The organism is Bifidobacterium sp. B4079, assembly GCF_026537385.1.
Classification (GTDB): Bacteria; Actinomycetota; Actinomycetes; order Actinomycetales; family Bifidobacteriaceae; genus Bombiscardovia; species Bombiscardovia asteroides_I.
Window position 1 is genome coordinate 1 of sequence record NZ_JAFNMH010000005.1, and the last position, 57,671, is coordinate 57,671.

Consider the following 57,671-nt stretch of genomic DNA (forward strand, 5'->3'; position numbering starts at 1 on the left):
CAAGCCCCAAGGCGCGCCAGCAGGGTTCACCTGGACACAGGTCAGCCTAGGCGGCTTTCATTCCGCTGCCATCGGATCCGACGGCAGCCTCTACACCTGGGGAAGCAACAGCAGCGGCCAGCTGGGCGACGGCAGCACCACCACCACCAGCCGGAGCACGCCAGTCAAGGTCGGCAAGCCCGCAGGCGCTCCCGACGGATTCACCTGGAAGCAGGCCAGCCTGGGCGACCAGCATTCCGCGGCCATCGGATCCGACGGCAACCTGTACACCTGGGGGTACAACTTCAACGGCCAGCTGGGCGACGGCACCACCAGCAGCCAGAGCACGCCAACCCTGATCCAGAAGCCCGCAGGCGCTTCCGACGGGTTCGCCTGGACGCAGGCCAGCCTGGGCTTCAACCATTCCGCAGCATTCGGCTCCGACGGCAACCTCTACACCTGGGGAAGCAACTACTACGGCCAGCTGGGCGACGGCACCCAGGTCGACAAGCGCACGCCGACCCTGGTCGGCAAGCCCCAAGGCGCGCCAGACGGGTTCACCTGGACACAGGCCAGCCTAGGCAGGTGGTATTCCGCGGCGATCGGATCCGACGGCAGCCTCTGCATTTGGGGAAGCAACGGCGACGGCCAGCTGGGCGACGGCACCACCACCAGCCAGAACAGGCCAGTCCTGGTCGGCAGGCCCGCAGGCGCTCCCGACGGGTTCACCTGGACGCAGGCCAGCCTGGGCTTCAACCATTCCGCAGCATTAGGCTCCGACGGCAACCTCTACACCTGGGGAAGCAACTACTACGGCCAGCTGGGGCGCGAACCCTCCAACGCCTGGCCGGCCAGCCGGCCAGGACCGGTCGGCTTCCCCGGAAAACCACAAGCCACCAGCATCTGCTTCGACCAAACCCGGTGGCGAGGCGTCTGCTCCGCCGCCGGCAAAAACCTGACGCCCAACCCCGACGGCACCTGGAACGCCACCACGCCCGCCTACACGCCAGGCCCCGTCCCCGCAGCCATCGACTGGACCCAGGACGGCAGACAGCAGCAAACCGACACAAGCAACACCTACCGGTACCTGTCCATCGCCAGCCTGCCCCTGACCGGAGGAAACGGCATGCTCCTCCTGCTCGCCACAGGACTGCTCGCCGCAGGAGCCGCCGCAGCCGCCAAAAACCGACGACAACAAACCCAAACACACACTTCACACGAGTAAGCAGCCCGGGCCACACCCCCAACAGGACCCAGGCCAACAGGCGGCCCCGCCACCCCCAACACGACGGAGCCGCCACCACACCCACCAACCCTACAAACCACAACCAGACCCCAGTCGGACCAACCACACACCGCCAGCAAACAACCACACAACAAACACAATCAATGCCACCAAGATGCATACCTAGGCTTCAAGATAAGATTTCCGACAAACCACAGTTTGAGTCAAATAGCACCCATCGCTCCTGAATGATTCGATATGCAAGACCTTGGCGACTGCAGGGGCGCCAAAACCGTCGACAGCGCAGATGCAGCAGCACTGAGCAGCGTAGAGGCTCTCCTCTGCCTGAGGGGAGGGCACTTTCGTCACAAAGCAGTCAAGGCAATCGGCCTGGGCGGCCTTCCTAGGCTGGTATCGAGCGTACCAACAGCCGTATAGCGTCAAAGCGGATTACCCCCCCCCCGATCGGCAGCACTACACAGGGAACCGGGAGGGTGAAAGGGTCACGCCCGCAGTCGTCTGACTGCCCACATGGCCAGTTTGCGCAGCTCAGAGGCGACCAGGACCAGAGAGGCCAGCACGATGCATTCCAGCCAGGCCTGGGGCCGGAGGGGGACAGTCCCGAAGGCCTCGCCCAGGAAAGGCAGATAGACCACAGCCATCTGCAAAAGGATGGAGACGCCGATGGCGCCCCAGAGCCAGAGATTGCCGAACAGGCCCAGGAAAGCCGATCTCCGGGATGAGCGTGAGGCCAGCGCGTTGAACAGCTGGGCGAAGACCAGGATCGTGAAGCCCATGGTCCGCGCCTCACGCATCTGCGCCTCATGGCCGATCGCCTGGACCGACCTGTCAGTGAAGAGACCGCCACTCAAATGCATGTCCATGCCAATCAGGGTCACCAAGGCCATGACCAGGCCGATATAGACGATGTCGACCCACATGTTCCGGTCAATCACCCGGTCGTCGATGGACCGGGGCGGACGGCCCATCAGATCGTCGCTCTGCGGGTCCACTCCCATGGCCAGGGCGGGAGCCGCATCGGTCAGAAGGTTGATCCAGAGCAGCTGAGTGGCCAGGAGCGGCACGGTCACGCCCGCCACACCGGGCTGCGATATGCCCAGAAGACCCGCAAAAACCACGCCCCCGAAGACCGTGAAAACCTCGCCCATGTTGGAGCTGAGCAGGTAGCGCAGGAACTTGCGGATGTTGTCGAATATGCCCCGGCCCTCTCGTACAGCCTGGACGATGGTGGCGAAATTGTCGTCCGCCAGAATCATCTTGGCCGACTCCTTGGTGACCTCGGTCCCGGTGATGCCCATGGCCACGCCGATGTCCGCAGCCTTTACAGCAGGGGCGTCGTTGACGCCGTCGCCGGTCATGGCCACGACCTTGTCCTGGTCCTGAAGCGATTCGACGATCTTCAGCTTGTGCTCGGGGGCCACGCGAGCGTAGACGGAGACCTTGGAGGTGATCTCCCGAAGCTGGTCCGCATCCATGGCATCCAGCTGCTCGCCGGTGCAGGCGGGGCCGCCGGGTTCGGTGATGCCCAGGTCACCCGCGATCCTGGCCGCAGTGAGTGGATGGTCGCCAGTGATCATGATCGTTCTGATGCCGGCACTGTGAGCCTGAGCCACAGCCTGGCGGACCTCAGTCCGAGGCGGATCGATGATGCCGACCATGCCCGCCCAGATCAAATCGCTTTCCAAATGGGCGCTCTCCTGGAATACCTTGTCCGCAGACAGGAGAACTGCGGAAGCATGCTGAGTCTCCTTAGACAAACGGTCCGTCTGGCCTGTCCCAATCGTGCTTGACGGCCTCTCCCCCTCGTCATCTTCGGTCAGGGACGACAGTTCCTGACCGGATACAGGCCGGAAAGCCTGTCCTAGAGTCCTGTAGGCATCGCCGGACAGATGGCTGACCTGGGCGAGTATCCTCTCCCGGTCAGCGCTAGTCATAGGCCTGACCTGGCCGTCTTCGAGAATCCGGTCGCACCGGCCGAGCAGCACATCGGGAGCACCCTTGCAGAAGAGGCGCGATTGCCCTTCGCTGCCGTCACGCGGAGCGGCCAGGACCGACATGAGCTTGCGCTCGGACGTGAAAGGAATCTCAACCAAACGACGGTAGCCGTCAGCCTTGGCATCAGCGCCGACTTTGCGAGCGGCGACAATCAGAGAGACCTCCGTGGGATCGCCGACGCTCTGCCAGTGACCCTGCCCGGATCCAGACTGGGCCTGGGAATCAGGTTCGGCCTCGACCGGCTGCCAATGCAGGTCTCCGTCGTTGGCGATGGCCCCGACCATCAGGGTCTCTTCCACTGCCTCAGCCAGAGATGAACCAATGGTATCTGTCAGTTGTTGATCATCTGACCCACTGGCCTCGACCGGCTGCATGGTTCCCTCCGGAGCGTACCCGGTGCCAGTGAGCCTGACCTGCCCCGAGGGGACGACCACCCGTTCAACGGTCATTTCATTGCGTGTAAGAGTCCCTGTCTTGTCGGAGCAGATGACTGATGCCGATCCCAGGGTCTCCACCGAGCTGAGCTTCTTGACGATGGCATGATGCTTGGCCATGCGCTGCACGCCCAGGGCGAGAACCACAGTCAGGATGGCCGTCAGCCCCTCCGGCACAGCAGCTACGGCCAGGGATACGGCCATGAGCAGGGAATCAATCAGATCCTGGGTTGTCTGAAAGCCTTCCATCAGGGCCAAAGCAGCCAAAACCAGGGCGGCAATCAAGCAGACGGCCAGTCCGAGGAACTTGGAGACGCGGGCCATCTCCTTCTGTAGGGGCGTGGGTTCCTCCTGGGTATCAGCCAGCATGTCGGCGATCTTCCCGACCTGGGTGTCCATACCAGTAGAGGTGACGATCATGCGCCCGTTCCCCTGGGTCACTGCGGTGCCGTTGAAGACCATGTTGGTTCTGTCACCCAGAGCCTTGGGCTGGTCAAGCCGACCGGGCCGCTTGCCCACCGGCAGCGACTCGCCGGTCAGCGATGCCTCGGCCACGCGCAGACCCGCGGCCTGGAACAGTCTTCCGTCGGCGCCGACCGAATCGCCTTCAGCCAGGACTACTACATCACCAGGCACGATCCTGCTGGTCTCCAGGCTGACCACCCGGCCGCCTCGCAGCACCGAGGCGTGCGGGGCCGTCATGCTCGCCAGAGCATCCACAGCCCGCTCGGCCTTAGCCTCCTGAGCGTACCCCAGGGCGGCATTAAGGATGAGGATGATCATGATGACGATGGCATCAAAGGGCAGGGGCTCCCCGCCTCCTGATGCCGGATGTGAGCGTTCCACCACCCAGGCCACCAACGAAATGGCCGTGGCTGCCAGAAGCAGATAGACCAAGGGGTCCTTGAACTGTTGAAGGAACTTCCTCCATCCAGGAACGGGAGGCGCTCCAGCCAGCTCATTAGGACCGAACCTGTCCAGCCGACGCGCCGCCTCGGCCTCATCCAGGCCCCGGTCGGGGTCCACATTCAGGGCAAGGGCAACCTGATCGACACCTACTATAGAAGAGTCCTTGAGGACGGGGCCATTCACGCTACGCCTCTGCTCATGGCCCTGCCCTGCAGTCGGGATCACGCCGGTATCTGTCGATTGCTCATGCTTGGGGTCGCTGGTCAACCCAGTCATGCCACTCTCCTGCTTATGCCACGGAGTAGTCAACGCTTCGAAGGCCCGTTAAAAGAAATCAGAAACGGCCAGACCAAAACGTTGCGTGGATGCTTGCCAAGTTGAATTTATAGTGTACATAAACACGGCCGAAGCCGTCAAGGCCTTCGTCCCAAGGCAAAGCAATCGCATTACGCGACGATGATATCTGTACAAAAACAAGTCTATCGGACGTGGGCTTGCAGGCTAAATTAACTACGGTAAATCTACTTATTGCGCAACATGGGCACGAACTGTCGGCTATGCTTCAGAGCATTTTCATAAGTATAATTCAATATATAGTCAGACGGAATAAACAGTAAGCGAATAAGGCCGCCTACTCCTTGCCGAACCACAGACTTCTTTTTACCAAACCCGAACAGCTTAAATTGTCTTGCATATATAAGCTGAACTTTCACACATGCAACAATGCACAATTGTGTAAGGTGACCCTAGAAACATTGTTTGTTTAGCCTCGTTGCTGACTTGATGATATGCTACCCAACGCAATACCTGCACCACGCGTGGAAACCTAAATACAAACACTCCAAGCCCTTACTGAAATAAGGGGTCTATAAGCACTTTTTGCATAGCACCCCGTCAGAAGCATGGTGCAGACCAGTTTAACTAGAGTCTGTATTTCGTATAGTAAGATTATAATGTCCACTTTTTTGCAAAGCTATAATATTAGGCTTCCCCATGTGTAATTAGATATAGCGAGAGCAAAACTTAAAAGACTCGGTATTATGACAAACTGTCGCGCAGTTTATTCATTATCTCATTTATTAGCAAATATCTCTTTCCAATAAGATTCACAAGTTTTAATTTGTTAGTATTGTTTTCTAATCACTTACGAACTTAGAACTTATCGAGCTTATATACTCAGAATGTCTAACATCAGTTAAGATATATTTATATATATATATTTCTATATTACAAATGCTTCCTGCTGGGAGAAGCAAACATTTAGGAAGAGCCAGTATCATTAATATAATCTACACAACACTGTTTCTCGCGAAAAATCGCTTTACTTTTCATTATTGTGCTAGCATGAAAAAAATAAGGGAAGGCGCCAGAACTTATGTTAATCAGCTTCAGCGTAGCAAATTATGGCTCAATTAAGGAAAAGCAAATCCTTTCTTTAAGGCGATATCAAAGCGGCATGGAAAGTCGTATTGTAATTGATGACGAACTAGCCGGTAATGATATTTCCCCAGTTGCAGTGATATACGGCGCGAATGCATCAGGAAAATCTACTTTCCTCCATGCTCTTTCTTTCGTCAAAAAACTAGTTTCGACATCCGCTCTAAGGCCTGTTGGGCAGCCTATTCGCGTCCCGTTCTTCGCTTTATCAGAGCAAACAAGGTCAGAGCCTTTTCGGACTGAAATCGTATTTACAACAGCTAAATCAGAATATAGTTATAGATTCGAAATTAACCGCAAAGGCAACGTGTCCAACGAGGAGCTATTACGAATAAATCCTGCTGGAAAACGAAGATCAATTCAGACAATCTTTTCCAGACAAACAGAGAAAGGACAGCGCGACATAATCAAAACTTCGTCGTATATGCATGGAGCAAAAAAACATATAGTCGATAGTACAAGGCCAAATTCACTCTTCCTTTCTAAAGCAGCTCAAGAGAATAATAAAGATATTTTAGATGCGTATGAATGGTTTGTACCACCAGAAGATAGCCAGGTCAAGGCCATCGATACGCCTAGTCTGAGCGTTGCTCTATTTGAGAACGATAAGGAATTCCAAAAATGGGTATTACAACTAATAAAAAAATCTGATTTAGGCATCGGCAATATCGAAATAATACCACCAACAACAAATCCACCAAAAGAATTAGTAAAATTATATAAGATGATGAATGAGAGCGACAACAAGCAACAAGATGATGCAACAATAAATAAACTGCTTAGGATGAACAGGCATCCGGCCTTATATCATTACGGCGAACAATCTAAATCCGTCCGCCTGGATTGGCATTATGAGTCTGCTGGAACTTTAAGTTTGTGGGACCTCGCAGGAGGCTTATACACCTGCCTAAAAAAGGGATTGCCTTTCTGGATAGACGAATTGTCTGACTTGCATCCTGCCTTAATGCGCCAGCTCGTATATATCTTTCAGTCTAAACGATCCAATCCGAACAACGCTCAAATTTTATTTACGACTCACGATATAAGTCTACTTGGAAATTTCGGCGGACTAGGATACGCATTAGACAGGGATCAAATATGGTTTACTGAGAAAGATGCCAACGGAGCTACCAGCCTATACCCGCTGACTGACTTTGATCCGAGACGAGATGCAAATACAGAAAAAATGTATATTGGTGGGCGCTTTGGAGCTGTACCCCTGATCGACGATTTGCCTACCTTTGCGTAATAAGCGATAATTCAACTATGCAGGCCAGGAAGAGGAGATTCGACTCTACAAGAAGAAGCAGAAAACGGAAACCGGCGTCGCGTATCTTTGTAGCGTGTGAAGGACAAACGGAGCGTGCTTATTTTCGATATTTAAATACTGAATTACGAACATCTGGCATCCAGATAAAACCTTATTCTGATAAATCAGATCCAAGTGAAGTCGTAGAAGAAGCAATAAAGGCAAATAGAGGGGACCTACATAAAGGCGTGGATGAAGGCTACTACGACGAGGTTTGGGCAGTATTCGATTGGGACGGTAGAACGGAACAGGTTAGAAAAGCCAAACACCTTGCAAAGAAAAATCGCGTCCACGTTGCGCTGTCAAATCCAGCATTTGAACTATGGCTGGTGTGGCATTTCCTTGATTACATGAACCCTTCATGCGACCAAAAGGAGACGTTAAAAGAATTACAAAAAGTGTGGCCAAATTATAAAAAAGGCATGGACATAGATTTCACAACACTACCTCCACATAGTTGCAACGATGCTCGCTCTAGATCCCAGAACGCCAGAAAAGCGCATAAGCAGCATAGATGTTATTTCCCGAACAATAGACCATCTACTGATATCGACTTGTTAATTGAATACCTGATATCTGCATGGAAAGACTGGCATGGGAATTCTTCCATCTGCCCTATCCTATAACTGTCGCAAGCACTAGGACCATTATAGATTTTAAATTATTATGCATACTATTATTAAAGGTTTTTCGTTAGAATAATATGTATAAGAGTACTTACACTAGATTATTCGGAAAGTGCTATGGCGAGCGCACCCACTTCAAGCAAGAGGGCTAAAAAACGGCAAGCTATTAGTAATAGATTGCTTAAATAATTACTAAATAATTGATGTTTTCATAATTATTGGCCCACGACTAACACTATTTCCTAATCTTTACCACTGCGCAATTCTTAACTGGACACCGAGTTTGCTGTGACCGGTATCAGCTCCGCTGAATTCACTGCACTGGCAAAGATACGGTGACTGCTGCGCCATCGCCACTGGCTGCATTGGCCAGGATTAAGCGGCCTCCTGCACTTTCCACAGTCGACCGCGCTGCAGCCAGGCCGATGCCATGGTGACCGCTGGAGCCGTGCCGACTGCTGTCAGCCTGATAGAGCCATTCTGTGGCATGGGCCAGAGCCCGGCTGCTGAAACCTGGACCCCGGTCACGCACGGTCACCACTAAGGCTCGCCTGCCCTCCTGACCACCCTCCAGCCTCCAGGTCAACGTCACTAGGCCATGGTCCGGCGAGTAGTCAGCCGCGTTCGCAACGATGTTCATGATCGCTCGGACAAGGTCAGCGGCATCACCGGAAATGTGACCGGCGGCGGAATCCAGACGGCCATCGCTCTCAAGCCGCAACCCCCGGGCCTTCACATAGCCTTGGGCTTGATTGTCGACCATATCCCTCAGAACAGCTGTGGCGACCCCAGATCGTCCGGAGGCCGCACCCATGGAGCCCTGGCTGATGGCCTGGGCATAGTCAGCCATTTCATGGATGGCACCCTCGATGTAACCCAGGTAGGTCTGCTGCTCCTGGCTGAGCTCGGTCTCGCTTAACAGTTCTGCATTGCCTCGCATGACGGTCAAAGGCGTTTTCAAATCGTGAGCCAGGGCTGCCACCTGCCGCCGCTGGGCCTCCTGTGCCGTCCAGGTCGCCTCCAGGGACTTCCTGAGCGTGACGCGCATCCGGTCGAAGGAGTCCAGCACCCGGTTGATCTCCAGGATGTTGGTGCGGGGCAGCCCGACCTCCAGATCCTGGCGCCCTATATCGGCAGCCACCTGGTTGAAAACCTTGAGCTTGGACGATATGACATGAGCTGCCCTCAGCCCGACCGCCAGCAGAGTAATCGGCAGGGCCGCCGCAAATGCCGCCAGCAGGAAGTCCTGAGGGTTGGGGTACCGGTCACGTGCCTGCTTCGAAACCCACTGCGGCATGATCTGATAAGCCAGAACGCACCGGCTTCCATCAGCCGTGGCATAGATGGCATACGTCGCTTCCTTGCCCACGCGGGTGCCCAGCGGCTGGCCGGTCTTCCTTCCCTGCTCCTCCACCAGCGTGGATGCTCCGCGCTCAGGATGATCGGCCGCCAGCAGGTCCGCATCAGCGGCCATGCCAGGGCCCATGTCGCCCCCCAAGGGACGTCCTCGATGGTCATAGGTCCGATACCAGTAGGCTGCGGGAATCATGGCGTCGTCCACAGTGGCCAAACTGCTGATGGTGCGCCCCATCTCCTCCAGGTGCCGTTCGCCGTAGTTGGCCCAAAGGAAGTCGCCCCTAGCGCCCAGACCCGTCCAGACCGCGTCGATGCCGACGAAGAGCAGGACCAGTGCTAGGAGCACATAAAGAAAGTATCTGATAATCAGCAGAACAATGGGGATCCCTTTGCGGCCGGACGCACCCTTCCCCTCGCTGCTCCGCCTCTGTGGCGATCCGGGCCCGCCGCCGGTCAGGCCGCCCACTGGTACCCCACCGACCAGATGGTTCTGATGGGATCCGCTCCCAGGGCTTTGAACTTGCGCCGGACATTGCTCAGGTGCACCCTGACCGCTGCAGTGGCATCGCCGTTTGGACTATTGGCGGCCGGGTCGTCCGCCGTGGCCAGGCAGGCCTCCCATATCTGCGGAGGCGTATATGCCCGCCCAGGATGTTGGGCCAAGAGGGCGCATATGCGGTATTCCGCATCCGTCAGATTGGCTTTGTGCCCATTCACTCTGATTTGACGCGTCTGAAGATCCATGTCCAAGGAGCCGAAACGCAGAAGTGGACGTCTAGACCGGCTGCCCTGGGACAGCCGCGCCCTGACCTTGGCGCGGAGTTCGGCTACGCCGAAGGGCTTGCGTATGTAATCGTCGGCACCTAGGCCATAGGCCAGCACAGCGCTGTCCTCGTCGGTCTTGGCCGTCAGGAAGATGATCGGGCAGGACGCCCGGTCCCTGATGGAGGCCAGGAGGGCGAAGCCGTCCATGTGAGGCATCATGACATCGCACAGGATCAGGTCGACCGAGGACAGATCCATCTTCGTAACCTTTCGGGAATCGTTGACCACGGTCACCGCGTGGCCGTCCTTGGACAGGGCCGCCATCAGCAGCGCAGTGATCCTGGGATCGTCGTCCACCACCAGGATGGTGGCCGGATGCCGATCGCCCCCATGGGAAAGGTCGGCCTGCGTGTCAACCATGATCGGCTCCTTCTCTGCGCTTGGCCTCCCCCGGCTCAGCCGGCATACATGCCTGTCAGGCGTTTCTCAGCCCAGTCTAATCGCTGGACTTGTGCCGGTCTTCGAACCAGCCGATCCACAGCATGAGCGCCACGGCCAAGGCCAAGGTAAAGTCCAGGCAGGGAACCAGATTATCCAAGGCAGTTACGCCGATGGAGACCCGTAGGCCGTCCCCTCCCGGCATGGTCAGGGCCAAGGCCTGCTCAATGCCCAGGGAGCCGAAGCGGGCGGGCCAGGTGAAGGGGATCCACCGGCTGACCCCAGTGGGGCCGGCCCCGGCCAGGGTGTGACTGTACAGGCCGTTGAGCAGGCCTCCCAGGGAGCCGATGGCGGTCCCCGTGCCGACGACCCCGACGGCAATGGTCAGGTTCCTGCCGAAACGCATGGCCAGGGCTATGGCCAAGAGGTAGAGGCAGAGGGAACCCCCGGCAATGCCCAGGATGGCGAGCGCGAGGGCGGAGACCGGCGTCCCCGCCCGGCCTGCCAGAGCCATGGGCAGGCGAAAGGCCAGGGCCGCCAGGACCAGAGCCAGCAGGCCCAAGATCCAGAGCACCATGATCTTGGCTGTCAGGCCCAGGCGGCGGCTGGGAATCCCCAGGAGGTTGGCCATGTCGCCAGCCTCGCGCTCGGTTTCGATGTTCAAGGCGACGATGATGGCGACCATCAGGGGCATGAAGGCACCCAGAATCTGGAAGAAGGCATCGGTCCCGAACCCGGGGTCGTAAGGGGCTGCAGCGAAGTAGGCGCCGCAGGCGATCCCGGCCGCCAGCCCGCAGACGGCGTGGATGGGGATGAGCGCTGATCCGCGCAGCCGTCCGGCCTCCGAGACTATGGCCCGGCAGATGGTTGTCCTGGGTTGCCTGGTCGGAACGGTCTGTCTGGCGGCGCGTCTGTAGTGCACGGTCATGTCAGTCGGCCTCCTTATGCGAGAACCAGATTCCCGTCAGAAGGGACAGGAGCAGGAACCAGACCAGACAGACCGCCAGCGCCGTCAGGCTCTGACCGCCGAAGACGGACAGTGCGGTCTTGATCGGACTACTGCTCTCGATTTTCAGGGGCACGCCATCGGGCATGACCCTCATGAAAGGCACTGGCAGGCTGATCATGGCGGAGGGCGGCAGGAAGGGCCATAGCCGTTGGTTTCCCCAGAAGGTTGTCGAGACCAGCAGGTCCGCCATATAAGGCAGGCCGAATCCGATCAGGATGCCGAATCTGGCGGTCAGCGCCAATCCCGCCGGTATCATCCAGGAGCAGGCCAGGACCAGCATCAGGGCGCTGATGACAAAATCAGCCGGAGAGGGCCCCTCGACTCCAGAGATGGCGACCATGAACGCCGGCAGGCCCAGAGCCAGCAGGGTGGCGACGCCGACCAGGAACAGGCAGTAGACGATCTTGGCCCACCAAACCAGAATGGGCGCGGCGGGCAGGGCCAGGGTCGTCCTCCACTGCTGTCTTGCGTCGATGCTGGCCACGGCGGCGCTCATCAGGGCAGCCATGGCTGGGAGAAGCAGGACATACCAGTAGTTGACCGAAGAGGGCGACCAGACATGCAGTCCGAACACGAGGACAGCCATGATGATAATGAGCACCAGAGGAAAGGCCAGGGCCATACGCCTCGGCGCGGCCGACCGACCTTTCATGATCTCTGCTGCCAGGATCCTGCCGAAGGGGATGCCTCCGGCCCTGACCCGCGTCCCGATCTGGTCGCCTGATGCAGCCATATTATCTTGGGTCAATTCTTCGAGGTTCCTGCTGCTCATCGCGACCTCCTGAGCACATCCATGAACAGCCCCTCCAGGTCCTCCCCGGCATGCAGCTCATTCTCGTAGGCCAGGCGGCCGTCGGCGATGATGCCGATGTGATCCGCCAGGACCGACACCTCGGAGAGGATATGGCTGGAGACGATCACGCTCATCCCCTGCTGGGGGAAACTGCGGATCATCCCTCTCAGCTCCTCGATGCCCAGCGGATCCAGCCCGTTGGTGGGCTCGTCCAGGATCAGCAGCCGAGGTTTGGTCAGGATGGCGTTGGCTATCCCCAGGCGCTGCTTCATGCCCAGGGAGAACTGCCCAGCCTTCTTGGAGCCCGTATCGACAAGTCCGGCAATGGAGAGCGCCTGGTCGATCCGCTCATCAGGCAGGCCAAACAGGGTGGTGCGCACCTTGAGGTTCTGGCGGGCCGTCAGGTTGGGGTAGACGGGCGGCTGCTCAATCAGAGCGCCGATGTCGTAAAGGTCCCGGCGCGACCAAGGGTGTCCATCCAGGATCATGGACCCGCCGCTAGGGCGCAGCATGCCTGTGACCATCTTCAGAGTGGTGGATTTGCCAGCCCCATTGGGGCCCAGAAGCCCGTAGACTCCGCCCTCGGGTACATGCAGGGACACTTGGTCGACGGCCCGCTGCCCATGGCCGAAGACCTTGGTCAGCCCCTCGGTCCGTAATATGTAATGCATGATCGGCTCCTCTCCGTTTCCGTATGGCAGGAGCCAGACTAAAGACCGAAAATAAAGAAAGATAAAGGCGGCGGAACAGATTGTCGCGCCACCACTAAGTCAATGCGGTCATTCTATCCCGGCCAGCTTTGCCAGACTGATTGATTCGCATATTTGATATCGCACACACAGGAGCATTTGGAACGCAAGGAATGCCTAATGCCAGGGAGAGCCAACGAGTGCAGAACCGCACAAGTCCATGTGGAAAGCGGTCAATGAGTTAAGTTATATACGCGGGACAGTTCCCACTTCCATCTTGACATGAGTGCTGACTTCAGCCACATTGACAAGTCCGCTCATGGCCTGGATTCACAATAGGCAAATCACAATGTTCGTATCCATCTGCCTGCCCAACCTGGATATGGCCATGGCTGACCCGCTCCTTCCCTTGCCTCGTTCACGTCGGATTCGGGTACTTTTAGGCCGTAGATTGTGCCACCGCCGACTGGGTTGCGGAAGATACGCCCAGCAGAATTCTGCCCGCACCCTTATGGGCAGGAACCGGGCTCAGGGGCAAATCCTGGGTCCGGTTCTTTTAATCAGCAGTTCGGAAGGTCAGTCCTCGTCCTCAGCCACGCGGGAGTGGCTGTAGATCATCTTCATGGAGCAGATGAAGAGCACCATGCCAGCGAGGATGATCACGCCGCCGATCATGAAGACGTTGGCGTAGGTGGAGGCCAGACCGGCCTTGGTGCCGGCCAGGCTGCCCGAACCCATGGAACCGTTGGCCATCAGCTGGCCGAAGAGCGAAACGCCGATGGAGCCGGTGATGGCCTGCAGAAGATCATTGAATCCCAATACGCGTCCGGACTCCTCGGGCTCCACAGTCAAAGTCGCGGTGTCGACGATGGGCTGGTAGAAGAAAGAGGTGCCGAAGTAGTAGATGCAGGGCGCCACGGCCAGGGCCCAGATCTTGCCAGCAGGGATCAGGAAGGCGATGGCGATCAGGCCGCCGCCCATGCAGGCCAGAGCCAGGATCACGGAAGCCTTGCGCCCGATCTTCTGGATGACCGGCCCGGCAGCGAATCCCATGATGCCAGCCAGGATGATGGACCAGACCAGCAGGTTGGAGACCTTGGAGGAATCGATGCCGTACACGTTCAGACCAATGGCGTTCACGCCCGCGTTCAGGGTGTAGCTGAAGAAGTAGCCGACGAAGATGACGGTCATGGTCAAGGCGAAGGCCGGGTTGGTCAGCATCTTGGGAGTGATGAAGGGGTTCCTGGCCTTGTTGATGTACGCCACGAATGCAGCAAGGGTCACGACGCAGGCGATGCCCCAGCCCCAGTTCATATCGGTGAAGAACATGGTCACCGAAGCGGCGAACAGTCCGATCAGGGTGAAGCCGACTCCGTCGATGCGCGCGCCGGCGGCATGCTGGTCGGGCAGGTTCTTGGCCAGGACGGGGATGAAGAAGACGGCCACGATACCCACGCCGAAAAGCCAGCGCCAGTCAAGCAGGGTCATGTATCCGGCCAGAAAAACGCCAAGGGCGGCGGCGAAGCGGAAGACCGCGACGAAGACGCCGTACCAAAGCACACGCTTCTTCTTCTCCACATACTTGGAGACCAGGACCAGGAAGATGGAGCCGGAAACCTGCCAGCCGGCCGACTGCACCACGCGGGCCGCGATGACGATCCAGATGCTGAAGGTGCCGAAGCACCCCAGAATCGAACCCAGCACGAAGACGACCGTGCCCAGGATCATCATCTTCTTCAGGGAGACGAAATCACCCAGCGAGCCGTAGATGACGCAGACGATGCCCAGGACGATGCCCGGCAGGGAGGTGATCAGGGGCGCCAGATTCGCCTGGTTGAGCTGCTTGCCGATGTTCACGTAGATCATCCCGAAGGCCTGCTGCTGGAGCACGCCCAAGGTGAAGATGACCAGCACCACCGGAATGGCGATGCGTGCCATCTTGTTCATTTTCGCGAACTCCGGCGTACCCTCCTCTGGAACGGGAATGCCGTTCCTCTGCTCCTCGGAGACAGTTGACTCACTCATTTTTCCTTTAATTTCCTTTCGGTTCTTCTCAATGCGGAAGCTACTGGCGCTGGACCCGGCCGACCCTGTCGACAAAGGCGGAGCGGAATCCTTCCACATCCACGCCCACGCACACGCTGGTGTTGGGCTTGCCGCCCAGGATGCCGTCGTAATCGACCACCGTGGCGCCCAAGGTGAGAGGACTGGAGATCTCGACATCCACAAAAGCCTCGCGCATGGCGAACAGGTCGGGCTGGAGCAGGACCATGGCAGCCGAGGGATCGTACATCTTGACCCCCTCCTCGATATGGCCGCCGTCATAGGAGCGGAAGAGGGAGGCGACCATGCCGCCCACTTCACCGGCTGCATCCAGATCATCCAGGTCTCCGGCGACCAGATGGGCCTTGCGGCCGATATCCAATCCGACCATGACGATGGGCAGGCCGCTGCGGAAGACCATCTTGGCAGCCTCAGGATCAACGGAGATGTTGAACTCACCATAGACCCCGATATTGCCGCGCTCCGTTGAGCCTCCCATCATGACGATCCGGTCGATGTTGCCCTTGACCTCCGGGAAGGCAGCCAGCAGCAGGGCGATATTGGTCAGAGGACCCAATGTCAGAATAGTGACCGGCTCATCGCTCTCCAGAAGCACCCGCCGCTCCTCCAAGACCGCATTATTGGCGGTCAGCAGGCTGGCATCCGGCTCAGGAAACACGAAAGACCCCATCCCCGACTTGCCATGCGCCTCGGTGGCGAAGCGGTTGTCACGCATGAGCGGGGCCGCCGCGCCACGGGCAACAGGAATCCTCCTGCCCAGAAAAGTCAACAGCTTCAAAGCATTGCTGGTCGTATGCCCGATGCCCACATTGCCCGACACCGATGCAATAAGCCTGATGTCAAAAGCGGGCTCGTCCACCAGCATCGTAATCGCCGCAGCATCATCAATGCCAGGATCCGTATCAATAATCAAAGGCTTAGCCATCAGTTCACTCCTTTTGCTCGTGCCGTATCCAAACTCAAATTCCTGCCCTCGCTTTGACCCGCCGGACTGCATCGACAAAGGCGGAGACCGTGAAGACCGTGCCGTCCAAGCCGACCTGCCGAGCCACCCGGGTGATGGGCGGAGGCGTCACATAGGCCTGCTTGAGCACATCTTCCCGGTCGAAAACCTCCTCGCGGCTGCCGTCCAGCAGGACCCGGCCATGCTGCATAAGCACAACCCTGGGGAAATTGCGGGTGACGAACTTCATGTCATGGGAAATCGTGATGCAGAGCTTGCCTTGGTCCCTCAGGCGGGCGATGATGGCAGCCAGCCGTTCATTGCCAGCCTTGTCCTGCCCGCATGTGGGCTCGTCGAAGACCACAGCACCCGTATCCATCATGAGGACGGAGCCGATGGCACAGAACTTCTTCTCGGTGGGACTCAAATCGAAAGGATGATCGTCCAGCCGGTCCGCCAGGCCCACCAACCCAGCCACCTGCTCCATACGTCGCCCTATCAGATCCTGACCAAACCCAAGCTGCCGGGGACCGAACGCGAATTCCTTCCGCACACTGTCCAGAAAAAGCTGATCATCGGGATTCTGGAAGACGTATCCCACCTTCCGGGCCCACTGGGCCGTGTCCGCCGCAGCCAGATCGATACCGTCAATCAAGATCCGACCACTGGTCGGTCTAAGGATGCCGTTCAGATGCTTGGCCAGGGTGGTCTTGCCGGCGCCGTTCTGACCGATCAGCGCCACGGGTCGGTCGCCTTCGAAGGTCAGGTCCACTCCGTCCAAGGCACGGTGGCCGTGCGGGTAGACGTACTCCAGATGCTGCAGGTCTATTCTCAACGCAGCGCCTCCCGAATCGCGCGAACTGTCTGGTCCTCGCGTATGGGCAGACCTGACAGATCAAATCCTGCCTCCTCCAGACCCCTGCCGAGCTTGACATAATCCGGAATGTCAATCCCCCACTTCTTGGCCTCGGGATCGGTAAAGACCTCTTCGGGTGTGCCCAGGGCTCGGACCCGGCCTGCCCCCAGGACCATGACCTGGTCGGCGCATCTGGCGACCCGCTCCATATCGTGATCAACCATGACTACAGTGATCCCTTCCTGGTTGAGCCGCTTGACAATGTCGAAGATTTCCTCGCTGCCTAACGGGTCCAGCTGGGCCGTGCATTCGTCCAGAACCAGGATGTCCGGCTCCATGATCAAGGTCGAACCAAGGGCCACCCGCTGCACCTGTCCGCCGGAAAGCTCCAGAGGTTCCTTGTCGAGCAGATCCTCGATATGCATAAGAGCCGCTACCCGAGCCACCTTGGCATGCATAGTTTCACGTGAAACCCCATGATTGCCCAGTCCGAAGGCCAGCTCCTCGGCCACGGTCCCGGCTGTATAAGAGAGCTGATTGAAGGGGTTCTGAAAAACCAAGCCCACATGTCTGGACAGGTCGGCAATGGTTGAAGTGGCTACGTCCCTGTCTTCAATCCGGACGCTTCCCTTGGATTTGCCTACGAAATAGTGCGGAATCAGACCGACCAGGGCGTTGCATAGGGTCGACTTTCCTGATCCGTTGGCTCCGACGATGCAGAAGAAGCTGCTCTGCTTCACGCTGAAGCTCACCCGCTTCAACGTGGTTCGATCGGCGTCTCGGTATCTGAAGGAGAAGTCATTCACTCGTATGACCTCAGTCATGCCCGACCTCCCCATTGAATGGCCACGGCGATCAGGCCGGTGCGTGCGAGGCAGCCGAGCACCAGAGCCAGCACCAGGAAAACAGTGAACAGGATGGTCGCCACGGTGTCGCTGCGCCGCCAAACCACCTGAAGATAGCTGGTCTGCCGCACCCCTCGGATGCCGAATCCCCGGGTCTCCAGGGTCATCCCGCGCTCTTGCGAATCCGTCAGGGAGGAAAGAACCACCGGTCCAAGCAGGGGCAGGAAGGCCCGCGCCCGGGAAATCAAGCCGCCGCCAGTCTCCAGACCACGTGCATGCTGAGACTGCTCGATGACAGCAATCCTACGCTGCATCTGCGGAACCACATTCAGGCTAGCCAGGATCAAATAACCGATTTTCGATGGCACGCCGATCTGTGTCAGAGCCGCAACCAGGCGACCCATGTATGTAGTTTTATTGGTCAGGTAGAAGGACCCCAGGAAAACCAGAAGGGTTACTACGATTTTGGCCGCATATAGGCTGCCTTCAAGGCCCAGTTCTGCGAATCCCAGGTCAAGAATGACCCTGGTGTTCCTCGGGCTGTAGCACCCCTGGATGAACAGCAGCATGAGCGTAACGGGGATGCCGAACCCGAGCATAACGCCGGAGAAGGGCCGAAGCACCCGAGCCAGAACAGCTGCGATAAAGAGCATGACGATGATCCCCAGGCCAAGGGTAAAGTCCGGCCAGACCAAGGTCGCCAGGCCCAAGGAGCACACGCCGGCGATCTTAGCCATGGGATGCATACGAGCAAGCGGGGAATCAGGAATCCCATTCGATGAGGGGCCAGGCATCAGCGTTCAGACCTTTGGTTACGATCACTGTCCAAGTCCGCTGGGTCACCTGTCAATGAGTCCCGATCGGATTCCGCAGCCTCGTCGACCTTCCCCAGCTGCGCTGAACTCTCCTGGCTGGACGCTCCAGCCGCTTCGTGCCCATCCTCGTCTTCATCCTCATCCAGGTCGTCCAAATCGTCCAGATCGGCCTGGTCATCGCTGCCGTCCAAAGCGTACTGGCTCAGGAAGCGCTTGGGGATTCGACGCACGATCACATAAGCGATCAGAACAGTGATTCCCTTGTCGATCAGATTCTCCAGCATGGAGGAGGAGAGCACAGAGATGACGATGTTCTTCACAGCCACCACCAGAGCAGCCGTGAGGATCGAAGTGCCGTTAACTCCGGTGGCGCCCCCGTAGACAAGTACGGTGATCAGAGAAGCGGTCACCGTGTTGACCAGAGCGCAGGCCAGCCAGACCAGGACGACACCCCAAATCCGTTTGAACAGTCCGGCCTTGACCATGTATCCGATCACCAGGCCGCACAGAACGCTGGAGAGCGCATAGGGCAGATAGACCGGGTTAGCCACCAGAGCGAGGAAGACATTGGTCAGCAGCCCGCACAGGGCAGCCACCCAAGGACCGGACAGGCAGGCGATGACCGTGGTGCCGATCATGTCCAGGAAAAGCGGCAGTTTGAGGGTAGAGCTCAGGGTCCCGCCGATGAGGTTGATGCCCACAGCTATGGGTATCAGCACCAAGGATTTTGTCGAGAACTGAGCAGTGATTCCTCTCCACACCGAACGCATGCTCATAATCCGTACCGCCTTTGGTCCTTGAATGTCGATTTCTGCAGATGGCCGTCGCTCACAACCAGATCCGCATCACCGCTTTGAGAAACCACTTTAGTAAACAACTTTCATTAACAGAGACTATCAATAGCTGCATAGGGTGTCAAATGCGAAACCTCTAACGACGATCTCTCAGGTAAGCTTGATTCGCTAGATCCAGCAGGTCGACAAAGCCGTTCGCCGGAGCGTCAAAGAATAAGGAGAATGGGAACCCCATGAACATCAAGGACATTGCCCAGCTTGCCGGCGTATCCACATCGACGGTCTCCAAGATCGTGAATCACAGGGACGCGAGCATCACTGCCGCCACGCGCGACAGGGTCCTTGAACTGGTCAGGAAGTACCACTACACGCCTTACGGATCCTCCAAGCCCAACACCACAACCTGGAGAATCGGGGTCCTGCTGAGTTCATCCATCTCCATGGACTCCACCTTGGACGGGATCATCCAGCAGGCACAAAAGTCGGGGTACGGCACCTTGGTTTTCAACAGCTATGGCGATCATGACCAGGAGGAACGCAACATCCTGGCCGCTCTGGAGCATCAAGTAGATGGCATGGTCTGGGAGCCGATCGACCGCACAAGCCTGGCCTTGAAAAGCAAAATCGAGGCACGAGGGACTCCTGAGCTCACCATCGGGCCCCTAGGAGACGACAGGACTGCTCTCATGCCGTACGAGGAGGCCGCTTACAGTCTGACTGAAGAGCTGATCAAGCGCCACCACACCAGCATCGCCTGCCTGCTCTCGCCGGGCAGACGGACCCATAGCTTCCTGCACGGTTATCGTCGCTGCTTGTTCGACCACAACATCCAATACCACACTGACATGGTCATGAAAACCTTCGGCGAAGACCTGACCAGGGTGCTAGAGAACCGGCATGTCACTGGTGTCGTGGCATCCCACTATCACCATGCCCTGGAATTCCTTCAGTTCGTCGAATCCATGCATTATCGCCTGCCGCAGGACCTCTCCCTGGTCTCCCTGATGAACGACACCAACGTGCACCTACGCTACCCGGGCAGCCCGGAAATATCGTCCTACGTCATGCGCAATGCCGATTTCGGCGCCTACCTGTGCCGACGGATCATCCGCGCCATCGAACATGAGTCTGATTCGAGCGAGACTTTCGAGCATGTCTTCGCCCTGGACGGCGAGAAAACCGTCGGCCGACCCCCGGATCAGCAATGCAAGAAGATCGTGGTGGTCGGCAGCATCAACGTAGACACCTACCTGACTGCTCCTAGCCTGCCCAAGGCAGGTATGACCACCACGACCAGAAATTTCGCCTCCACACCAGGGGGCAAAGCCACTAACCAGGCGGTAGGCGTGGCCAGACTGCGGCATCAAGTCTCTCTGATCGGCAATGTCGGCAGTGATCCCGCCGCAGACTACATTTACAAAACTATGAGGCAAGCCCATGTGGATGCCGCTGGTGTGCGCAGAGTCAGTGGGGCAGACACAGGCAAAGCCTACATCTTCGTCGACAGCAAGGGCGAGTCGATGATCTCCCTAGTAGCGGGCGCCAACGAATCCCTGACCCCGGACGACATCACCGAGCGCGACCAGATCTTCAGAAACACCGGCTACTGCCTGATCCAGACAGAAATCCCCATGGACACTGTCGCCGAGGCTTGCAGAATAGCCAAGCGCCACCAGGCCGCCACCATCGTCAAACCATCATCCTGCGACCACCTGCCTGAAGACCTGCTGGATTCGATCGACATCCTGATCCCGAATCTGAACGAGTTGAACACCCTGATACCCGGACCAGGGTCGGTAGTGGATAAAGCGAGACAGTTCATTGACGGCGGAGTCGGCAAGGTCATCATCACCTTGGGTGAGCGCGGCTGCACCCTAGTCACCGCCAGCGGGCACAAAGACTTCCCAGCCCATGAAACCCGAACGATCGACGACACCGGCGCCAGCGATGCCTTCATCAGCGCCCTGGCCTCCTATCTGTGCAACGGATGTTCCCTGGACAAAGCCGCTCACATCGCCAACCTGGCCGCCAGCTTCAGCGTCGCCCACGAAGGAGTCATTCCCTCCCTGATCAACCGCCGCCAGCTCGAAGGCCTGATCGACTGAATAATCTGGGCCCGAGCACGGTCGGAAGGCTGTGATCGTCTGCCGTGCCTATCATCAAGGCCTATAGCTTCTGAAGATATGCGCGCCGACCCGACACAGCAATCAGGGGCTGTACTTTAAGAACTTTGCAGACAGTCGCCCATGAATGCAGCTATGGCCAGATCCTCTCAGAACCCGGCTTTTCATCTGCGAGCGATCTGTTTCTCTGATAATACTGACGGCAGCTAACTAAGTGAAGCGACTTAACTTATTCAATCTCTGAGTACCATATAGATAGCTAATGAGGGGTGGACATCTTTGCCCTGATGTCTTGCTTGTTATACCCGCCAGCGGCTGCGCAGACCAAAAGGAGGGTGAAAGTGGATAAAGTAGTGACGATTTCTGACGTAGCCCAAGCGGCTGGAGTCTCCAAAGCCACTGTTTCATACGTACTCTCCAACGACAAAAGAATAAGCAAACAGACGGCAGAGAAGGTGCAGCGCACAATAGATGATCTGGGGTATACCGTCAATCACGCGGCCAGAGCCCTGTCAACCAAGAGAAGCAACGTACTGGGAATTGTGTCGCCCACCCACCATGGCGTCTACCTATCATCCTTTTTCGGGCTGCACATTTATCTATTGTCTGAGTATGCGACGCGATCCGGTTACGACAGCATGTTCATCGGTTCTGATGACGGTTGCGACGCCATGAGGAAAGCCGCCGCCTCCCATAAAGTGGATGGTTTCATACTTATGGATGTATGTGACAATGATCCGCGCATGACTACTGCCAATGAGATTGGAATCCCCACAGTCGTTTTCGGATCGCCGATTTCATCTTTCGGTTTAGACACTGTGGATTCAGACTTCCGATCGGAGGCTGCAAGATGCATGCAGCGCATAGCTGCCGATAACCATAAGGAGGTGATCTTGTACTCCTGGTCTAACAGCATTTTTGAGAAGCGTATGGGCTTCGCCTTACGGTTCAGAGACCAAATCGCACAAAGCGCCAAGGATCTAGGAATTATTCTGCATATCTATTCACCTGACAACGATGAATCGGATACAGCAGGAGAACTGTTGCACGCGTTACATCTGTATCCTCATGCCACTGCGATGATCATCCACAATGAAAGTGCGTCAATTATAGCCCCGCAGGCCTTTTCCTCAAGAGGCATTCAAATTCCAGACGACCTGTATGTGATTTCCGTCTTTCCCAAACAAATGCAGTGGTCAGTGCTAGCCTCATTCGCCTTCATCCAAACCGATATAGACCAGTTGGCGCAGAAAATCGTGAGTACATTGGTAGCTCGCATTCAGGACCCGGATGCCCCCATCACAAGATCATTATTAGATTTTACCTTACAGCAACCAGTCAGCAAACAGCACTGATGCAGTCATCTGGCTATCTCCAGGAGAGTTTGTTTCTGCAATCCCGAATACAAAACTCCAAGCGGCGTCCCACCTGTCCAATAATTAATTGATTTGACCTACTGCGAGGATATTATATAATATTGGTGAACCGGTTCAATAAGTGATGATTCGACTCCGGGGCTCGAATCATACCAGCTTGGATGAAGATGCCACACCGTAGCGGCATCGCAGAAAGGAAATCATGCACAACCTGTTCATCAAACGCTTCGCAACCATCTGTTCAGCTGTCGTCATTGTGGCAAGTCTCGCCGCTTGCGGCGGCTCAAATCAGAGTGCGGACACCATTGGTTTTTGGGATCCCTATCCACAGAAAAACGCATCCAGCACATGGGAGGCATTCGTCAAGCGCTGCGCTCCCAAGGGTTACAAAATAAAGCGCACCGGATACCCCCAGTCTGATCTGCTGAATAATCTCACCACCGCCGTAAAGGCCGGGAATGCCCCGCAAATCGCCTTGATAGATAACCCAAAAATGCCTACCGCAGTTGATGCTGGCCTCGTTACCGACATCAAAGCTGCTGGCATCAACACCAAGGGATATGACAGCAACATCGAGGCGCCTGGAATCATCGACAACGTCCAATACGGCATCTCTTACGGTTCCAATGCACTGGGGCTTTACTATAACCCGAAGTTACTGCAAAAAGCAGATGTCGATCCTGCGTCCATAAAAGATTGGACGAGCCTGAACAAGGCTATAGAACAAGTGGTAGCGTCAGGAAGCAAAGGCATTACTTTCGCAGGTATCTCCGGCGAGGAAGGTACGTTCCAGTTCCTGCCTTGGTTTTGGGGAGCAGAGGGAGATCTGAAGCATCCAAAATCACAAGCTGAAACCGATGCTTTGAACCTGGTCTCTGATTGGGTCCGAAAAGGTTGGGCGCCAAAATCAGTATCCACCGACAATCAATCTGCAGCCTGGGATGCTTTCCTAACTGATCAGTACGGATTCTCTGAAAATGGCTCATGGCAGGCCGAATCCGCCAAGGAAAAGGGGTATGGAATGATACCGATTCCTGGTAAATCCGGCGGAGTCGCCCCCGTGCCGACCGGAGGCGAGTTCATAACTATGCCTACCCAGAAAAAGGCCGACAAGGATCTCCGCAAAGCAGCGGCTAAAGTCATTGACTGCCTGGTTGACGGGGAGAATCTAAAAAAGACCAATAATGAGATGGTCTATTTAGCAGCGAAACGCTCCGTAAGAAACCAGCAGGTCAAAGAGAACCAGATCTGGGCCCCGTGGGTAAGGCCGATTGAGCAGGCCAAGGGCAGAACTTCTGACATTGGCCTCAAATATGAGGATGTTTCAGCGCAGCTCTCCGAAGATCTACAGGAAGCGCTGAACCAGCGCTGAACCAGCTGAGAAGTCGACAGAGATGCTCGACTTCTCAGCACCCCCTTGCCTCAAGGCAATTTTCAATAATCTCATTTCTTGCGTTGATCAGGTGAACGATGTCATTCAATATTCATCCATTACAGGACTCCGACGGAAGCATCCGGAACTCAAAAAAACGCGGCATCCATTCGACGACACTGGCGGCCTGGAGCTTCGCTATGCCTCTCATCGTGTATCTGGCCATCTTCTACGTAGCACCACTTATCCAAAATATCTTCATGAGTCAGCACCGTTTCACTCGCCGGACTTTCGTCACCGGTGACGCACCGTGGTCCGGCATTCAGGTATACCAGGAGGTTCTAGGAAATCCGAAGTTCTGGACGATACTCGTACAGACCTTATTATTTGTGGTGCTCTCAATTATTTTCCAATACAGCCTGGGGCTGGCACTGGCAGTATTCTTCAACCAGAATTTTCGACTATCGACTGTGCTCCGTGGCGCTTTCCTGGTCCCTTGGCTCCTGCCTCCAATGATTTCAGGCACTATCTGGCAATGGATGATGGATGCCGATACCGGTGTCATCAACAAAGTCATAAGCTTTTTCGGCGGTTCCCCTATATGGTGGCTGCAGGCTGATCACTCCCTATGGTCAGTCATCATTGCCAACATCTGGCTAGGCATTCCATTCAATATGGTCATTCTGTATTCAGGATTGCAAAACATTAACCAAGACCTATACGAAGCTGCATCCTTGGACGGTTGCAACTATTGGCAGCGATTCTGGAAAATCACCTTTCCTTTATTGAAACCTGTCACCATGATCACCCTCCTGCTCGGATTCGTATACACACTCAAAACCGTAGACATAATTTGGATAATGACCAAAGGAACGGGCACTTCGCGCACCCTTGCCACCTGGGCTTATGAGATGGCATTCGAAAAAGGAACATCCGCAACCATCCGATACTCAGAAGCATCCGTCGTGGGCACCATTCTGATCGCCATCGCCCTGGTATTCGCTTTAGCCTATCTACGGGCACAGGGTTCAGAGAGGAGCAAGCAATAATGAAACATCGTTCGACATGGTGGAAAACGCTGATCGCCGTCGTATTCACCCTAATCATGCTTTTCCCGATTTATTGGATGATCAACATCTCTCTGACCAAAAGACGGTCGATTCGCTCGGGAGACCTATATCCGCGCGATTTCACGTTGGCGAACTTTTCTTCAGCCTTCCACACCGAAATGACATACCTAGGCACATCCCTGCTCATTGCCATCGGTGTAGTTCTGTTGACACTCGCCATCGCACTTCCGTCTTCATACGCCATCGCTTTTCTTGAACTCAAAGGCCGCAGAACGATCAATTTCCTTCTGATTGTGGCCCAGATGATCCCCGCTGTAGTCATGGCCCTGGGCTTTTATCAGATCTACAACCGCATCGGCCTTTTGGACAGCATCCCCGGCCTGATCATTGCGGATTCCACAGTGGCCGTGCCATTCGCCGTCATGCTTCTATCGAGCTTCATGACCGGCATGCCGCATTCCATTATTGAAGCTGCAGAAATTGATGGCGCTTCACATTGGCGTGTATTCACAACCATAGTGGTTCCGCTAAGCAGAAACTCCATCGTAACGACTTCGCTGTTCTCATTCCTCTGGGCATGGTCTGACTTCATGTTTGCGTCAACGCTGGATTCCGGCGGAGGTCGCATGCGTCCCATCACGATGGGCCTCTATGATTTTATAGGGGCACAGAATCAGGAATGGGGTCCATTGATGGCTACAGCCGTCCTGGCTTCGGTGCCAACCGCAGTACTGCTGATCGTCGCACAGAAATATGTCGCTGCGGGAGTTGCAGCAGGTGCGATAAAGGACTGAACCGAAAGTGAATCAACCAATTGAAAGGGTACTGAATCAATGCAACATTCAACATTTACCACCGACGGCCAGGCGCTGCAGTGGACAGGCGACGGCGAATACCTTCGCATCGAGCCCTGGGGAACCGATTCAATACGCGTCCGATCCTCGCAGATGCACGAACCTGAAGACCCGGACTGGGCGCTTTTACGCGACCACCATGAGCCTGCAGAGGCAGTGCACATAAGCATCGATGACCGACGGGGACAGGCCACCATAACCAACGGATCTCTAATGGTCAAGGCGCGAGCTTCGGGCGGCATTGACACAGGCAACGGCTATACGGAGAAGTGCCTGCTCAGTTTTTGGCGCACCGACGGCAAGCTGCTCTTCAGCGAGATGAACGATGGCGGCTCCTTGAATTTAAGAGCACGCTCTTTCATTCCCATCGTGGGAGGCGACCACCAGGTCAAGGTGACATTCGTCCCTCCGGAAAACGAACGTCTGTACGGCATGGGCGAATATCAACAGAACATCATGAACCTGAAAGGCTGCACGCTCGAACTGGCCCACAGGAACTCGCAAATCTCCATACCCTTCGTCGTCTCCAGCAACGGATACGGATTCCTATGGAACAATCCGGCCGTCGGTTCCGTCAGTTTTGGGAAAAATAAGACTCAATGGTCGGCGGAGAGCACTCGACAGATTGATTATTGGATTACAACCGGTGCCGATTATCGCTCAATTATGTCCAATTACGCAGACGTTACCGGTCATGCTCCTCAGATGCCTGAATGGGGTCTGGGCTTTTGGCAGAGCAAGCTCCGCTATTGGAACCAGGATCAATTGCTGGAGGTTGCCAGAGAGTTCAAAAAACGCGGCATCCCTCTGGACCTCATTGTCATTGATTTCTTCCATTGGCCCCACATGGGTGATTTCAGATTCGAAGACGAATTCTGGCCAGATCCAGTCAGCATGAGCAAGGAATTGCACAGGATGGGAATTCGACTCATGGTGTCAATCTGGCCGCAAATAGCACTGACTTCTGAAAACTATCCAGAGATGAAAGCCAAGAATCTGCTGGTGCGAGCAGACCACGGCGAAGACATCGGCATGATGTTCGAGGGACCCAGCCAGTTCTTTGATGCCACCAACCCTCGAGCCCGCCAATATGTATGGGAGAAATGTCGTGAGCACTACGCCGATGTCGGCGTCGACGCTTTCTGGCTGGATGAAGCCGAACCGGAGTATGGCACTTACGATTTCAGCAATTACCGCTACTGGGCTGGACCTGCTCAGCAGACAGCCAATTTGTATCCGCGGGAATACAACAAAGGGTTCTACGAAGGGCAGCTGGCCTACGGGCGCCAAGGACAGATCATTAACCTCACCAGATGCGCATGGGCCGGATCCCAGCAATATGGGGCTCTTGTATGGTCGGGCGATGTAGCATCCACCTTCGAGGCGTTCAGAGCACAGATTACCTGCGCTATCCATATGGGCATGGCCGGCATTCCTTGGTTCACCACCGATCTTGGAGGCTTCCACGATGGAGATATCGACGACCCCACGTTCCGTGAACTGTTATTGAGATGGGCGCAATTCTCCTGCTTCTCGCCGGTCATGCGCAATCACGGTGACCGTAGCCAGCATCACCCCGATGGGACCACCAAGACCGCTGTCGCTACAGCGCAAGGCGAACGACGATTGCCGTCCGGGGCGAGCAACGAACCATGGAGTTACGGAAAGTCTGTCGAAGACATCTATGTCAAGTTCATCAGGATCCGAGAACGTCTTCGCCCTTATTTGCGTGAGCTATTCGCTCAAGCGCATGAGGATGGGCAGCCGCTCATCAGGGGACTGTTCTACGAATTCCCCCATGACGACGCTGCCTCCGATATCGCCGACGAGTACATGTTCGGACCTGATCTGCTGGTCGCCCCTGTGGTAAAGGAAGGAGCCAGATCTCGACAGGTCTACCTGCCTGGGGACGCGGCTACGCAGTGGCAGGATCTTCGCGACGGGGCGATGTACGACGGGGGCCAGAGGATCACCGCAGAAGCCCCGCTGGATACCCTGCCGGTATTCGCAAGGGACAGCAGAAACCACGAGCTGCTGGGCATACTCTGATATATCCGTCGCACGGTCACGGATGTCCATTGTCATTCGCATCGGGTCGGGGCCGCTCGTCCTGACCCGACTTCTTAGTCGATCAAGACATGGTTCATCCCGTTCCCAGTCTCATTGAACTTTCACGCTCATATGCCACCCTGTGCAACGTTCACTCAGGGAGTTTGCCAAGTTATCGACTAAGTGAAAGGAGGATTAGGCAGCGGATCACCAGGTTATGATCCGTAAGAAGTCAATATCTCGGAAAGCGATTCTAGCGTAATCCATAAGTGAAGAGACAAACCAATAAACGAGTGCCGATGACCATAATTCCTGTGGGCATCAATTCCAACCGGCCTGGTCAGTAACTGGCACCGGAGCCTTTTATAGGCTTGCTCATAACCGTCAAAGAGCGAATAATGATGTCCAAAGTGCTCTGCGAAAATGACTAGTAAACACTAGCACGCAAATAGCCGTACCTATGGCCAGATAGGATTCGAGATACAGGAAGGGGAACGATGGCTCAAACAGTACGTGTCAATGTTCCTCGCACCATTCTCGATTGGGTCATGTCCATAGGCGCCAAAGACCATCTAGGTGAAGGCCAACGTAAGAATATTGATGCTTGGAAACAGGGCACCAAACGGCCTACTGTCTCACAGCTACATGACATCAGCGACAAGTTGCACGTGCCATTCGGCTACTTCTTCATGGATGAGCCCATTGATGATACGCCGCCTATCTATGCCAAACGCACTATTGGCAGTCAGCAGCCACAAGGACGTCCTTCACGAGATCTTGTGGACACCACTGACCAGATGACTGCCATTCAGGACTGGGCGAGACAAGACCGTATCGATAATGAAGGCACCCGACTGGGACAGGTGGGTTCTCGAACCATCGATGACGATAGCAAGCTTATTGCCGAGGATATTCGTCAAGCTCTGAAGATTGATGAGCGCTGGTATCGCAAATCCGGCCTGCATGAACCGGCTAAGGCTTTCAAGCTGCTGCGCGAGCGCGCTGAGGGTACTGGGATTCTCATCATGCAGAACGGAGTGGTTGGCAACAACACCAGCAGACCACTCGACCCCAAAGAATTTCGTGCTTTTGCGCTCATCGACCCATACGCCCCATTGATATTCATCAACAGGACCGACGAACCCGAAACCGCTCGCCTCTTCTCCCTGGTGCATGAGCTGGCACATGTTTGGCTGGGAGCAGATGAGTTATACAATGACACCGCCCTACCCACCGGAGTCACCAGGCTTGAACAGGTCTGCAATGAGGTAGGGGCAGCCATATTGCTGCCAGACGAAGACTTCCTGGAAACGTGGCAGAGCATTCCGGACGACACCACATTGGACGAACGGATGAAAAAGCTGAAGGCATGCTTCCCTGTTTCCCACACCACTTTGGCCCTTCATGCCCTGAAGCATAAGCTGATCAGCCAGGAAACCTTCCAGAAATGCAACCAGGCCGCCCAAACCTGGTCAGAAGGAACTAAAAATCAGCAGCACTCCGGAGGAGACTATTATAAAAACAAACTAAGCAGATTCGATTCTCGCTTTCTGGAAAGGATGGCGAGCAGCGTAGCCGAGGGCAGAACCACATATCTGGATGCTTATCGTCTCACTGGCACCAATGGTGATACTTTCACCAAACTCATGAAGAGAGCCATCTCATGACGCAGCCACTCCTTATGAATCCGCTTTTTCTTATCGATGCAAACTGCCTGATTGAGCCCTACAACCGGTACTACAACCCTCAGTTCACTCTATCTGCACCGTTCTGGCAGCATCTACATAATTTGGTTAACTCGGGCCGAGTGGCAATCATCGACAAAGTTCGCGACGAGGTATACGGTCACAACTGCCCAGAAGTCGATACCTGGTTGGACGCCATAAACAGCTTACTGGTCATCTGCGAGGAAGAGGATGGCATTATACAAGCATATAGCGCAGTGCTCAATCAGATCGCCAGACCTGAAAATGGATACAAATCCACAGCATTTCGTGAATGGGCTAACAAACAAATTGCCGACCCCTGGTTGATCGCTACGGCGAAGTTTTACGGTGCCACTATCGTCACTTTCGAGCAAACCCAAGCTGAATCAGATCGCCCGTGGAAGCGTCCCAAGATTCCGACCGTCGCCTCCCAGCTTTCGATCAGCACCGAAAACCTATTCACCTTCATGCAGAACGATGGAGGCTTCTGAAGATTCAGACTGCAAAGCCTGTTTCATTTTCTCTCTCGCCTTCATCTTCAGACGCACCACCGCCTAGAGTAGGTGTAAGGAAGCATCGCAGCATCAAGGTACCAAAGGAGCAGCCACTATGCGGCCAATGTCGGACTACGTCAAGGATTTGCAGCACTCGGGCATGATCGCCCACGATCTGGATGAGACCATCGACTTCTACACCAACAAACTCGGGTTCGAGCTGGTCGGCATCTACCCCAACGGGGAGAACCGCTGCGCCTTCCTGCGCCTGGGCCATTTGACCATCGAGACCTGGGAGGGCGAACCTGCGCCCATGCGCACCGGAGCCATCAACCACTGGGCTCTGGACACGCCGGACATCGACGCCGCTTACGAGCACGCCCTGGAGATGGGGCTGAACATCAGGGAGGACTCCATCCAGTCCATCCCCACCTTCTGGCAGCACGGAATCCGCTACTTCAACGTCATCGGTCCCAACCAGGAAACCATCGAGTTCTGCCAGATTCTCTGAATGCCCGCTGCAAGCGGGCGCAACCGCAGCCACGAAGGTCTGGGCCCTGCCCCGTACGAACAATCCCATGCCAGCAATGAGGCCCATTTGCTGATCTCCCTGCAACGGAGCCAGCTGCTCATGCCGACTATCGGGGAAGTCGCTGTAGCCGGCGGCCTGCGCACCGTTTATGGCATCTTCGAAGAAGGGGAGGGTGCTTCAAGTCCTGATCGGCCTCTCGCCGCATCGGTGGGCCTGGCCCCGTCCAAGACCTGGCTCTACTATGAAAGAGCGTATCCAACGATGGGTACCACAAATGAAAGGGGTTCCCATGACGAACATCAACATGGTCACAGTAGCCGGCGGTGGGGTGCTAGGCAGCCAGATCGCCTATCAATCGGCCTTCAAGGGCAAGAAGGTAACGGTCTACGACATCAACGACGAGGCTGTGGCGGCCGCCGAGGAGCGCGTCCGAAACCTGCGCGACCTCTATAAGAGGGACATCAATGCCACTGACGAGCAGTTCGATGCGGGCCTGAACAATCTGAGCTACAGCTCTGACCTGGCTGAAGCAGTCAAGGACGCCGACCTGGTCATCGAGGCCATCCCCGAGAAACCCTCCATCAAACATGATTTCTACCGGAGCCTGGCCAAGGCGGCCCCCGAGAAGACCATCTTCGCCAGCAACTCCTCCACCTACGTGCCCAGCACCTTCGCGGAGGACACCGGCCGACCAGACAAATTCCTGAACATGCACTTCGCCAACCAGATCTGGCGCATGAACACCGCTGAAATCATGGGCACCAAGCAGACCGACCCCAAGGTCTTCGACCTGATCGTGGACTACGCCAAGGAAATCGGCATGGTCCCCATCGTTCTGAAGAAAGAACAGCCCGGATACGTCCTGAACACCCTTCTCATCCCCTTGCTCAACGCCGCCGCATATCTCTGGGGCCACGACATCGCAGACCCGCAGACCGTGGACAAGACCTGGATGATCGGAACAGGCGCCCCCATGGGGCCCTTTGCTATCTTTGACGTCGTTGGGCTGCGGACCGCTCTCAATATCACCAAAGAGCAGCAGGGCGACAACCCCGATTACAAGCCCTTCATGGAGAAGATCCAGAAGATGATGGACGAGGGCAGGAACGGCAAGGATTCCGGGCAGGGCTTCTACACCTATCCTGATCCCGCCTTTGACAGGCCTGACTTCCTGAAGGCCTGACAGGACTGCTCTTTTACCAAACAGAACCCGTCCCTTCCAGAGGACAGCGTTGCGACATGCCTCTTCCAACGGGCGGGTTCGGCTTCATAAGGCCTTTTCTATCGCGTCCGATCTTCAAGCTGCCCATCGACCTCCGCAAACCGCCAGCCGCACTTTTTCATTAGCATGGAATCAGACATCCAAGGAAGGATGCCCGTACGATGAAAGAGGTCGTTCATGACAGAGATTGAGCAGGTCACCGTCGCTGGCGGTGGCGTTTTAGGCAGTCAGATCGCCTATCAATGCGCATTCAAGGGTAAAAATGTCACGGTCTACGACATTGGAGACGATGCCGTGACGGCCGCCAAAAAGCGAATCAAGGAGCTTCGCGCGGCCTACAAACGCGATATGAAAGCAACAGACGAACAGTTCGATGCCGGGCTGGAACGAATAAGCTTCGCTACCGACCTGGGCGAGGCCGTCAGGAATGCGGATCTGGTCATCGAGGCGATTCCCGAGAAACCCTCCATCAAGCACGGTTTCTATCGGAGCCTGGCCAAGGCGGCCCCCGAGAAGACCATCTTCGCCAGCAACTCCTCCACCTACGTGCCCAGCACCTTCGCGGAGGACACCGGCCGACCAGACAAATTCCTGAACATGCACTTCGCCAACCAGATCTGGCTGATGAACACCGCTGAAATCATGGGCACCGATCAAACGGATCCGTCCGTCTACGACCAAATCGTTTCCTTTGCCCGGCAGATCGGCATGGTCCCCATCCAGCTGCACAAAGAGCAGCCCGGCTACGTACTCAACACGCTCCTGATGCCGCTCATGGGCGCCGCCGGCATGCTCTGGGCGCACGATGTGGCCGATCCCTATACCATCGACAAGACCTGGATGATCGCCACTGGCGCACCCAAGGGCCCCTTCGGCTTCTACGACATGGTCGGCCTCCGGACCGCCTACAACATCCTCTGCCAGCGCCAGAACGACAACCCTCAGGCCAGGCCCCTCCTGGACAAGCTCAAGGCCATGATCGACCAAGGAAAGCTGGGCGAGGAGACAGGCCAAGGCTTCTACCACTACCCTGACCCCGACTACCGGGACGCTGAATTCCTCAAATCCTGAATCAAATTCTGCCAGTGGGCCGCGAGGCCGGAGCACAGTCCTTCGCGGCCTACCACAGGGGACGTGGTAGGCTGTATATTTATGACATTTTTGTGAAAACCGCTAAAGGAAGAGGCAGACAGGGAAATCACAAGGCGGAAAAGACGAACAACGGCCTGGTGGCCGGAGAAGGAATAATGGCAGAGGACGATATAATTTCGGCCGCGGACAGCGGTCAGCACGAGCAGAAACGGCGCGATAAGCACACAGCCAAGCAGATCAAAAAACAGCAGGCCGCAGCAAAACGCAAGGCCCGCAAACAGAACCCCCGGCAGCATCGGGGCTGGAGCGAGCGCCTGCACCTGACCGACATCAACGTGGTGGACAGATCCACCCTCAAGCGGGCCATCGCCGGCACCGTAGTCGGTAACTTTATGGAATGGTACGACGTGGGGGTCTACGGCTACCTGGCAGTCACCATCGGCCGCGTCTTCCTATCCAACGCATCCGATGCCGTGCAACGGCTCTTCTCTTTGGGCGTCTTCGCTGTCACCTTCATCGCCCGTCCCCTGGGTGGCGTGGTCCTGGGCCAGCTGGGCGACAAGGTCGGCCGCCAGCGCATCCTGGCCTTCACCCTGCTGAGCATGTCAGCAGCCACCCTGCTGATCGGCCTCCTGCCCAGCTATGCGGCCGTCGGTCCCCTGGCACCCATCCTGCTCATCCTGCTCAAACTGATCCAAGGGTTCTCTACAGGCGGCGAGTACGCGGGCGCCTCGACCATGGTCACCGAATACTCACCTGACCGGCATCGCGGCTTTTTCGCTTCCCTGCTGGATGTAGGATCCTACTTGGGCTACGCTTTCGGGGCTGCTTTGGTCTCCCTGCTGGAATTCTCCATTTCCCCTCAGGCCATGCTGGCCTGGGGCTGGCGCATCCCCTTCATCATCGCTCTCCCACTGGCCGCCATCGCGGTCTACTTCCGGGCCAAGGTCCAGGACACGCCCGCCTTCCGCCAAGCTCAGGATGCCAGCGACGAGAAGACCAAGAGCCAGCACAAGGGCCTGTTGGATCTGATCCGGGGCTATTGGCGGGAGCTGCTCATGGCCTTCATCCTGGTGGCAGCGGCCAACACCCTGAGCTATACGCTGACCGCCTACATGCCCACCTACCTGTCGGGCACCCTGCACTACAACACGGCCCAGGCCAACCTGCTCTCCCTGCCGGTCCTGCTTATGGTGGCCTGTTGCATCCCCATTACCGGAGCCCTTTCCGATCGCTTTGGCCGCAAGAAGGTGCTGTTCATGGGGGCGATCACCGGACTCTGTCTGTCCCTGCCGGCCTTCCGACTGCTGGAGCATGAGACTACAGGTGCCGTCTTCGGCGGACTGGTCCTGCTGGCCATCCCGGTCATCTTCTTCGTGGCCAATCTGGCCTCCACCCTGCCGGCACTCTTCCCCACTGCTTCCCGTTACGGCGGCATGGGACTGTCCTACAACCTGGCCGTAGCCGTCTTCGGCGGCACCGCGCCTGTCATCATGGAAGGGCTGGTGACCGCGACTGGCAAGTCCCTGGCACCTGCCTACTGGATCATGTTCACCTCGACCTGCGGTCTTGTTACCGTGCTCTTCCTGGCGGAGACCGCCCGGCGCCCCATGCCCGGCACCTTGCCTACTGTGCTCAACCGACAGGAGGCACGCGACTTGGTGGCAACCCAGGACCGCAACCCCGACCTGGACGTGAAGACCATCATCAAGGATGCCGAAGAGAGCGGAGTGCGTAAGACGCCAAAAAAGCTGGCTGCCGAAACGCGCAAACTTCTGGGCATTCCCCGCTCCGGAGACAAGAAAGCCCATTAGGTAAAACAACCGAAGGATGCTGAACCCTCAACGAAAACCGCAAAGTCATAGCACTTCGTGAACCTGACATGCTGCCTCAGCTGATGCGCCGAGGAAGGTGGCGTTATTCCAGCCACCGGGTAAGTCATCGCCAACATCCAGATTCGAGGCCTTTGCGCCTTTCAGCCCATGACGACATCCCTCGGTATCCAAACGGGAAGAGTGGATGGAGTTCGAAGAAACTTCCATCCACTCTTCCCGGCTTTAGGCCATCCGTGATTCAACTCCTACATAAGCCGCACGTGATTCTTCCCTGGCATCAGCCCCTCCAGAGGGCCAGGTACCGGGGCGTCCACACGAACGACGCCAGTCAGGTCCCTATCTACGGCAATTGGGTTGCCATCTGGGGCCTCATAACGTTCTTCGGATATGCGCGGCGCTCCCAACATAGCGGTATCGACAATGCGGCAACTCATGTGGAACATGGCCTCAGGTAATTCCCCATCCAGCCAAACAGATCCGTCGCGATCTGTTACGACTTTGAATCTCGGATTATCCTGAACTTTGCAGGCATCTATATCCTGAGAGCATGGCTGTGCACCATTGAGATAGACGTTGCGGTCGATATAGGCAGGCTGCTTCACTCGTTCGAAAAGCTCAAGGTCCCCGGGACCATGAGCATGAACCAGTTCCCGGTATTCGTCCATGCTGCCTGGGCAACCCTCATAGGTCTCTGTTCCCCTGGTAGTCACCCCAGGCAGATAGGCCTCTCCTCCCACGAATATGTTCTGATAGATCCGGTCGTCACCTCCATAGACACAGGCCGTACCGGCGACGGTGGTCGAATGTGGCAAATGGTAGGGGGTGAACCGGTCAAGGACATCGCGGCGCTGGGTGGACCCGAAGAACAGGTTGTGCACAAAGGCGGTACCCTGTGCCACATTGTCCAGATTGTATGCCGAGGCGAACACATTGTTGTCGACCAGACAAGGGCCGTGAGTGACTTCAATCATGAAATCCCGGATATTGTCATTGAAAACATTCGAACTCACCCGCGTCCCCTGGGCTTCCCAATCCAGCCAGATTCCCAGTGTGGAACCATGGATGTGATTATGCCGGATAATCACATCAATTGCGGTATGCAGTTTGATTCCGGCTATCTCATGGCCGAAGAATTCATGTTTATTGCCAATATCATGGATGTCATTGTCCGCAATCACTGAACGGATGCAACCCAGGTGCCCTACGACTCCATTCTGGCCACAGTCGTGGATATGGTTATTGCGCACGAGATGCGAACCGACGGTCTCCATATCCCACCCGGCATGGCGAGCGCGAAAAACCGTCTCCAATTGCGTCTGATACCCGGGCTTATACCCCCACCGGGTGGATTCGCTGTCACCAGTGGACCAGTCCTTGCCCAGAGAAACTGCACTGCACCTGGCATCGTGCAGATCATTTCCCTCAATGACCCATCCCTTTGACCAGTGAGTGCCGATCAAACCCTGCTGGTCACCAGTGGGGGGAGCCCACTGGCAGGCAGCCTGGGCCATCTCGAATCCAGTCACTGTTATGTAGTTGATGCCGGTACGCAGTGGGTAGAAGCAGGTCGGTCGCACATTGATCTCCACTAGACTGGCGTTCGGATCACACCCTTGAAAATTCGCCCAAATACAGGTTGTCCGATCCCCGACCTGCGCATACCACTGATAGACCGTATCCTCTGGATGGGCCACTGGCTCCTCCTCCTTGACCCAGTCGGGTCCGAAACCGGTCTTTCGCACTTGGGGATTGTGCACTGACTCCACATCCGAAGCCTGGTACATCGACTTCCCATTGATATAGACCTCGCCGAGAGACATATTCCATGTACTCGGCCGTTCCAGCCAGTCACCTTTGAGGGGGGTCGCAAAGGGGTTGAAGCTTCCGAACAAGCTGTTGTCGATTTCGGCCGTCCACACTGAATTCCCACGGTCCTGCCAGCAGCTGACAAGCTCTGAACCCTTTATCACCGGATGTTCGCCCGGAGCGGCGGTATAGGTAATCCGGGTATACCGATCCTTTCCACCGTTGATTGGATTCACGCTTTCCCTGTATGTGCCAGCATGCACCATGACCACATCGCCGGCCAGAGCCACATCGGCTGCCTGCTGAATGCTGCGAAAAGGCCTTTCCCGGCTGCCATCGCCGCAGTCACCAGAACCTTCCTTCACATGCAGAACGCGGCTCCCAGTGTCTGATCTCATTTTTCCTCCTTGAAGATACAGGAATTAAATCAATCGACTAATTTGCACTTAGTAATTACTAAGTATATAGTAATCATCGACTCCCGACGACGGAAGCCCTCGGGATTCAGCCAAACCGAAGAGAAGATAGGACTCAAAGAGGAGACTGACATGAAACAATCGGGCAAACTCATTGCAGCCATAGCATCCACGGCCATGCTACTAGGAGCCTGCGCCTGCGGTTCCAAGCCCGGAAGCTCGTCGGGCAGCAAGGCGGAAGGCGCCAATGTGACGACCTGGGCTATGACGGACGCACCCTGGGACCCCGTAAAGGATGCCTTCAAGGAATGGAACAAGAACCACAAGGATGCCCAGATCAGCGAAGAAAGCTTTGCCAATGACGCATACAAGGAGAAAATTCGCACCGCAGTCGGCTCAGGCAACGCCCCTACTTTCTTCCCCAGTTGGGGAGGGTCGCCGCTGACCGACTACACCAAGAGCAAGGCAATCATCGATCTGACTCCCGAGCTCAAGACCGATATTCAGAGTAAGGTGCTTGATTCGGTTTCGGCGGAAGGTTTCCGAGACGGCAAGCTCTATGCCGTACCCACAGGACAGGCCCAGCCTGTTCTGCTGTTCTACAACAAGAAAGTGCTCAAGGAGGCGGGCATCGGCTCGGCCCCAAAGACATGGGACGAACTGATCGCTGATGTCTCAGCACTGAAAGCCGCAGGCAAGACACCTATCTCGCTGGCGGGTGGCAGCAAGTGGCCATACCTGATGTGGGCTGCGTACCTTGTCGACCGCATCGGAAGCCCTGAAGTCTTCGACAATGTGCTCAAGGGTAAGAAAGACTCCTGGAGCGATCCTGCGGTGACCAAAGCCATGACGATGATTCAGGAGCTGGTCAGGGCAGGCGCTTTCGGCGATTCCTACCAGTCATTGACCGCCGATGACCGGAAAGACACTGCACTCATCACCACTGGGCAGGCGGGCTTTGAACTCATGGGGTCTTGGGTGTATTCGGACCTGATCAGCATCAGCAAGGACTTCACCTCCAAGGATCTGGGCTACGCCCCCTTTCCGACCGTCGAGGACGGCAAGGGCGACCCCAATGACCTGACAGGAAATCTGTCCAGTTACTGGCAGCTTTCATCAAAGGCCAGCAAGGAACAGAAGAAGACCTTCGTAGACTTCATTAAGACCAAGAACTATTCCGCTACCATGGTCGATGCCATGCTCAAACAGGGGCAGGTCCCTCCGGTGAAGAACATCGAATCCAAGATCAAAGCTGCTGACGATGGTTCAGGCTACTACCCCTGGCTATACCAGGCCGTAAAAAAGGCTCCGAACTATCAGCTCTCCTGGGATGTTGCACTTCCCTCTGAACAGGGCCAGGCCATACTGAACAATCTGGAACAAGTGTTCCTGAACACCATGTCTCCTGATCAGTTCGTTTCGGCGATGAATAAAACGATCAAATAGCTCCCAAGGTACAAACAAGCTATGAGAGGAGCGCTATGAGGAAAACACGTCAAAGGAGCATGGAGAAGACCCTGCACAAGGGGCCATCATTATGGTATGCTTTGCCGGCCCTGCTGCTGTTCGGTCTATTCGCGGCAATTCCCCTAGTAGGTGTGGTCATCCTGTCCCTGACCAACTGGGACGGACTGGGGGCGGTTACATGGAATGGCATTGGCAACTGGATCAGAATGCTCCATGACCCGCTGGTACTCAATGGTCTGAAGCTCACTGTGATACTCACCGTTGTCAGCTGGCTGGTGCAAACCCCCATCTGTATCCTTTTGGGTGTCTTTATGGCAGGAAAGCAGCGGTATAGGGCTTTCCTGTCGGTATTCTACTTCATTCCGCTCCTCTTCTCGTCCACTGCGGTCGCCATAGCCTTCAAGAACCTTCTGGATCCACAATTCGGCCTTGGGAAGGCTTTTGGGTGGAAGTGGCTCGCGCACAACTGGCTGGGCGATCCCAACACCGCCCTCTGGACCCTGATCGTTGTGGTTTCCTGGTGCTTCATACCATTGCATTCGTTGCTCTATCAGGGTGCTGTACGGCAGATACCCCAAAGCCTGTATGAGGCAGCTATGCTAGATGGAGCAGGGACTGCACGCCAGTTCTTCTCCATCACCCTACCGCAGATCAAATATACCTTTGCCACCGATTCGACCCTGATGATTGTGGGATCGCTGACCTATTTCGATCTGGTCTATGTCATGACCGCAGGCGGGCCGGGAAATGCCACGCGCATTCTTCCCTTGGACATGTATCTCAAAGGTTTCAAGAGCTATGACATGGGTGGAGCGAGCGTCGTGGGGGTCATCATCCTCGTCATGGGCATTGTCATATCGCTCCTGCTCAACAAGCTATCGGGTTCCGACAAGATGGAAAGCCAGATGGAGGGAGTCTGATGATCAGGATCAAAGGAAAGCAAATCAACATCGTCGGAGGACTCCTGGGCTGGATCTGGCTAGCCGTCGTTGTGGTGCCCGTATACTATATGTTGGTAACATCGGTCCGGAATCAGAACGATCTGTTTTCCCAAAACCCGCTTTCGTTGCCAAGCCATGTTACTTTTGACGCATATCGAAGAGTCTTCCAGAATCACTTCCTCAAATACATCTGGAATTCGGTCTTCGTCACGGTCGTAACCGTAGCCATAATTCTGCTGGTCACTTTCATGGTGGCTTACATGATCGTGCGCAGAAACGACAAGTGGTCCAGGCGGATCTACAAGTTCATCATCACCGGCCTGGCCATTCCCATGCAGGCCGTGATCATCCCGGTGTATTACCTCATTATCCGCATCGGCCTCTATGACACTTTGTGGGCCTTGATCCTGCCGTCAGCGGCCTTTGCGATCCCCATCTCGGTAATGATATTGACCAACTTTCTGAGAGACATACCCCAGTCTCTCTTCGAGGCCATGTCAGTGGACGGGGCCAGTGAGTTCATGACCATGACGAAGCTCGCCGTCCCGATGGTCAGGCCCGCAATCATTACAGTGGCTATCTATGATGGCCTGAATGTCTGGAACGGTTTTCTCTTCCCGTTAATTCTGACCCAGTCGGCAGATAACCGCGTAATACCCCTTTCGCTCTGGCTTTTCCAGGGACAGTTCACCGTAGATACACCAGGAATACTGGCAGCAGTGGTTGTTTCGGTGCTGCCGATCCTGACGGCCTACATCTTTGGCCGCAAACAGATGGTTGCAGGCTTAACAGCAGGGTTCAGCAAATAATTCTAAAGGTAGCGCAGCTGAAAGGACGGATTATCCTGATATAAGTAGATGCATCAAGTAAATTGGATACGGATACAATGCTGTTGGTACACGTCGACTTTCTCAGAAGGATGACAAATGAATAGGCGAAAGCGTTCTACTTCGTCACCGCGAATGTCGGCCGATCAACGCAGGACAAGCATTCTGAAATCAACCATCGCCTGTATTTCGAAGTTCGGTTTCTGGGGTTTTACTATACGTGATGTGGCGGAAGCTGAAGGAGTAACTGAGGCAGGGCTTCTGTACTACTTCAAATCCAAAGAGGAACTTCTCGTCAAAACTCTGGAATATGCCGACAGCATCAACGCAGAAGCCGTCGCCAAACGCCTTGGTGTCAGTGAAGAAACCGATATTTCAGATGGACTGGGATACCACGGTAATTTCAGTCTCAAGACCCTGACCACTGCAACTGTGGAGGCGAACGTCTCCCGACCGCAATTGGTCAGTCTATATATCGTCCTTCAAGGCGAATCCCTGGAAGACAACCATCCCGCCCACCAGTTCTTTCTTGATCGTGAGCAGAAAGTTCTTCACGAGTATGCTTACGTTGCCAAGAGGGACGGGCTTGAGAACCCCGATCGAATAGCCTTGCAAACGCTCAGTGCCATGGACGGGCTCCAGCTGCGGTGGCTGACAGGCGGTAAAACCATGGATTTTGTTGATGAATGGAAACGCTTCATCAACATCATCATTCCCGACTGACCCATAGCCGTGATTAGCGGCAGAAACATCGCAACATCAGCATCAAGCCGGATGATTGACCAGATCCCGCTCGATCCAGGCCATGACCAGACTGGCCAGGGCATCAACCTCTGCATCGGTCAGAGCCCGGCCGCGCGGGATGCGATGCCAGCGCTCGATGCACCCGCGGCAGCAGGTGGCCGTGGCATGCTGGGCCGTGAAGACCGGATGCCCGCGGTAGGGGGTCTGCTTGCCATCCTTCAAAGGGTGGGCAGGCCCCACGCGCTTGGCCAGCATCTCATGGGCGTGGCGGTCGATGGTATTCCTGCCCTTGGCGCGGGCGTAAGCGCGATCCCTGGCCGATAGAGAGAATCCAGCGCGGAAACGCGAATGCTCCAATCTGGCAAGAGTGTCCTGAATCCAGGCCTCATCTGCTCCAACTGACGCTGATCCGCTGCTGGTCATTCCCTGCTCGCCTCCATGTTCAGCCTTACCAAAGAGTCTGTACCCAGGCAAGGTTTCCCATGCGGAATAATTCACCGAACATGGCACCAACGGGGACCAGTGTCGGGGGTAGGGTGAAGACAGTACCTATATTCATCAACTATCCGACCCGCCATGATCCGTCATGTCCGGGTCACGAACAAGGGGGCTTCATGGCCAAAAGCAAGATGACTGTAGCCGAAATGATCGGGCTCTTCCTCACCCCTGACGCACCTGTGCAGGTGACCGCCTTCGACGGGTCGGTCTTCGGGCAAGAGCAAGCGCCGCTGCATCTGGAAGTCAAGAATTCCCGTGCCATGTACTACATCGCGGAAAATCCAAATGATCTGGGTCTGGCTCGGGCCTACCTGCAAGGCGACCTGGATTCTCCCGAGCTGCTGCCAGGCAACCCCTACCAAGTCCTCAAGGAACTGATGGGCCTCAAGCACTTCGTCAAGCACCCCAGCAAGCTGGATCTGGCCCGGGCAGCTGGGGCCGTCTTCTCACATGGAGTGCGTGTACCCGAGCCACCCGCCATTGAGGGGCCTTCCCTGGCCAAACGACTGACCGAGGGCATCCGCCCCCATACCCGCCGGGGCGACGCAGCCACGGTCAGCTACCACTACGACCAGTCCAACGACTTCTACCGGCTCTTCCTGGGCTCCTCCATGACCTACACCTGTGCTGTCTTCGAGAAGGAGGACGACAGCCTGGAGGACGCTCAGTGGCATAAGCTCAACATGGTCCTGGACAAGATGCGCCTGAACAAGGGCGACCGTCTGCTGGATGTGGGCTGCGGCTGGGGCTCCATGGAGATCGCGGCCGCCCGCCGCGGCATCCACGTCATCGGCGTGACTCTGGCTGAGGAGCAGGTCGAATGGGCCCAGAACTGGATCCGCCAGGAGGGTCTGCAGGATCTGGCCGAGGTCAGGCTGATGGACTACCGCGACGTGCCCGAGTCCGGCTTCGACGGGATCTGCTCCATCGGCATGATGGAGCATGTGGGTTACAAGCAGTACCCCTCCTACTTCAAGGAGATGATGGACAAGCTTCGTCCAGGCGGCATCCTGCTCAACCACCAGATCACCCGCACCAACTCCCACGACCACAAGCGGGCGGGCGGGTTCATCGACCGCTACATCTTCCCCGACGGCGAGCTGGCCAGCCCAGCCGAGATCGAACTGGCCATCCAGGATACCGGCTTCGAGGTCATCACCCAGGAGAACCTGCGTCAGCACTATGCGCTGACCCTCAAGCACTGGACTGAGAACCTCCAGGAGCATTGGGACCAGGCCAAGCCTATGGTGGGCGCGCCCAAGGCGAGGCTCTGGGGCCTGTACATGGCCGGCGCGCGGCTCAACTTCGAGCTCGACAACATTCAGATACACCAGTTCCAGTGCATCAAGCCCGATCCTGAGACCGGCACGGACACCTACCCCCTGCGGCCATGGTGGGATCGGTAGTATAAGGGCCTGCTGAAAAGGGGCGAGGAGTCGAATCCTCACCCCTTTTTGTTTCCGCCACCGTACAGCCCGGTTTTCAGGATGACCTGTCCGCCGAAGCCTCCAGCCGGGCCAGATCCAGGGCTTTGTTGAAGGCATCCGAGGTCCAGCTGGCTCCAGCCACCTTGTCCACTTTGAGGTCCTTGAGCGGGCGCCCTTGGACCACTCCAGGCACAGCCCGAGCGAAGCGTTCCATATGACCGCGCGAAATGGGCGAGTCCGAATGCCCCTGAATCTGGACCCGGCTCACCTGGCCTCCCGACAGGTCCAGATCTACATCGATGCTTTCAGCCCCATCACGCCCGTACTTGCCCGTCAGAGCGTAAGTGCCGTCGTGATAGTTGCCCGTATCAGCCGGAGCGGTCGGCAGTCCATCGCGGGAGACGGCCGTGGGCTTGCCCTCGCCTGCCGCACCGGATCCTTCCGCTGACCCTGGAGCAGAACTGGACTCTGCGTTTGATCCGGCGAACTCGTCGTCCATGGGCTTGGCCTGCTGGCTTCCGCAGCCGCCTAGGAGGGAGCCGACCGCCACCAGGGTCGCCAATGTTGCCGAGGCCGTGACCAGCCCCCGAGACTTGCTTGTGGCCATCTCAGCGTTCTCCTTCTGACTCAGCGGCCGATCCCGGCAGAGACCCACCTGTCTTGGCCATTTTAGTGGGGTCATGGAAGCCCACGGGAATATCCTGGTCACCGATGTCGCCAGGAGCCCCGCTGAAGGCCGGCCGGCCTCCGGCTGCCAGGTAGGCCTGCTTGGCCTCCTCATCATTCCACTGCTCACCGGCCAGCACCCCGTGGTTGAGCATGATCTCCCGCTGGGCGCATGAGGCCACCAGAGCATCGTGCGTGACCACGATCAGGGAGGTTCCTTGGTCATGCAATTGCCTAAAGAGGTCCAGCACGATCCGCTCATTGGCCTCGTCCAGGTTGCCAGTGGGCTCGTCAGCCAGAATCAGCTTGGGCTCATTGATCAGCGCCCGGGCCACGCAGACCCGTTGCTGCTCGCCGCCCGAAAGCTGGCTGGGCAGGTGGCGGGCTCGATCCGCCAGACCCACCCGGTCCAAGGCCTTCAGGGCCTGGTCCTCATCCACCACCGAGTGGTAGTACTGGGCCACCATGACATTCTCCAGGGCAGTCAGATGCGGGACCAGGTAGAACTTCTGGAAGACCAGGCCGATCACGTTCTTGCGCACATCGGCCAGCTGGGACTGGCTCAGATCCTCCAGCGGCCGCCCCTGCAGACGGACCGAGCCGCGGCTGGGCGTATCCATGCAGCCCAGAATGTTCATCAGCGTGGTCTTGCCTGAGCCGGAAGACCCCACTACGGCCAGCCACTGACCTTGCGGGACGCTCAGGTTCAGATCATCCAAGGCATGCAGATCGCCGTAGATCTTGGATACATGGTCCAGGTCCAGCAGCATGCCGCCGCCTGACTGGGACTCGCTCGCCTTTGCCTGCGTCATTGTCATTCCTCCCTCAGAACTAGGGCCGGGTCGATACGCGAAGCCCGGAGGACCGGCCGGATAGATGCAATCATGGATATGGCCACGCTCAGCAGGACCGTGCCCAAGGCCAGCCACCAGTTGAAGCCCAGCGGCCGCTGGAAGACCGACAGGCAGAGCAGTCGGGCAAAGCCATAGCCCAAAGCGGTGCCGATCAGGCCTCCAGCCAACCCGTAGCAGGCCGACTCAGCCAGAAACTCCATGGCTATCCCCCGCGAGGAGGCACCCAGGGCCTTGCGCAGACCGATCTCGCTGCGCCGCTGAGAAACAATGGAAGCCATGGTGGTCCCCACGCCCACAAAGGTCAGGGCCAGCACCACCACTGAAACCAGCCAGAAGAGCGACTGGAGCATGGCGATGGTATGGCTGTCGCCTGCTGTGATCCTGGCGACCGGCCGGGCCTTGACCCCCATGGAGGTCATGTCGTTGATGCTAGCAGCGATGGCTTTCAGACCTGAGGTCATGGTGTTGACCGAGTATTCGATCACATCGGTACCCCGCCTGGCCCCGGTCAGGAGCTCCAGATCGGACAGGTCGGCGTAGATAATGCGATCCTCGGGGCCGCCAGTATCGACAATGCCACCCACGCGAAAATCACGACCCTGCCCCCCGGCTTTGCCTGTGAAGGTGGACTGCCCGGCCGGATAACCAATAGTTATTGGTTTGCCAGTGGTCAGCCCCAGCGAATCTGCCAGATCCCGCCCCACCATGACCGAACCAGGCTTCGGCCAAGCTCCTTCCACGCTCCAGTGACGGTTGAGCTGGCGCACCTGGTCTGGGTGGATGCCGGCCATCACGCGGGCGCCGGCATTGACCTGCACCGTCTCATATCGATAAGTAGCGTACTGTGCCGGAGCCTTGGCGGTCACCATATGGGTGGTGTGGTCCACCATGCCCTGTTCAATGCCGGCCCCGGACCTATTGCCCCCCTGGATGGGCGAGACGACCAGGTTGGCCCCGTAGGAGCGCATCTCCTGGTTGATCTGTCTAGGGGCCTCGATGCAGACCGCCGCCAGGCAGAAGAGGGTGGCGGCACCCACCAGAGAAGCCACCACGGCCATCAGGGCCCGGCCCCGACGGCGGAAGACGGCCCCGAAAAGCATGGTCAGGAACATGCGGGTGTTGGTCATATGGCTCTTATGGCGATCAGCGGCCATGAAGCACCTCCGCCGGCCGAAGCCGCAGAATCGATCTGATGGACGAGATGGACGCCAGCAGCACGGTCAGGGCCAGCAGCACGAAGACCAGCACGAAGACCATGGGCCTCATGGTAATGCCCGAGCCGAAGACCACCCTGCCTACGATCTGAGCCACGCCAGAGCCCAGCAGGACGCCGACCAGAGCCCCAACCAGGGCGATCAAGGCCGTTTCGGCCAGCACCAGTCTGGACACGGCCCCATCGGTGGCGCCCAAGGCCTTGAGCAGGGCGAACTCCGAAGACCGCTCGCTTATGGATGACGCCATCAGATTGGCCACGGCGATGGCCGCCGCCAGCAGGCTGAGCACAGTCATCAGGATCATGACTGCCTGAGTCTTCTGCAGAACGTCGCCCTGCAGAGCTGCCACCTGTCTGACCTGCTTGGCCATGGACCCGGGGATGGCCTCCTCGATCTGGTAGGCGATGGATGAGGGGTAGGCCGTGCAGTACCAGGTCTCCCACTCGTCCTGGGAGAGGGCAGCAGGGTTTCGTGCGGCCTTGCGGGCCAGGTCGTTCTCGGGCGTGGTCAGGGCCTTGACCTCCACTTGGTCGATCTGATCGGTCAGGCCGGACATCTCCTGCAACGGCCGGGTGGGCAGGTAGAGGGAGGAGGCATCAGAATCACCGGAGTCGAAGATGCCCACAATGGTGACAGTCTGTTGTTTACCATCCAGACCCACCTTGACCTGGTCGCCAACCTGACGGCCACCCAGTCGTGCGGCCAGCTCTTTGCCCATCATGGCCTCGGTCCTGCCGGCGGACCCAGCCTCGTCCTTGGGCCAGCGACCTTGAACCTTCCACCAGGGCCGAAGACCTTTCAAACCTACGGCGCTGCTCTCGCCGCTATCGACCTTGACGGTCCGGCCGAACCAGGTGCCCACCAGGGGAGCGCCGACCTGGTCCACGGTGCCGCGAAGATCCAGACGGGGGGCAAAGTCGGTGATGTTGTAGGCCCAGAAGATGGTCTTGATCCTGGGCACTTGGGACTCCTTGAGGAAGGCGGTTGGCGTTGACTGGTCGCCATAGAGGTCAGAGACCACAGCATCCGCCTTGGCCTGGACCGTGATGTTGGATCCGTAAGTGGACAGTTCTGCGTTGAGCTTGTCACCTACATCGAAGACCACTCCCAGCATAGCCGTAGCCACGCAGGCCGACAGGCAGACCGTGACGGCGATGAGCATTCTTCGCCCGAACTGGCGGCTGAATGACCGCAGCATCATTCGCATGAAGAACATACCAACCGCTCCTTCCCTATCTCAGCTCTTGAAGTGCGAGGACAGAGCGTCCAGATCGGCGGTGCTGATCAGTATGGCGCCCCGGCCGGTTTTATAAGGCAAGGGAACGGGATTGCAGCCGCCCTTGAACCCGATGGTGGCCAGGTTGATGGCTACGTCGCACTTCTTGCAGATAATCTTGCCGTCTTTTTCGTAATAGCCCGCATCCCCGCAGTTCTCGCAGGCATCCAGCCCGACCCCATAGGCCGCGCCATTCTTGCGGATGATGATGAAACGCATCTCGGTGCCGTCCTTGGCCCGGTAGCTGAATCGATGCAGGTGGCCATCCTCCACCTGAGAGAAACGAATGGCGGCCGTATCGGAGGTCAAGGAATACCGCTCCGGAGGCGAGAGCACAGGCACCTGGTGGGCTTTGGCCGTCCCCATCGTCAGGGCCAGGGTGACGCCGATCATAGCCACCAGGCTCCAGACCGCTGATGCCAGGGCCCTTCGGCGGAAGGCCCGGTGGCTACGGTCGTCGGCTGTGGAGGCTCCGGTCACCGGCATGCGCCAGCCTGCAACCAAACAGGCGAAGACTGGAATGATGAAGACCAGGACCTGGGCAAGAACCAGGATCAGGTCGGCGTTGTACCCCAGGGCCATGACCCGGAAGGCCCAGCCGTGCAGAAGAACCAGGCCGGTGGTCTGCATCAGGGCCACCAGGGCTACGCCGTGCCGGACCAGCAGCAGGACCACCATGAGCAAGGCGGCCAGGCGGAAGGCTATCCGGGGGCAAGAAGTATGCATGGTCCTCAGAATGGCAGCCACCGTCACAGCGGCAGCCAAGCCGAGCAGGAAGCCCAAGGCCCGCAGGAGCATGGCCGAGGTCAGCACAGGCTCCCCCGGCTCGACAAAGGCCGTAAGCTGCAGGATGACATCAGGCAGGGCGCGGAAGGTGGTTAGAGCTATGGCCAGGGCCGCCAGAGCGTTGGCCAGATCCATGGCCCAGGGGCGGTGATGCCGGTCCATGACCAGTCGGTCTGCGGCCAGCACCACCGCAATGGCAGCCAGGTCGGCCAGAACACAGGCTACCAGGGTCGGATAGTTGACCATAGTCCGCCGGTTGATGATCACGGTGGCGCGCAGGAGGGCGAAGACCAGCGCCCCCAGCACGCCGACCCCCAGGCCGATCAGCCGCCAGGAGGAGGAACGGGGCCGATCACGGCCCTCGCCAACCCCTAGCAGCACGCTGAAAACCATGGCCAGAAGGGCCGGGGCCAGAGTCCCCGGCAAGACCGTGACAAATTGCTCAAGCATAATAGGCGGCCGCTCACCACTGGTGGGGCGTGTAGTCCCAGTCCCAGCTGACCACGATGGGCTCGGTCCAGAAGTGGCCTTTCACGCCGGTCTCCGGATCGACGTGCAGCATCCATCCCTTCTTCTCCGGGGAGTCGATGGAATAGGTCAGCTTGTAGGACCCGGCCTTCTCCATTTTGATGTTGGCTCCGTAGTGCGGGCCGTCCGAGGCGTTCATCTGCATGAAGGTGCCGGACTGCTTGTCATTGGGATCGTCCTTGTTCTGGATGGTGTAGTTGACGGTCAGATCCGGGACGAACTCACCCTTGGCATAGCCCAGGTTGTTGTTGGGCAAGGCATGGATATCAGCCTCCAGGTGCAGGCTGGCATCGGCCGCCTTCAGCCCCATGGACGCAGGCTCCATGTCGATGGGCTGGAAGAAGACCGTGCCGATGTTCAGTGGACCCTTCTGCTGATCGTCGGGCGGAATGGGAATCTCCTCGAAACCAGCCCCCTTGCCCGCCGAGGACTGGGAGGCGCCGGAAGCCTCAGGCGCGGGGGCCTCACGGGTGCCCGACCCGCCGGAGCCGCACCCCGCCAGGGCCAGAGTGCCCGAGAGCACCAGCGCGACCAGGGCGGTCAATTGTCTCTTCTTCATGATTGTCCTTCGCTCTTTGATGTTTGCATGGTTGCCGTGACCTGGGAGGGCACAGCCCCTTCGGCGGCCTGCTCGGCTTCCGTCTGATGGACGGTTGCCGACGACGACCCGCCGGAGTCCTGATTCGACTGCACCTGTCCCTGCTTGTGCAGGCGGTGGGTCGACACAATTGCCAGCACGACCACGACCAGGGCCGCCAGGATCTGGGCGCCGATGGTCTGCATGTATGGATACAGCCCGATCCAGTCGCTGGTGGGCACGCCGGGCAGGTAGGTGGCCGGCACCAGGTCACCCTCAATCAGGGCATGGACGCCGCCCCCGGCGAAGATGACCACCATGACTGCCATGAGCAGGCTGGTGATGATGAAGAAGGGCCGGATGGGGATCTTGACCGAGGTGAAGCGGATGAGCACGAAGACGACGACCAGGACCACGGCGGCCGCTGCAAAACCGGCCCAAATCTCCCGTGTGCCGCCAGGAGCCATGGCGAAAATAGCCTGGTAGAACATGACCGTCTCGGCCCCCTCCCGGAAGACCGCCAGGAAGGAGAGCAGGGCCAGGGAGATCACGCTGCCCTGCGAAATGGCCGCCACTGTCCGGCTCTGTATGTAATGGTTCCAAGATTCCACAGAGGACTTGGACAGCATCCAGTTGCTGGTGTAGAGCAACATGAGCATGGCAACCAGGGCCACCACACCCTCCAGGATCTCCTGCTGGGGACCGTTCCCGTTGAAGAGCAGGGTGAAGAGCAGAGCCACCAGCCCGCTGGCCACCAGGCCTGCCGCAATGCCCCAGTAGATGTGCCGGATCTTGTCTTTATGGCCGGACTTGACCAGGTAGGCAATGATGGCCGCCACCACCAGGATGGCCTCCAGCCCCTCCCTCAGCAGGACCACAAAGGCCTGGCCGAAGGCGGAGGTCAGGAAGGAGGTCCACCCATTGACCTGGTCCGCGGCGCCTCCATCCAGAACGGCGGCGTCCTCGACCAGCATGCTCTTCAGGTCGTTTACCAGGGTCTTGGCTGGCTTGCCCGCCACCATGGCCATCCGGGTCTCCTTGAATTGGTATTCCACCTGGGAGACCCTGTTGCCGCTGATGGCGTTCATGACGTTCTTCTCGAAGCCCAGCTTTTCGTAATACTGGTAATAGGCCTTGTTGACCAGGTCAGATCCTGCCTGGCCCTGTCCCTTGGATGCCTGGGCGAGCGCCTGGTCCAGGACGGGCGTCATCTCGTGGGCCACCTGGGTCCAGGTCCGGTCGCCCTTGCCGTTGTTCCGATGCTTCTTGGCTGCGTCCAGTCGTCGACGATCCGCCTTGATCTGCTCCTGCTGAGCCTTGGCGTAGGCACGAGGATTGGCCAGCCCTTGGGTGGCATCCAGCTGGGTGGCCGCAACTGCCAGATCGGCCTTGAGCTTTTCGCTGCCCTGGGTCAGGGCCTGCCCGGCATCCGGAGCGTAGACCTGGCCCTGCAGGGCCTGGAACTGCCCGTCCAGGGCGTTGCGCCTGTCCTGGCCTAGGGTCGACTCCACGATCGAGACGAATCCGGAGCCCACGTAACCTACGTTGTAGGCCCCCATGAATTGGGAGGCCGCCCCGGCGCGATCCTCCCGGGCATAGTCCTTACACCCTCTATCCAGCTGATGGGATATGGAATCGGCCACCTGGGTCCAGCTGTCATAATCCGCAGCCCCGCTTGCCGCCATGGCCGACTGTGGAGTCTGCAGGATCAGGAATATCAGGGCCAACAGCAGGCATGAGAGCAGGGAGCCAGCGGTTCTGGCCACTCGTGTCCTGCCGACCTGTGCAACCATGGGCGATGATCTCCTTCGTCAGTCCCTCGTTATCGAACCTGCGAGAGACGAAGGCCGATTTGACAACTACCGAAAATCAATCTAGCCCAAGCACAAATGGAAAAACAGACTTGTTTATAGCGTTTTGAGGCCATATAATACGCCCGCGCTCGCGGACGGTCAGTCGGCCAACAACGGCTCACCCTTATGCTTCCAGAGGCAGATGCCGCCGAATATCAGCAGCCAGACCAATCCCAATATGGCTGGATACCGGGTGTCGGGAGCCAGGAAGAGCGAAAAGTAGATCAGAACGAAGAAGACGATGGCAACGGCTCCAGTCACCCGGTAGGCCGGCATGATGAATCCATCAGGCATGAAGTCCTTGCTGGTCCGGTAGCGGCGGTGAGCAAACAGGGTCAGGATGTAGATGAAGATGATGACCGCGCTGGAACAGGAGGTGAACAGGACGAAGGTGTCCTCGAAGCCGGGCAACAGATGCAACACCGGAGATAAAAGAATCAGTGCCCCGGATAGGACGATGGCCCGGGCGGGCACCTTGCCGCGCCGCGAAATCGTATGCAGGCTGCGCATCACTGGAGAGTGGCCGGCGGCGGCCAGCTGGAAGAGGTTGCGGCCAGCGGAGTAGAGCAGGGAGTTTAGTGAGGAACTGGCTGCCGTGATGACCACGAAGAAGACCAGAGCGGCCGCCCAGTCCACCCCGGCGTAACGGAAGACCATGATGAAGGGCGAGGTGAAGCTGCCGTCGGCGTTGGGACGGAAGGAGCGCCAGGGCACGATCAGCATGATGGCGACCAGAGCGCCCACGTAGAAGATGAGCACCCGAAGGATGATCTGGTTGATGGCCTTGGGCAGGACCTTGCGGGGATTCTGGGTCTCGGAAACAGTGACTCCCACGAATTCGATCATCTCGTAGGCGAAGAAGACCATTTGGAAGCTCATGAAGAAGGCCATCCACCCGTTGGGCGCCAGGCTCAAGCCTGTGGTGATGTTGTCCAGGCCCGCATGGCCGGCCGGGCTGATCCGGTCCTGTCCCGGCATGTGGACGGCCGGATAGTGGAAGCCTGTGACGACCATGACCACAGCCGTGGCGATCATGGCCAGGATCAGGGTGATCTTGATCATGGAGAACCAGAACTCGGTCTCCCCGAAGACCCGCACGGCGATCAGATTGACGCTCACCATGGCCGCCAGGAAGCACAGCTCGATCAGGCCCCGCCAGGCACTCAGATCAATGCCGAAGGTGCCGAAGAAAGTGACGAAGTAGGTGCCTACAGCGGTCAGCTCGGACATGCCGATCAGGATAAGCACGATCCAGTATGACCAGCCGGCGAAGGATCCCCACCCCTGGCCCAGGTAGCGGCTGATGAAGGCGATGAAGGTATGCTGGACAGGACTGCGGTACATGAGTTCGCCTATGGCCCGCATGAGCAGGTACATGATCACGCCGACGCCGATGTAGACCAGGATGATGGAGGGTCCGGTCAGGGCTATGGACTTGCCCGACCCCAGGAAGAGGCCGGTGCCGATGGTGCCGCCGATGGCGATGAACTGCACGTGGCGGTTGCTCAGCCCGCGTTCCATGCCGTCGCCCGACGAGGCGCCGCCACCCTGATGCTTCTGCGCCGAAGGGCCATTACCCGTGCGGTTCATCCAACTGCACCTCCTTGTCTTCGCAACCTGTCTGTGGTCGTCGGCCAAAGCGGATGCCCCGTAGAGGCCGGTAGGACAGCAATACCACAGGGGTGTCGATAACCGCCGCAGAGGCCTGGCGGCTGTCATCCGGCGAATTGGGTATCTCATATTGCGGACACTGCTATTCCACAATACAAAGGCAATGTCCCTCAGCCCGGGAGGCTCCGATAGGGTTGGCCCTGTCAACCGGCCGCATTCAGCTGACGACTATCACCACCTAAGGAATGGCATCCCCATGGATCAACCCAAGGAGTCGCAGGGCAAGGACCTGCGCAAGACCCTGAAGAACAGGCACATCCAGCTCATCTCGCTGGGCGGCGCCATCGGGACGGGACTCTTCTACGGGTCCGGGGAATCCATCTCATTGGCAGGGCCGTCCATCATCATCGCCTATTTGATAGGCGGTCTGGCCATCTTCATGATCGTCAGGGCTCTGAGCGAAATGAGCGTGGAAGACCCTAAGTCCGGCGCTTTCAGCTACTATGCCACCCGCTACTGGTCCAAGCGTGCGGGCTTTGTGTCGGGGTGGAACTACTGGATGAACTACGTGTTGGTGTCCATGGTCGAACTCTCCGTAGTAGGCACCTTCGTCAACTTCTGGTTCCCGGCGATACCGGCTTGGGTCTCTGCAGCCTTCTTCCTGGTGGTCATCACGGCCGCCAACCTGATGGGGGTCAGCAAGTTCGGCGAGTTCGAGTTCTGGTTCGCCATCATCAAGATTGCAGCCATCGTCGCCATGATCATCGGCGGGCTGGCCGTCGTGGTCATGGCCCTGCCCACAGCCAACGGCCTGCGGGCCTCCTTCGCCAACTGGTTCACCGTAGGCGGCGGATTCCTGCCCAACGGGCTCATGCGCCACGGGGCCAATGGCCAGTGGACCGGTCTGCTCATGTCGCTGGCGGTGGTCATGTTCAGCTTCGGCGGCACCGAGCTCATCGGCATTACCGCCGGGGAGGCCTCCGATCCCCGTCGGACCATTCCCAAGGCCACCAACGCCATCATCTGGAGGATCCTGGTCTTCTACATCCTGACACTTGGGGTGATCATGGCCGTAGTCCCCTGGAATGCCATCGGCAAGCCCAACGCGCAAGGCATGGTCGTCAGCCCCTTCGTTCAGATCTTCGACTCGGTCGGAGTCCACGCGGCCGCAGGCATCCTCAACTTCGTTTGCCTGACCGCAGTCATGAGCGTCTACAACTCGGCCCTCTACTCCAACTCCCGCATGCTCTTCTCCCTGGCCCGGCAGGGCAATGCCCCCAAGTACCTGGGAAGGCTTTCCAAGGGAGGGGTGCCCTATGCAGGAGTGCTGACCTCGGCCTGCATCATCGCCCTGGCGGTGGTCGTGGTCTTCCTCTGGCCCCAGTTCGCCTTCAACTACCTGATGAGCATCGCCACGATCTCGGCCATCATCAACTGGTCCATGATCATGGTGACCGAGATGCTCTTCCGGCGTGCTGTTGCTCGTGGCGAAGGCCCCGGCGACCTGGCCGGCAAAACCGGCGAAAGCGCTTTGGATGCCCTGCACTTCAAGCTGCCCTTTGCCCGGGTGACCCCCTGGGCGGTCCTGGCCTTCCTGGCCATGATCGTCGTGCTCATGTGCTTCTCGCCCAGTTATCGGGTAGCCGTCATCGCCGGGCCCATCTGGCTGATCGCCCTCCTGGTGGCCTACCAGCTGGCCCAGCGGCGAGCGCGGCAGTGACATAAGCGGGAGAGATCTCAGCGGTCGTCCGCCTTCTTGCGGTCCTCGACTAGCGCCTCCAGCAGCCGCCGGTCGCGATCGGCGATCACGGCCCGGCTCTCGGCTCCCTGCCAGGAATAGAACCCCTGACCGCTTTTGGCGCCCAACTGTCCTGCCTGAACCTTGGCCTTCAAGACCGGGTCCTCACCAGGGCGGTTGTCCAAATCGTCGTAGAGGTACTTGGAGATATTGTCGAAGACATCCAATCCTCCCAAGTCAGCGCTGGCAATGGGCCCAAGGATGCTCCACCGCCGGCCCAGGCTGTAGGCGACGATCTCATCAACGGCCTGAGGCGTGGCAATGCCCCGTTCCACGATATTCAGGCATTCCCGAATAACTGCCGCCTGGATGCGGTTGCCCACGAATCCGAGCGATTCCGTGGACAGCGCCACGGCATGCTTACCGATGCGATTCATGAGCTCAACCGTGGTGTTGATCACGTCCTGGCTGGTGCGCGCAGCAGGCACCACTTCGACCAAGGGCATGAGCTGGGCGGGATTCCAGAAGTGGGCAACCAGGAACCGCTGGGGATGACGCAACACCGAAGCGATCTCAGTCGGCCTCAGCCCCGAGGTGTTGGTGGCTAGAATGGCCCGCTCACCAACTATGGCCTCCGCTTGCCGCCAGACCTGGTGCTTGACCTCCATCTCTTCCAAGACGGATTCGAGGACGAAATCTGCATCAGACAGAATGCCGTAATCCGTGTCCTCTTGGATCCGATCCAGCACGCTCTCCCTCTGATCCTGACGAACCAGACCAGCGCTGATGAAGGTATCCAGATCATGCTCAATCAGTTCCCTGCCCCGGTCCAGAGCCTGGCGGCTGGAATCCACCAACCGGACCGGATACCCCCGCATGGCGAACTGGAGCGCTGTGGCATGCCCCATAGTGCCCGCCCCGATATTGCCGATTATCCTAATATCATCGACCTTCATCAGTCGCTGCCTTCTTTCCGAGAAAACCACGCCCATCCTAACGCGGTCAACCGGCGCTGCCAGGATCACCCAGCACGGCCACGGACCTTGCAGATTTACCTATCGATCATTGAAGGCAAGGCAGCCGTTTGGGCCTTGTCTGAGAATTCCTCTATGCTTGCCCATAATTGCAAAGCCACTGAAGAGGTCGCCGAACCTATCAGTAACCGGGAGCAGACAGTGCGGTGTCGTGCATTCCCGGCGAAAGGAAGTCCGGCCGAAACGGTTCGGATCCGCCCATCCGAACCGTTGGGCCCGGGTCGAACAGGTCCGGGACTGTCGCAACCCGATGTTGCGGAGCGCTATGTGCAGTGTCACAGACAGGCAACCCGTCTGGATTCCGCCTAAGCGGAACTGACCGGAACCGTCGTCATAGGGCTCTCAGGTCAGTCCGAGGAAAAGAGCAGTAATGGCGACCAGGCAGAGCAGGAAGGGCGGCCCCTCAGCATCCACCGACCGGGTCCAACGCAACCTCAAGACCCGGCACGTCTCCATGATCGCCTTGGGCGGCTGCATCGGCACAGGGCTGTTCATGACATCCGGCTCCACCATCGCCAAGGCCGGGCCGGGAGGCGCGTTGGTGGCCTACATAGCCATGGGCGTCATGGTCTACTTCCTGATGACCAGCCTGGGCGAGCTGGCCACCCACCTGCCCACTTCCGGTTCTTTCGCCGCCTACAGCGCCCGCTACGTTGATCCGGCCCTGGGCTTCGCCATGGGCTGGAACTACTGGCTGAACTGGGCCATTACCGTAGCTGTGGACGTCTCCACCGCCGCCCTGCTGATCCAGTACTGGCTGCCCAACACCCCCGGATGGATCTGGAGCCTGCTGGTCCTGGTCATCGTCTTCCTGATCAACGCCCTGACCGTATCGACCTTCGGCGAGACCGAATTCTGGCTCTCGCTGATCAAGGTGGTGACGGTGATTGTCTTCCTGGTCATCGGCATGGCCATGATCTGCGGGATCATGTTCCAGCCGGCGGTCGGCCTGAAGAACTTCACCTACAAGGATGCCCCCTTCGTAGGAGGGTTCCCCGCTATTCTCAACGTCTTCCTGATTGCGGGCTTCTCCTTCCAAGGCACCGAGCTGATCGGCGTCACGGCTGGCGAGTCCGAAAATCCAAGCAAGGCGGTTCCCAAGGCCATCAACGACGTCTTCTGGCGGATCCTGCTCTTCTACGTGCTGTCCATCTTCGTCATCGCCGCACTGATCCCCTACACCAGCCCCAACCTGCTGAGTTCCGCCAGGGGGGACATCGCCATGTCGCCCTTCACCCTGGTCTTCCAGCGGGCGGGCCTGGCCTCGGCAGCCAGCGTCATGAACGCCATCATCCTGACCTCGGTCCTCTCATCCGCCAACTCGGGGGTCTACGCCTCCACCCGGATGCTCTACGCCCTTGCCAAGGATCATTACGCCCCGGCCGTCTTCGGCCACACCACCCGACACGGCATCCCCATGACCTCGCTGATTGCCACGCTGGTGGTCTCCCTGACCGCCTTCGCCTCCAGCATCTTCGGTCAGCGGATCTACATGTGGCTGGTAGCCGCCTCAGGACTGACCGGATTCATCGCCTGGATCGGCATCGCCCTGAGCCACTACCGCTTCCGCCGCGCCTGGGCGGTCCAGGGCCGCCGGGTTGAGGAACTGAGCTACCATGCCAGGCTTTTCCCCCTAGGGCCCATCCTGGCCCTGGCCCTATGCGTCATCGTCATTGGCGGGCAGAACATCGAAGCCTTCGCCACCTGGAATTGGCAGGAGATCGGTGTCACCTACATAAGCGTGCCGCTGGTATTAGCGCTTTATTTTGGCTACAAGATCCGGCACCACACCCGGATCGTGCCTCTGGAGGCGATGGATTTGAGCGGAGTTCAGAAATCATTATGAAAGATTCGGCAACTAACATGACACATTGTGAGCATGGGAGCCGGAGGACCACACCAATGGCATAGACTCCCTATACGTTGAGGACCGGCCCAAGGACCCGGCCATATGAATCTATTCCGGCATCCAGTCGGCATATCAGGAATCGCAATTACAGCACGACCCCGGGCTTCCCGGTGCGTCGCCCAGCCAAAAGGAGGAGGATCATGACGCAGAACACCAGCAATGCAGCGTCGAACATCAATCAATCCGACCGGGCCGGGCAAGAGCACCATGGCTACGGCAGCGTCAAGCGCAACCTCAAGACCCGCCACATCTCCATGATCGCCCTGGGCGGCTGCATCGGCACCGGGCTGTTCATGACCTCCGGCTCCACCATCTCTACAGCAGGCCCCGGTGGAGGACTTCTGGCCTACATAGCCATGGGCGTCATGGTCTACTTCCTGATGACCAGCCTGGGCGAGCTGGCCACGCACCTGCCGGTGTCAGGATCCTTCGCCGCCTACAGCGCCCGCTACGTGGATCCGGCTCTGGGCTT

The 57,671-nt window shown here is 57.7% G+C and carries 45 protein-coding genes, 1 pseudogene and 1 riboswitch (1 of these 47 running past the window's edge); of the genes and pseudogenes, 23 read left to right on the forward strand and 23 right to left on the reverse strand.

All coding sequences use genetic code 11. The features are described from left to right. A partial coding sequence (locus J3T95_RS08540; protein WP_416378756.1) for an RCC1 domain-containing protein occupies positions 1-1,204 on the forward strand: 1,204 nt, incomplete at its 5' end. Between the two features lie 503 nt (positions 1,205-1,707). Here J3T95_RS08540 and J3T95_RS08545 read toward each other — a convergent pair. Next, a complete protein-coding gene (locus tag J3T95_RS08545) occupies positions 1,708-4,746 on the reverse strand; it encodes a cation-translocating P-type ATPase (protein ID WP_416378757.1) in 3,039 nt (1,012 codons plus the stop codon). A gap of 1,192 nt (positions 4,747-5,938) precedes the next feature. Here J3T95_RS08545 and J3T95_RS08550 point away from each other — a divergent pair. After that, positions 5,939-7,249 (forward strand): AAA family ATPase, encoded by a 1,311-nt coding sequence (locus J3T95_RS08550; protein WP_220236489.1) that lies wholly within the window; start codon positions 5,939-5,941, stop codon positions 7,247-7,249. 17 nt (positions 7,250-7,266) lie between these two features. Then, a complete protein-coding gene (locus J3T95_RS08555) occupies positions 7,267-7,935 on the forward strand; it encodes an RloB family protein (protein ID WP_220236490.1) in 669 nt (222 codons plus the stop codon). A gap of 313 nt (positions 7,936-8,248) precedes the next feature. On the opposite strand, the gene J3T95_RS08560 is transcribed toward J3T95_RS08555, so the two are convergent. The 11 genes and pseudogenes from J3T95_RS08560 to J3T95_RS08610 all read right to left on the reverse strand — a co-directional run. Beyond that, positions 8,249-9,757 (reverse strand): sensor histidine kinase, encoded by a 1,509-nt coding sequence (locus tag J3T95_RS08560; RefSeq protein WP_267451114.1) that lies wholly within the window; start codon positions 9,755-9,757, stop codon positions 8,249-8,251. Continuing rightward, the gene (locus J3T95_RS08565) at positions 9,745-10,476 is read right to left on the reverse strand and encodes a response regulator transcription factor (RefSeq protein ID WP_267430989.1); all 732 of its coding nucleotides are present in this window, start codon (positions 10,474-10,476) and stop codon (positions 9,745-9,747) included. The genes J3T95_RS08560 and J3T95_RS08565 overlap by 13 nt, the downstream gene beginning before the upstream one ends. 76 nt (positions 10,477-10,552) lie before the next feature. Then, positions 10,553-11,422 carry an ABC transporter permease gene (locus J3T95_RS08570; protein ID WP_267451115.1) on the reverse strand — a complete coding sequence of 290 codons (870 nt, stop codon included), beginning with the start codon at positions 11,420-11,422 and terminating at the stop codon, positions 10,553-10,555. Position 11,423: 1 nt separating this feature from the next. Next, a complete protein-coding gene (locus J3T95_RS08575) occupies positions 11,424-12,275 on the reverse strand; it encodes a hypothetical protein (RefSeq protein WP_267451116.1) in 852 nt (283 codons plus the stop codon). Then, positions 12,272-12,967, reverse strand: coding sequence for a lantibiotic protection ABC transporter ATP-binding protein (locus J3T95_RS08580; RefSeq protein WP_198219579.1), 696 nt, complete (start codon positions 12,965-12,967; stop codon positions 12,272-12,274). Before J3T95_RS08580 ends, J3T95_RS08575 begins: the two co-directional genes overlap by 4 nt. 594 nt (positions 12,968-13,561) lie before the next feature. After that, positions 13,562-15,010 carry an MFS transporter gene (locus tag J3T95_RS08585; protein WP_267451117.1) on the reverse strand — a complete coding sequence of 483 codons (1,449 nt, stop codon included), beginning with the start codon at positions 15,008-15,010 and terminating at the stop codon, positions 13,562-13,564. 40 nt (positions 15,011-15,050) lie between these two features. Continuing rightward, positions 15,051-15,974, reverse strand: a complete 924-nt coding sequence (locus tag J3T95_RS08590; protein WP_267451118.1) for a nucleoside hydrolase — start codon at positions 15,972-15,974, stop codon at positions 15,051-15,053. Positions 15,975-16,008: 34 nt separating this feature from the next. Then, complete coding sequence (locus J3T95_RS08595; protein WP_267451119.1) at positions 16,009-16,827, reverse strand: energy-coupling factor ABC transporter ATP-binding protein; 819 nt, start codon at positions 16,825-16,827, stop codon at positions 16,009-16,011. Further along, entirely contained in the window at positions 16,824-17,672 is an 849-nt protein-coding gene (locus J3T95_RS08600) for an energy-coupling factor ABC transporter ATP-binding protein (protein ID WP_220236498.1), read from the reverse strand. The genes J3T95_RS08595 and J3T95_RS08600 overlap by 4 nt, the downstream gene beginning before the upstream one ends. Beyond that, a complete protein-coding gene (locus tag J3T95_RS08605) occupies positions 17,669-18,487 on the reverse strand; it encodes an energy-coupling factor transporter transmembrane component T (protein WP_220236499.1) in 819 nt (272 codons plus the stop codon). The genes J3T95_RS08600 and J3T95_RS08605 overlap by 4 nt, the downstream gene beginning before the upstream one ends. A 146-nt stretch (positions 18,488-18,633) precedes the next feature. Beyond that, positions 18,634-19,284, reverse strand: a pseudogene (locus tag J3T95_RS08610) (ECF transporter S component); the annotation flags it as partial. Between the two features lie 251 nt (positions 19,285-19,535). Between J3T95_RS08610 and J3T95_RS08615 the strand changes: the two are divergent. From J3T95_RS08615 to J3T95_RS08670, 12 genes are all read left to right on the forward strand, one after another. Then, the gene (locus J3T95_RS08615) at positions 19,536-21,407 is read left to right on the forward strand and encodes a PfkB family carbohydrate kinase (RefSeq protein WP_267451121.1); all 1,872 of its coding nucleotides are present in this window, start codon (positions 19,536-19,538) and stop codon (positions 21,405-21,407) included. A gap of 359 nt (positions 21,408-21,766) precedes the next feature. Next, positions 21,767-22,780, forward strand: coding sequence for a LacI family DNA-binding transcriptional regulator (locus tag J3T95_RS08620; RefSeq protein WP_267451122.1), 1,014 nt, complete (start codon positions 21,767-21,769; stop codon positions 22,778-22,780). Positions 22,781-23,003: 223 nt separating this feature from the next. Continuing rightward, the gene (locus J3T95_RS08625) at positions 23,004-24,173 is read left to right on the forward strand and encodes an ABC transporter substrate-binding protein (RefSeq protein ID WP_267451123.1); all 1,170 of its coding nucleotides are present in this window, start codon (positions 23,004-23,006) and stop codon (positions 24,171-24,173) included. A gap of 98 nt (positions 24,174-24,271) precedes the next feature. Next, positions 24,272-25,222: a carbohydrate ABC transporter permease gene (locus J3T95_RS08630; RefSeq protein ID WP_267451124.1), complete on the forward strand. Its 951-nt coding sequence runs from the start codon at positions 24,272-24,274 to the stop codon at positions 25,220-25,222. Beyond that, positions 25,222-26,037, forward strand: a complete 816-nt coding sequence (locus J3T95_RS08635) for a carbohydrate ABC transporter permease (protein ID WP_267451125.1) — start codon at positions 25,222-25,224, stop codon at positions 26,035-26,037. The genes J3T95_RS08630 and J3T95_RS08635 overlap by 1 nt, the downstream gene beginning before the upstream one ends. 39 nt (positions 26,038-26,076) lie before the next feature. Then, the gene (locus J3T95_RS08640) at positions 26,077-28,146 is read left to right on the forward strand and encodes a glycoside hydrolase family 31 protein (protein WP_324123858.1); all 2,070 of its coding nucleotides are present in this window, start codon (positions 26,077-26,079) and stop codon (positions 28,144-28,146) included. Positions 28,147-28,643: 497 nt separating this feature from the next. Continuing rightward, a complete protein-coding gene (locus tag J3T95_RS08645; RefSeq protein WP_220236503.1) occupies positions 28,644-29,813 on the forward strand; it encodes an ImmA/IrrE family metallo-endopeptidase in 1,170 nt (389 codons plus the stop codon). Continuing rightward, positions 29,810-30,343 (forward strand): DUF4411 family protein, encoded by a 534-nt coding sequence (locus tag J3T95_RS08650; protein WP_267451127.1) that lies wholly within the window; start codon positions 29,810-29,812, stop codon positions 30,341-30,343. The genes J3T95_RS08645 and J3T95_RS08650 overlap by 4 nt, the downstream gene beginning before the upstream one ends. Positions 30,344-30,461: 118 nt before the next feature. Beyond that, on the forward strand, positions 30,462-30,857 hold the full coding sequence (locus J3T95_RS08655; RefSeq protein ID WP_220236505.1) for a VOC family protein: 396 nt from the start codon (positions 30,462-30,464) through the stop codon (positions 30,855-30,857). 310 nt (positions 30,858-31,167) lie between these two features. Beyond that, a complete protein-coding gene (locus J3T95_RS08660; RefSeq protein WP_267451128.1) occupies positions 31,168-32,061 on the forward strand; it encodes a 3-hydroxyacyl-CoA dehydrogenase in 894 nt (297 codons plus the stop codon). Between the two features lie 216 nt (positions 32,062-32,277). Further along, positions 32,278-33,171: a 3-hydroxyacyl-CoA dehydrogenase gene (locus J3T95_RS08665; RefSeq protein ID WP_267451129.1), complete on the forward strand. Its 894-nt coding sequence runs from the start codon at positions 32,278-32,280 to the stop codon at positions 33,169-33,171. Between the two features lie 176 nt (positions 33,172-33,347). Then, complete coding sequence (locus tag J3T95_RS08670) at positions 33,348-35,006, forward strand: MFS transporter (RefSeq protein ID WP_267451130.1); 1,659 nt, start codon at positions 33,348-33,350, stop codon at positions 35,004-35,006. A gap of 266 nt (positions 35,007-35,272) precedes the next feature. Here the strand turns inward: J3T95_RS08670 and J3T95_RS08675 are convergent, their stop codons facing one another. Continuing rightward, the gene (locus J3T95_RS08675) at positions 35,273-37,231 is read right to left on the reverse strand and encodes a right-handed parallel beta-helix repeat-containing protein (protein WP_267451131.1); all 1,959 of its coding nucleotides are present in this window, start codon (positions 37,229-37,231) and stop codon (positions 35,273-35,275) included. Between the two features lie 150 nt (positions 37,232-37,381). Here J3T95_RS08675 and J3T95_RS08680 point away from each other — a divergent pair, with 150 nt between their 5' ends. The 4 genes from J3T95_RS08680 to J3T95_RS08695 all read left to right on the forward strand — a co-directional run bounded on the left by J3T95_RS08680 (position 37,382) and on the right by J3T95_RS08695 (position 41,207). Continuing rightward, positions 37,382-38,695, forward strand: a complete 1,314-nt coding sequence (locus tag J3T95_RS08680; RefSeq protein ID WP_267451132.1) for an extracellular solute-binding protein — start codon at positions 37,382-37,384, stop codon at positions 38,693-38,695. A 35-nt stretch (positions 38,696-38,730) separates the two neighbouring features. After that, entirely contained in the window at positions 38,731-39,636 is a 906-nt protein-coding gene (locus J3T95_RS08685; protein WP_267451133.1) for a carbohydrate ABC transporter permease, read from the forward strand. Beyond that, entirely contained in the window at positions 39,636-40,466 is an 831-nt protein-coding gene (locus J3T95_RS08690; protein WP_267451134.1) for a carbohydrate ABC transporter permease, read from the forward strand. The genes J3T95_RS08685 and J3T95_RS08690 overlap by 1 nt, the downstream gene beginning before the upstream one ends. Before the next feature lie 117 nt (positions 40,467-40,583). Further along, positions 40,584-41,207, forward strand: coding sequence for a TetR/AcrR family transcriptional regulator (locus J3T95_RS08695; protein WP_267451135.1), 624 nt, complete (start codon positions 40,584-40,586; stop codon positions 41,205-41,207). 42 nt (positions 41,208-41,249) lie between these two features. On the opposite strand, the gene J3T95_RS08700 is transcribed toward J3T95_RS08695, so the two are convergent. After that, positions 41,250-41,651: a DUF4186 domain-containing protein gene (locus J3T95_RS08700; RefSeq protein WP_267451136.1), complete on the reverse strand. Its 402-nt coding sequence runs from the start codon at positions 41,649-41,651 to the stop codon at positions 41,250-41,252. 191 nt (positions 41,652-41,842) lie between these two features. On the opposite strand from J3T95_RS08700, the gene J3T95_RS08705 reads away from it, so the two are divergent. Then, positions 41,843-43,132, forward strand: a complete 1,290-nt coding sequence (locus tag J3T95_RS08705) for a class I SAM-dependent methyltransferase (protein WP_267400830.1) — start codon at positions 41,843-41,845, stop codon at positions 43,130-43,132. Positions 43,133-43,208: 76 nt separating this feature from the next. Here the strand turns inward: J3T95_RS08705 and J3T95_RS08710 are convergent, their stop codons facing one another. The 8 genes from J3T95_RS08710 to J3T95_RS08745 form a co-directional block, all read right to left on the reverse strand. Further along, positions 43,209-43,760: an FMN-binding protein gene (locus J3T95_RS08710; RefSeq protein WP_267451137.1), complete on the reverse strand. Its 552-nt coding sequence runs from the start codon at positions 43,758-43,760 to the stop codon at positions 43,209-43,211. Position 43,761: 1 nt separating this feature from the next. Beyond that, positions 43,762-44,589, reverse strand: coding sequence for an ABC transporter ATP-binding protein (locus J3T95_RS08715; protein ID WP_267451146.1), 828 nt, complete (start codon positions 44,587-44,589; stop codon positions 43,762-43,764). Positions 44,590-44,633: 44 nt separating this feature from the next. Beyond that, entirely contained in the window at positions 44,634-45,800 is a 1,167-nt protein-coding gene (locus J3T95_RS08720; RefSeq protein ID WP_267451147.1) for an ABC transporter permease, read from the reverse strand. A 16-nt stretch (positions 45,801-45,816) separates the two neighbouring features. Then, the gene (locus tag J3T95_RS08725) at positions 45,817-47,103 is read right to left on the reverse strand and encodes an ABC transporter permease (RefSeq protein ID WP_267451138.1); all 1,287 of its coding nucleotides are present in this window, start codon (positions 47,101-47,103) and stop codon (positions 45,817-45,819) included. A 21-nt stretch (positions 47,104-47,124) separates the two neighbouring features. Continuing rightward, positions 47,125-48,399, reverse strand: coding sequence for a DUF2318 domain-containing protein (locus tag J3T95_RS08730; protein ID WP_267451139.1), 1,275 nt, complete (start codon positions 48,397-48,399; stop codon positions 47,125-47,127). Positions 48,400-48,412: 13 nt separating this feature from the next. Beyond that, positions 48,413-49,036 (reverse strand): iron transporter, encoded by a 624-nt coding sequence (locus J3T95_RS08735; protein WP_045925021.1) that lies wholly within the window; start codon positions 49,034-49,036, stop codon positions 48,413-48,415. Then, entirely contained in the window at positions 49,033-50,847 is a 1,815-nt protein-coding gene (locus tag J3T95_RS08740) for an FTR1 family iron permease (protein WP_267451140.1), read from the reverse strand. The genes J3T95_RS08735 and J3T95_RS08740 overlap by 4 nt, the downstream gene beginning before the upstream one ends. A gap of 159 nt (positions 50,848-51,006) precedes the next feature. Further along, positions 51,007-52,497 (reverse strand): amino acid permease, encoded by a 1,491-nt coding sequence (locus J3T95_RS08745; protein WP_220236522.1) that lies wholly within the window; start codon positions 52,495-52,497, stop codon positions 51,007-51,009. A 277-nt stretch (positions 52,498-52,774) separates the two neighbouring features. Here J3T95_RS08745 and J3T95_RS08750 point away from each other — a divergent pair, with 277 nt between their 5' ends. Further along, positions 52,775-54,238: an amino acid permease gene (locus J3T95_RS08750; protein ID WP_220236523.1), complete on the forward strand. Its 1,464-nt coding sequence runs from the start codon at positions 52,775-52,777 to the stop codon at positions 54,236-54,238. Positions 54,239-54,255: 17 nt separating this feature from the next. Here the strand turns inward: J3T95_RS08750 and J3T95_RS08755 are convergent, their stop codons facing one another. After that, positions 54,256-55,212, reverse strand: a complete 957-nt coding sequence (locus J3T95_RS08755; protein WP_267451141.1) for a 3-hydroxyacyl-CoA dehydrogenase family protein — start codon at positions 55,210-55,212, stop codon at positions 54,256-54,258. Positions 55,213-55,385: 173 nt separating this feature from the next. Continuing rightward, positions 55,386-55,564, forward strand: a riboswitch (Lysine riboswitch). Positions 55,565-55,660: 96 nt separating this feature from the next. Between J3T95_RS08755 and J3T95_RS08760 the strand changes: the two genes are divergently transcribed. Both J3T95_RS08760 and J3T95_RS08765 read left to right on the forward strand, forming a co-directional pair. Then, entirely contained in the window at positions 55,661-57,136 is a 1,476-nt protein-coding gene (locus tag J3T95_RS08760) for an amino acid permease (RefSeq protein WP_267451142.1), read from the forward strand. Between the two features lie 203 nt (positions 57,137-57,339). Beyond that, positions 57,340-57,671, forward strand: partial view of an amino acid permease gene (locus J3T95_RS08765; RefSeq protein ID WP_258561499.1) — the 5' portion only. 1,174 nt of this gene lie beyond the right edge of the window; only the first 332 of its 1,506 coding nucleotides appear in the window; it begins with the start codon at positions 57,340-57,342; its stop codon lies beyond the right edge, outside the window.

Excerpts from the sequence above, each read along its gene's own strand:
- J3T95_RS08550 (WP_220236489.1), top strand. The coding sequence starts at position 5,939 with ATGTTAATCAGCTTCAGCGTAGCAAATTATGGCTCAATTAAGGAAAAG.
- J3T95_RS08555 (WP_220236490.1), top strand. The coding sequence starts at position 7,267 with ATGCAGGCCAGGAAGAGGAGATTCGACTCTACAAGAAGAAGCAGAAAA.
- J3T95_RS08565 (WP_267430989.1), bottom strand. The coding sequence starts at position 10,476 with ATGGTTGACACGCAGGCCGACCTTTCCCATGGGGGCGATCGGCATCCG.
- J3T95_RS08570 (WP_267451115.1), bottom strand. The coding sequence starts at position 11,422 with ATGACCGTGCACTACAGACGCGCCGCCAGACAGACCGTTCCGACCAGG.
- J3T95_RS08575 (WP_267451116.1), bottom strand. The coding sequence starts at position 12,275 with ATGAGCAGCAGGAACCTCGAAGAATTGACCCAAGATAATATGGCTGCA.
- J3T95_RS08580 (WP_198219579.1), bottom strand. The coding sequence starts at position 12,967 with ATGCATTACATATTACGGACCGAGGGGCTGACCAAGGTCTTCGGCCAT.
- J3T95_RS08585 (WP_267451117.1), bottom strand. The coding sequence starts at position 15,010 with ATGAGTGAGTCAACTGTCTCCGAGGAGCAGAGGAACGGCATTCCCGTT.
- J3T95_RS08590 (WP_267451118.1), bottom strand. The coding sequence starts at position 15,974 with ATGGCTAAGCCTTTGATTATTGATACGGATCCTGGCATTGATGATGCT.
- J3T95_RS08600 (WP_220236498.1), bottom strand. The coding sequence starts at position 17,672 with ATGACTGAGGTCATACGAGTGAATGACTTCTCCTTCAGATACCGAGAC.
- J3T95_RS08605 (WP_220236499.1), bottom strand. The coding sequence starts at position 18,487 with ATGCCTGGCCCCTCATCGAATGGGATTCCTGATTCCCCGCTTGCTCGT.
- J3T95_RS08615 (WP_267451121.1), top strand. The coding sequence starts at position 19,536 with ATGAACATCAAGGACATTGCCCAGCTTGCCGGCGTATCCACATCGACG.
- J3T95_RS08625 (WP_267451123.1), top strand. The coding sequence starts at position 23,004 with ATGCACAACCTGTTCATCAAACGCTTCGCAACCATCTGTTCAGCTGTC.
- J3T95_RS08630 (WP_267451124.1), top strand. The coding sequence starts at position 24,272 with ATGTCATTCAATATTCATCCATTACAGGACTCCGACGGAAGCATCCGG.
- J3T95_RS08635 (WP_267451125.1), top strand. The coding sequence starts at position 25,222 with ATGAAACATCGTTCGACATGGTGGAAAACGCTGATCGCCGTCGTATTC.
- J3T95_RS08640 (WP_324123858.1), top strand. The coding sequence starts at position 26,077 with ATGCAACATTCAACATTTACCACCGACGGCCAGGCGCTGCAGTGGACA.
- J3T95_RS08645 (WP_220236503.1), top strand. The coding sequence starts at position 28,644 with ATGGCTCAAACAGTACGTGTCAATGTTCCTCGCACCATTCTCGATTGG.
- J3T95_RS08650 (WP_267451127.1), top strand. The coding sequence starts at position 29,810 with ATGACGCAGCCACTCCTTATGAATCCGCTTTTTCTTATCGATGCAAAC.
- J3T95_RS08655 (WP_220236505.1), top strand. The coding sequence starts at position 30,462 with ATGCGGCCAATGTCGGACTACGTCAAGGATTTGCAGCACTCGGGCATG.
- J3T95_RS08660 (WP_267451128.1), top strand. The coding sequence starts at position 31,168 with ATGACGAACATCAACATGGTCACAGTAGCCGGCGGTGGGGTGCTAGGC.
- J3T95_RS08665 (WP_267451129.1), top strand. The coding sequence starts at position 32,278 with ATGACAGAGATTGAGCAGGTCACCGTCGCTGGCGGTGGCGTTTTAGGC.
- J3T95_RS08670 (WP_267451130.1), top strand. The coding sequence starts at position 33,348 with ATGGCAGAGGACGATATAATTTCGGCCGCGGACAGCGGTCAGCACGAG.
- J3T95_RS08675 (WP_267451131.1), bottom strand. The coding sequence starts at position 37,231 with ATGAGATCAGACACTGGGAGCCGCGTTCTGCATGTGAAGGAAGGTTCT.
- J3T95_RS08680 (WP_267451132.1), top strand. The coding sequence starts at position 37,382 with ATGAAACAATCGGGCAAACTCATTGCAGCCATAGCATCCACGGCCATG.
- J3T95_RS08685 (WP_267451133.1), top strand. The coding sequence starts at position 38,731 with ATGAGGAAAACACGTCAAAGGAGCATGGAGAAGACCCTGCACAAGGGG.
- J3T95_RS08690 (WP_267451134.1), top strand. The coding sequence starts at position 39,636 with ATGATCAGGATCAAAGGAAAGCAAATCAACATCGTCGGAGGACTCCTG.
- J3T95_RS08695 (WP_267451135.1), top strand. The coding sequence starts at position 40,584 with ATGAATAGGCGAAAGCGTTCTACTTCGTCACCGCGAATGTCGGCCGAT.
- J3T95_RS08700 (WP_267451136.1), bottom strand. The coding sequence starts at position 41,651 with ATGACCAGCAGCGGATCAGCGTCAGTTGGAGCAGATGAGGCCTGGATT.
- J3T95_RS08705 (WP_267400830.1), top strand. The coding sequence starts at position 41,843 with ATGGCCAAAAGCAAGATGACTGTAGCCGAAATGATCGGGCTCTTCCTC.
- J3T95_RS08710 (WP_267451137.1), bottom strand. The coding sequence starts at position 43,760 with ATGGCCACAAGCAAGTCTCGGGGGCTGGTCACGGCCTCGGCAACATTG.
- J3T95_RS08715 (WP_267451146.1), bottom strand. The coding sequence starts at position 44,589 with ATGCTGCTGGACCTGGACCATGTATCCAAGATCTACGGCGATCTGCAT.
- J3T95_RS08720 (WP_267451147.1), bottom strand. The coding sequence starts at position 45,800 with ATGACCAACACCCGCATGTTCCTGACCATGCTTTTCGGGGCCGTCTTC.
- J3T95_RS08725 (WP_267451138.1), bottom strand. The coding sequence starts at position 47,103 with ATGTTCTTCATGCGAATGATGCTGCGGTCATTCAGCCGCCAGTTCGGG.
- J3T95_RS08730 (WP_267451139.1), bottom strand. The coding sequence starts at position 48,399 with ATGCTTGAGCAATTTGTCACGGTCTTGCCGGGGACTCTGGCCCCGGCC.
- J3T95_RS08735 (WP_045925021.1), bottom strand. The coding sequence starts at position 49,036 with ATGAAGAAGAGACAATTGACCGCCCTGGTCGCGCTGGTGCTCTCGGGC.
- J3T95_RS08740 (WP_267451140.1), bottom strand. The coding sequence starts at position 50,847 with ATGGTTGCACAGGTCGGCAGGACACGAGTGGCCAGAACCGCTGGCTCC.
- J3T95_RS08745 (WP_220236522.1), bottom strand. The coding sequence starts at position 52,497 with ATGAACCGCACGGGTAATGGCCCTTCGGCGCAGAAGCATCAGGGTGGC.
- J3T95_RS08750 (WP_220236523.1), top strand. The coding sequence starts at position 52,775 with ATGGATCAACCCAAGGAGTCGCAGGGCAAGGACCTGCGCAAGACCCTG.
- J3T95_RS08755 (WP_267451141.1), bottom strand. The coding sequence starts at position 55,212 with ATGAAGGTCGATGATATTAGGATAATCGGCAATATCGGGGCGGGCACT.
- J3T95_RS08760 (WP_267451142.1), top strand. The coding sequence starts at position 55,661 with ATGGCGACCAGGCAGAGCAGGAAGGGCGGCCCCTCAGCATCCACCGAC.